General features: G+C 70.9%; 50 protein-coding genes and 1 riboswitch (2 of these 51 cut by a window edge). Of the genes, 20 read left to right on the top strand and 30 right to left on the bottom strand.

Going from position 1 to position 56,555, the window contains the following annotated elements; translation table 11 throughout:
• From ABZ865_RS03765 to ABZ865_RS03740, 6 genes are all read right to left on the bottom strand, one after another.
• On the bottom strand, nucleotides 1-719 hold the 5' portion of the coding sequence (locus ABZ865_RS03765; protein WP_361223223.1) for an aminotransferase class V-fold PLP-dependent enzyme. The gene continues 643 nt to the left of window position 1, outside the view; only the first 719 of its 1,362 coding nucleotides appear in the window; the start codon lies at nucleotides 717-719; its stop codon lies off the left edge, out of view.
• Nucleotides 720-884: 165 nt separating this feature from the next.
• Nucleotides 885-1,001, bottom strand: a riboswitch (SAM riboswitch).
• A 74-nt stretch (nucleotides 1,002-1,075) separates the two neighbouring features.
• Complete coding sequence (trpD, locus tag ABZ865_RS03760) at nucleotides 1,076-2,140, bottom strand: anthranilate phosphoribosyltransferase (RefSeq protein WP_361223221.1); 1,065 nt, start codon at nucleotides 2,138-2,140, stop codon at nucleotides 1,076-1,078.
• 133 nt (nucleotides 2,141-2,273) lie between these two features.
• A complete protein-coding gene (locus ABZ865_RS03755) occupies nucleotides 2,274-3,911 on the bottom strand; it encodes a cytochrome bc complex cytochrome b subunit (protein WP_361223219.1) in 1,638 nt (545 codons plus the stop codon).
• Nucleotides 3,908-4,966: a Rieske 2Fe-2S domain-containing protein gene (locus tag ABZ865_RS03750; protein ID WP_361223216.1), complete on the bottom strand. Its 1,059-nt coding sequence runs from the start codon at nucleotides 4,964-4,966 to the stop codon at nucleotides 3,908-3,910. Before ABZ865_RS03750 ends, ABZ865_RS03755 begins: the two co-directional genes overlap by 4 nt.
• The gene (locus ABZ865_RS03745; protein WP_361223213.1) at nucleotides 4,963-5,775 is read right to left on the bottom strand and encodes a c-type cytochrome; all 813 of its coding nucleotides are present in this window, start codon (nucleotides 5,773-5,775) and stop codon (nucleotides 4,963-4,965) included. The genes ABZ865_RS03750 and ABZ865_RS03745 overlap by 4 nt, the downstream gene beginning before the upstream one ends.
• An 80-nt stretch (nucleotides 5,776-5,855) precedes the next feature.
• Nucleotides 5,856-6,476, bottom strand: coding sequence for a heme-copper oxidase subunit III (locus ABZ865_RS03740; RefSeq protein WP_361223210.1), 621 nt, complete (start codon nucleotides 6,474-6,476; stop codon nucleotides 5,856-5,858).
• Nucleotides 6,477-6,643: 167 nt separating this feature from the next.
• Here ABZ865_RS03740 and ABZ865_RS03735 point away from each other — a divergent pair, with 167 nt between their 5' ends.
• Nucleotides 6,644-7,045 (top strand): hypothetical protein, encoded by a 402-nt coding sequence (locus ABZ865_RS03735; protein WP_361223207.1) that lies wholly within the window; start codon nucleotides 6,644-6,646, stop codon nucleotides 7,043-7,045.
• A gap of 52 nt (nucleotides 7,046-7,097) precedes the next feature.
• On the opposite strand, the gene ABZ865_RS03730 is transcribed toward ABZ865_RS03735, so the two are convergent.
• The 4 genes from ABZ865_RS03730 to coxB form a co-directional block, all read right to left on the bottom strand.
• Entirely contained in the window at nucleotides 7,098-8,360 is a 1,263-nt protein-coding gene (locus ABZ865_RS03730) for an Ig-like domain-containing protein (protein WP_361223204.1), read from the bottom strand.
• A gap of 133 nt (nucleotides 8,361-8,493) precedes the next feature.
• Complete coding sequence (locus tag ABZ865_RS03725) at nucleotides 8,494-8,892, bottom strand: cytochrome c oxidase subunit 4 (RefSeq protein WP_361223201.1); 399 nt, start codon at nucleotides 8,890-8,892, stop codon at nucleotides 8,494-8,496.
• On the bottom strand, nucleotides 8,889-10,619 hold the full coding sequence (gene ctaD / locus ABZ865_RS03720; protein ID WP_361223198.1) for a cytochrome c oxidase subunit I: 1,731 nt from the start codon (nucleotides 10,617-10,619) through the stop codon (nucleotides 8,889-8,891). The genes ABZ865_RS03725 and ctaD overlap by 4 nt, the downstream gene beginning before the upstream one ends.
• A complete protein-coding gene (gene coxB, locus ABZ865_RS03715; protein ID WP_361223196.1) occupies nucleotides 10,616-11,578 on the bottom strand; it encodes a cytochrome c oxidase subunit II in 963 nt (320 codons plus the stop codon). The genes ctaD and coxB overlap by 4 nt, the downstream gene beginning before the upstream one ends.
• Before the next feature lie 326 nt (nucleotides 11,579-11,904).
• Here coxB and ABZ865_RS03710 point away from each other — a divergent pair, with 326 nt between their 5' ends.
• The gene (locus ABZ865_RS03710; protein WP_361223193.1) at nucleotides 11,905-13,281 is read left to right on the top strand and encodes an aminotransferase class V-fold PLP-dependent enzyme; all 1,377 of its coding nucleotides are present in this window, start codon (nucleotides 11,905-11,907) and stop codon (nucleotides 13,279-13,281) included.
• A gap of 15 nt (nucleotides 13,282-13,296) precedes the next feature.
• Here ABZ865_RS03710 and ABZ865_RS03705 read toward each other — a convergent pair whose 3' ends face one another.
• On the bottom strand, nucleotides 13,297-14,271 hold the full coding sequence (locus ABZ865_RS03705; RefSeq protein ID WP_361223190.1) for a carbohydrate kinase family protein: 975 nt from the start codon (nucleotides 14,269-14,271) through the stop codon (nucleotides 13,297-13,299).
• A gap of 129 nt (nucleotides 14,272-14,400) precedes the next feature.
• Between ABZ865_RS03705 and ABZ865_RS03700 the strand changes: the two genes are divergently transcribed.
• On the top strand, nucleotides 14,401-14,610 hold the full coding sequence (locus ABZ865_RS03700) for a hypothetical protein (protein WP_361223188.1): 210 nt from the start codon (nucleotides 14,401-14,403) through the stop codon (nucleotides 14,608-14,610).
• Nucleotides 14,611-14,711: 101 nt separating this feature from the next.
• Nucleotides 14,712-16,514 carry a hypothetical protein gene (locus ABZ865_RS03695; RefSeq protein ID WP_361223185.1) on the top strand — a complete coding sequence of 601 codons (1,803 nt, stop codon included), beginning with the start codon at nucleotides 14,712-14,714 and terminating at the stop codon, nucleotides 16,512-16,514.
• A gap of 91 nt (nucleotides 16,515-16,605) precedes the next feature.
• On the opposite strand, the gene ABZ865_RS03690 is transcribed toward ABZ865_RS03695, so the two are convergent.
• Nucleotides 16,606-16,962, bottom strand: a complete 357-nt coding sequence (locus tag ABZ865_RS03690) for an iron-sulfur cluster assembly accessory protein (protein WP_004001854.1) — start codon at nucleotides 16,960-16,962, stop codon at nucleotides 16,606-16,608.
• Nucleotides 16,963-17,227: 265 nt separating this feature from the next.
• Here ABZ865_RS03690 and nadA point away from each other — a divergent pair, with 265 nt between their 5' ends.
• Complete coding sequence (nadA, locus tag ABZ865_RS03685) at nucleotides 17,228-18,412, top strand: quinolinate synthase NadA (protein ID WP_361223180.1); 1,185 nt, start codon at nucleotides 17,228-17,230, stop codon at nucleotides 18,410-18,412.
• 81 nt (nucleotides 18,413-18,493) lie between these two features.
• Here nadA and ABZ865_RS03680 read toward each other — a convergent pair whose 3' ends face one another.
• The 5 genes from ABZ865_RS03680 to ABZ865_RS03660 form a co-directional block, all read right to left on the bottom strand.
• Nucleotides 18,494-21,628, bottom strand: coding sequence for an efflux RND transporter permease subunit (locus tag ABZ865_RS03680; RefSeq protein ID WP_361223177.1), 3,135 nt, complete (start codon nucleotides 21,626-21,628; stop codon nucleotides 18,494-18,496).
• A 155-nt stretch (nucleotides 21,629-21,783) separates the two neighbouring features.
• Nucleotides 21,784-22,467 carry a response regulator transcription factor gene (locus ABZ865_RS03675; RefSeq protein WP_361223174.1) on the bottom strand — a complete coding sequence of 228 codons (684 nt, stop codon included), beginning with the start codon at nucleotides 22,465-22,467 and terminating at the stop codon, nucleotides 21,784-21,786.
• Nucleotides 22,464-23,684: a sensor histidine kinase gene (locus ABZ865_RS03670; protein ID WP_361223171.1), complete on the bottom strand. Its 1,221-nt coding sequence runs from the start codon at nucleotides 23,682-23,684 to the stop codon at nucleotides 22,464-22,466. The genes ABZ865_RS03675 and ABZ865_RS03670 overlap by 4 nt, the downstream gene beginning before the upstream one ends.
• A 160-nt stretch (nucleotides 23,685-23,844) precedes the next feature.
• Nucleotides 23,845-24,123, bottom strand: a complete 279-nt coding sequence (locus ABZ865_RS03665) for a hypothetical protein (protein ID WP_361223169.1) — start codon at nucleotides 24,121-24,123, stop codon at nucleotides 23,845-23,847.
• A gap of 34 nt (nucleotides 24,124-24,157) precedes the next feature.
• A complete protein-coding gene (locus ABZ865_RS03660) occupies nucleotides 24,158-24,949 on the bottom strand; it encodes a PspA/IM30 family protein (RefSeq protein ID WP_100825785.1) in 792 nt (263 codons plus the stop codon).
• A gap of 279 nt (nucleotides 24,950-25,228) precedes the next feature.
• Here ABZ865_RS03660 and ABZ865_RS03655 point away from each other — a divergent pair, with 279 nt between their 5' ends.
• The 3 genes from ABZ865_RS03655 (at nucleotide 25,229) to ABZ865_RS03645 (ending at nucleotide 27,792) form a co-directional block, all read left to right on the top strand.
• Nucleotides 25,229-25,855, top strand: a complete 627-nt coding sequence (locus ABZ865_RS03655) for a DUF3043 domain-containing protein (RefSeq protein WP_361223164.1) — start codon at nucleotides 25,229-25,231, stop codon at nucleotides 25,853-25,855.
• 83 nt (nucleotides 25,856-25,938) lie between these two features.
• Nucleotides 25,939-26,640 (top strand): methyltransferase domain-containing protein, encoded by a 702-nt coding sequence (locus tag ABZ865_RS03650; RefSeq protein WP_361224363.1) that lies wholly within the window; start codon nucleotides 25,939-25,941, stop codon nucleotides 26,638-26,640.
• Nucleotides 26,641-26,724: 84 nt separating this feature from the next.
• A complete protein-coding gene (locus tag ABZ865_RS03645; RefSeq protein ID WP_361223162.1) occupies nucleotides 26,725-27,792 on the top strand; it encodes a trypsin-like peptidase domain-containing protein in 1,068 nt (355 codons plus the stop codon).
• Nucleotides 27,793-27,924: 132 nt separating this feature from the next.
• Here ABZ865_RS03645 and ABZ865_RS03640 read toward each other — a convergent pair whose 3' ends face one another.
• A complete protein-coding gene (locus ABZ865_RS03640; protein ID WP_361223159.1) occupies nucleotides 27,925-28,137 on the bottom strand; it encodes a hypothetical protein in 213 nt (70 codons plus the stop codon).
• Between the two features lie 184 nt (nucleotides 28,138-28,321).
• Here ABZ865_RS03640 and ABZ865_RS03635 point away from each other — a divergent pair, with 184 nt between their 5' ends.
• Nucleotides 28,322-29,524 (top strand): bifunctional adenosylcobinamide kinase/adenosylcobinamide-phosphate guanylyltransferase, encoded by a 1,203-nt coding sequence (locus ABZ865_RS03635; protein ID WP_361223156.1) that lies wholly within the window; start codon nucleotides 28,322-28,324, stop codon nucleotides 29,522-29,524.
• Nucleotides 29,525-29,573: 49 nt separating this feature from the next.
• Here ABZ865_RS03635 and ABZ865_RS03630 read toward each other — a convergent pair whose 3' ends face one another.
• Entirely contained in the window at nucleotides 29,574-30,545 is a 972-nt protein-coding gene (locus ABZ865_RS03630) for a class I SAM-dependent methyltransferase (RefSeq protein WP_361223153.1), read from the bottom strand.
• 133 nt (nucleotides 30,546-30,678) lie between these two features.
• On the opposite strand from ABZ865_RS03630, the gene cobT reads away from it, so the two are divergent.
• The 3 genes from cobT to ABZ865_RS03615 all read left to right on the top strand — a co-directional run bounded on the left by cobT (nucleotide 30,679) and on the right by ABZ865_RS03615 (nucleotide 34,369).
• Nucleotides 30,679-31,758: a nicotinate-nucleotide--dimethylbenzimidazole phosphoribosyltransferase gene (cobT, locus tag ABZ865_RS03625; RefSeq protein WP_361223150.1), complete on the top strand. Its 1,080-nt coding sequence runs from the start codon at nucleotides 30,679-30,681 to the stop codon at nucleotides 31,756-31,758.
• Nucleotides 31,759-31,833: 75 nt separating this feature from the next.
• Nucleotides 31,834-33,630, top strand: a complete 1,797-nt coding sequence (locus tag ABZ865_RS03620; RefSeq protein WP_361223147.1) for a phosphatidylglycerol lysyltransferase domain-containing protein — start codon at nucleotides 31,834-31,836, stop codon at nucleotides 33,628-33,630.
• Between the two features lie 10 nt (nucleotides 33,631-33,640).
• Entirely contained in the window at nucleotides 33,641-34,369 is a 729-nt protein-coding gene (locus ABZ865_RS03615; RefSeq protein ID WP_361223144.1) for a hypothetical protein, read from the top strand.
• Here ABZ865_RS03615 and ABZ865_RS03610 read toward each other — a convergent pair.
• Entirely contained in the window at nucleotides 34,309-35,073 is a 765-nt protein-coding gene (locus ABZ865_RS03610; RefSeq protein ID WP_361223141.1) for a hypothetical protein, read from the bottom strand. The genes ABZ865_RS03615 and ABZ865_RS03610 overlap by 61 nt on opposite strands.
• Nucleotides 35,074-35,133: 60 nt before the next feature.
• On the opposite strand from ABZ865_RS03610, the gene ABZ865_RS03605 reads away from it, so the two are divergent.
• Nucleotides 35,134-35,919, top strand: a complete 786-nt coding sequence (locus ABZ865_RS03605; protein WP_361223138.1) for an adenosylcobinamide-GDP ribazoletransferase — start codon at nucleotides 35,134-35,136, stop codon at nucleotides 35,917-35,919.
• Between the two features lie 47 nt (nucleotides 35,920-35,966).
• On the top strand, nucleotides 35,967-36,575 hold the full coding sequence (locus ABZ865_RS03600; RefSeq protein WP_361223135.1) for an RDD family protein: 609 nt from the start codon (nucleotides 35,967-35,969) through the stop codon (nucleotides 36,573-36,575).
• Here ABZ865_RS03600 and ABZ865_RS03595 read toward each other — a convergent pair.
• From ABZ865_RS03595 to ABZ865_RS03580, 4 genes are all read right to left on the bottom strand, one after another.
• Nucleotides 36,530-37,180: a spherulation-specific family 4 protein gene (locus tag ABZ865_RS03595; RefSeq protein ID WP_361223132.1), complete on the bottom strand. Its 651-nt coding sequence runs from the start codon at nucleotides 37,178-37,180 to the stop codon at nucleotides 36,530-36,532. The genes ABZ865_RS03600 and ABZ865_RS03595 overlap by 46 nt on opposite strands.
• Complete coding sequence (locus ABZ865_RS03590) at nucleotides 37,177-38,619, bottom strand: hypothetical protein (RefSeq protein ID WP_361223129.1); 1,443 nt, start codon at nucleotides 38,617-38,619, stop codon at nucleotides 37,177-37,179. Before ABZ865_RS03590 ends, ABZ865_RS03595 begins: the two co-directional genes overlap by 4 nt.
• Nucleotides 38,616-40,142, bottom strand: a complete 1,527-nt coding sequence (pelF, locus tag ABZ865_RS03585) for a GT4 family glycosyltransferase PelF (protein WP_361223126.1) — start codon at nucleotides 40,140-40,142, stop codon at nucleotides 38,616-38,618. Before pelF ends, ABZ865_RS03590 begins: the two co-directional genes overlap by 4 nt.
• A 147-nt stretch (nucleotides 40,143-40,289) precedes the next feature.
• Nucleotides 40,290-42,329, bottom strand: a complete 2,040-nt coding sequence (locus ABZ865_RS03580) for a hypothetical protein (RefSeq protein WP_361223123.1) — start codon at nucleotides 42,327-42,329, stop codon at nucleotides 40,290-40,292.
• A 344-nt stretch (nucleotides 42,330-42,673) separates the two neighbouring features.
• Between ABZ865_RS03580 and ABZ865_RS03575 the strand changes: the two genes are divergently transcribed.
• From ABZ865_RS03575 to sucB, 3 genes are all read left to right on the top strand, one after another.
• On the top strand, nucleotides 42,674-44,200 hold the full coding sequence (locus ABZ865_RS03575; protein ID WP_361223120.1) for a leucyl aminopeptidase: 1,527 nt from the start codon (nucleotides 42,674-42,676) through the stop codon (nucleotides 44,198-44,200).
• A 280-nt stretch (nucleotides 44,201-44,480) separates the two neighbouring features.
• Nucleotides 44,481-45,869 carry a dihydrolipoyl dehydrogenase gene (lpdA, locus tag ABZ865_RS03570; protein WP_361223117.1) on the top strand — a complete coding sequence of 463 codons (1,389 nt, stop codon included), beginning with the start codon at nucleotides 44,481-44,483 and terminating at the stop codon, nucleotides 45,867-45,869.
• A gap of 61 nt (nucleotides 45,870-45,930) precedes the next feature.
• The gene (gene sucB, locus ABZ865_RS03565) at nucleotides 45,931-47,718 is read left to right on the top strand and encodes a 2-oxoglutarate dehydrogenase, E2 component, dihydrolipoamide succinyltransferase (protein WP_361223114.1); all 1,788 of its coding nucleotides are present in this window, start codon (nucleotides 45,931-45,933) and stop codon (nucleotides 47,716-47,718) included.
• Nucleotides 47,719-47,803: 85 nt separating this feature from the next.
• On the opposite strand, the gene ABZ865_RS03560 is transcribed toward sucB, so the two are convergent.
• The 6 genes from ABZ865_RS03560 to ABZ865_RS03535 all read right to left on the bottom strand — a co-directional run bounded on the left by ABZ865_RS03560 (nucleotide 47,804) and on the right by ABZ865_RS03535 (nucleotide 51,924).
• Nucleotides 47,804-48,454, bottom strand: a complete 651-nt coding sequence (locus ABZ865_RS03560) for a contact-dependent growth inhibition system immunity protein (RefSeq protein WP_361223112.1) — start codon at nucleotides 48,452-48,454, stop codon at nucleotides 47,804-47,806.
• A 16-nt stretch (nucleotides 48,455-48,470) separates the two neighbouring features.
• On the bottom strand, nucleotides 48,471-48,770 hold the full coding sequence (locus ABZ865_RS03555) for an RNase A-like domain-containing protein (RefSeq protein WP_361223109.1): 300 nt from the start codon (nucleotides 48,768-48,770) through the stop codon (nucleotides 48,471-48,473).
• Between the two features lie 38 nt (nucleotides 48,771-48,808).
• Nucleotides 48,809-49,372: a hypothetical protein gene (locus tag ABZ865_RS03550; protein WP_361223106.1), complete on the bottom strand. Its 564-nt coding sequence runs from the start codon at nucleotides 49,370-49,372 to the stop codon at nucleotides 48,809-48,811.
• A gap of 17 nt (nucleotides 49,373-49,389) precedes the next feature.
• Nucleotides 49,390-51,015 (bottom strand): RNase A-like domain-containing protein, encoded by a 1,626-nt coding sequence (locus tag ABZ865_RS03545; protein WP_361223103.1) that lies wholly within the window; start codon nucleotides 51,013-51,015, stop codon nucleotides 49,390-49,392.
• A 125-nt stretch (nucleotides 51,016-51,140) separates the two neighbouring features.
• The gene (locus ABZ865_RS03540; protein ID WP_361223100.1) at nucleotides 51,141-51,455 is read right to left on the bottom strand and encodes a WXG100 family type VII secretion target; all 315 of its coding nucleotides are present in this window, start codon (nucleotides 51,453-51,455) and stop codon (nucleotides 51,141-51,143) included.
• Nucleotides 51,456-51,531: 76 nt separating this feature from the next.
• Nucleotides 51,532-51,924: a WXG100 family type VII secretion target gene (locus ABZ865_RS03535; protein ID WP_361223098.1), complete on the bottom strand. Its 393-nt coding sequence runs from the start codon at nucleotides 51,922-51,924 to the stop codon at nucleotides 51,532-51,534.
• 209 nt (nucleotides 51,925-52,133) lie between these two features.
• On the opposite strand from ABZ865_RS03535, the gene ABZ865_RS03530 reads away from it, so the two are divergent.
• From ABZ865_RS03530 to ABZ865_RS03520, 3 genes are all read left to right on the top strand, one after another.
• Complete coding sequence (locus tag ABZ865_RS03530; RefSeq protein WP_361223096.1) at nucleotides 52,134-52,757, top strand: GntR family transcriptional regulator; 624 nt, start codon at nucleotides 52,134-52,136, stop codon at nucleotides 52,755-52,757.
• 293 nt (nucleotides 52,758-53,050) lie between these two features.
• Nucleotides 53,051-55,753 carry a pyruvate dehydrogenase (acetyl-transferring), homodimeric type gene (gene aceE / locus ABZ865_RS03525; RefSeq protein ID WP_361223093.1) on the top strand — a complete coding sequence of 901 codons (2,703 nt, stop codon included), beginning with the start codon at nucleotides 53,051-53,053 and terminating at the stop codon, nucleotides 55,751-55,753.
• Between the two features lie 56 nt (nucleotides 55,754-55,809).
• On the top strand, nucleotides 55,810-56,555 hold the 5' portion of the coding sequence (locus ABZ865_RS03520; RefSeq protein WP_361223090.1) for a YafY family protein. 238 nt of this gene lie beyond the right edge of the window; the window shows 746 of its 984 coding nt (coding positions 1-746); it begins with the start codon at nucleotides 55,810-55,812; its stop codon lies beyond the right edge, outside the window.

Here is a 56,555-nt window from a genome sequence, read left to right as displayed (position 1 = left end):
GCCAGCACGCCTGAGCCGAAGGGCGCGTACAGCTTGTGGCCGGAGAAGGCGACCCAGTCGACGTCCAGGTCCGTGACCGACACGGGGTGGTGCGGGGCCAGCTGGGCGGCGTCCAGGACGATCCGGGCGCCGTGCGCGTGCGCGGCGGCGGCCAGCTCGCGCACCGGCCACAGCTCGCCGGTGACGTTGGAGGCGCCGGTGACGCAGACCAGGGCCGGGCCGTACGGGTCGCGGTCGGCGAGGGCGCGCTCCAGGGTCTCGACGGCCTGGCGCGGGGTGCGCGGGGCGTTGAGGTAGGTGACGCGGGCGTTCTGCCAGGGCAGCAGCGAGGCGTGGTGCTCGGTCTCGAAGACGAAGACCTGGCAGTCGGCGGGGAGCGCGCGGGCCAGCAGGTTCAGGGAGTCGGTGGTCGAGCGGGTGAAGATCACCTGGTCGGTCGCGCGGCAGTCGAGGAACTCGGCGACGGTCCTGCGGGCGTTCTCGAACAGGTCGGTGGAGAGCTGGGAGAGGTACCCGGCGCCACGGTGGACGCTGCCGTAGTACGGGGCGTAGGCGGCGACGTCGTCCCAGACGCGCTGGAGGGCGGGGGCGCTGGCGGCGTAGTCGAGCGCGGCGTAGGTGACCTCGCCGCCGGTGACGAGCGGGACGGTGACGTCCCGGCCGAGAACGGGCAGCGGGGCACAGACGGACTGGTCGGCGGCAGCGGTGACGACGGACATGGCGAACTCCCGTGAGAGGCAAGGCGGAACCGGCGTGCGAGCGGACGCGGCTCGGGCACGCGGGAAGGTGAAAAAGGGGGATGCGGAGGCGGGGCTCTGCGGCCCTATCGCATTCGCTTGCTCACGGAAGGCTCCTCGACGACCAGGACCCCTGGCTGCTCGAGGGGTCCGCGCTTGCCGTAGACCTCACTGCCTACGGCCTGGTCTTCACCCGGGGCACCCCGCCACGGACGGAGGGTTGCCGGACAGTCGGCCGGGGCCTCATGACTGTCACTCATGACCTGGACAGGAACGTAACGGAAGTGATCGCGGTCCCGCAACTCCTGTCCGGATCGCGGGACCGCACCTCGGCTTCGTCAGCTGTTGGTGGCCGCCACCCAGCGCTCCAGCGTGCTCCTGGCCGCGCCCGAGTCGATCGACTCCGCCGCCCTGGCCATGCCCTCGCGCAGCTGCTCGGGGAGCGCCGCGTCCGTCGGGTGCAGGGCGACCAGGGCCGCCGCCGAGTTCAACAGGACGGCGTCGCGGACCGCGCCCTTCTCGCCGTCCAGCACGCGCAGCGCCACCTGCGCGTTGTAGGCGGCGTCGGCGCCGCGCAGGGCATCGATGGGGACGAGGTCGATGCCGACGTCGCGCGGGTCGAAGACCTCCTCCGTGACCTTGCCGTCCCGGACCACCCACACCCGGGAAGTGGAGGTGGTCGTCAGCTCGTCCAGGCCGTCGTCGCCCCGGAAGACCAGGGAGGAGTTGCCGCGCTCGGCGAGCACGCCGGCCACGATCGGCGCCATGCGCGGGTCGGCCACGCCGACCGCCTGGGCGCGCACCTTGGCCGGGTTGGTGAGCGGGCCGAGGACGTTGAAGGTCGTCCGGATGCCCAACTGGCCGCGGGCGGCGGCGACATGACGCAGCGACGGGTGGAACTTCACCGCGAAGCACATGGTGATGCCGGCCTCTTCGGCGACCTCGGCGACCCGCTGCGGGCTCAGGTTCAGATTGACCCCGAGCTTCTCCAGGACGTCGGAGGAGCCGGAGGCGGAGGACGCGGCGCGGTTGCCGTGCTTGACGACCTTCACCCCGGTGCCGGCGACGACGATCGAGGACATCGTGGAGATGTTGACCGTCTTGGCGCCGTCGCCGCCGGTGCCGACGATGTCGACCGCGGGCCCCGGCACCTCGATCACGTTGGCGTGCTCGTACATGGTCCGTACGAGCCCGATGATCTCCTCCACCGTCTCGCCCTTGGCCCGCAGCGCCACCATGAACCCGGCGATCTGGGCGTCGGTCGCCTCGCCGCGCATGATCCGGTCCATCGCCCACGCGGTGTCGTCGGCGGACAGGTCGCGGCCGTCCAGCAGCCCGTTCAGCAGGGCGGGCCAGGAACGGCCCGCCGCGGTGTCGCCTCCAGCGGGGGTCACAGCGCTCATCAGCCGCTCCTAGTGAGTACCAGCACAGGGTCGTACGAAGTCGTACTCCCCACCTTATCCAGCCCGGGACACGGCGAAGGGCCCCGTCCAGAACTGGACGGGGCCCTTCGACCGTGGCGTGGCGACGCGGGGATCAGTGGTGGCCGTGGCCGCTCGTGATCTCCTTGTACTCCTCGACAGTCGGCTTCGGGATCTGGTTGTCCTCGCCGTAGTAGGCGTTGGAGAGCTTGGCACGCAGCTTCTCCGTGGCCTTCACCTTGCGCTCGACACCGTTCTCGTCGACCGTCGGGCCGATCTTGGCCGGCTCGTACTGGTGGTGAGCCGTGAGGGTGTGCAGCTGCTCCTGGCTGAGCGCCTCGTGCACCTCGATGAACTCACCGTGCGGCAGGCGCTTGATGATGCCGGTCTCGCGACCGTGCAGCACCTTCTCCTTGTCGCGGCGCTGCAGGCCGAGGCAGATGCGCTTGGTGATGATGAACGCGATCACCGGGCCGGCGAAGAAGCCGATGCGGACGAACCAGGTCACGGCGTTGATCGACAGGTGGAAGTGGGTGGCCCACAGGTCGTTGCCACCGCCGACCAGACCGATCATGTACACCGTCACCCAGGCGACACCGAACGCGGTACGCGTCGGGGCGTTGCGCGGGCGGTCCAGGATGTGGTGCTCGCTCTTGTCGCCGGTGACCCAGGACTCGATGAACGGGTACACCGCGATCGCCGCGAGGACCAGACCGAAGAGGACCAGCGGGATGAACACGCCCAGGACGAGCGTGTGACCCCAGAAGTTGATCTCCCAGCCCGGCATGTAGCGGACGAGACCCTCGGCGAAGCCCATGTACCAGTCGGGCTGGGCGCCGGTGGACACCTGGTCGGGCCGGTAGGGGCCCATGGCCCAGATCGGGTTGATCTGGGTGACCGCCGCGATGGCCGCGATGACACCGAAGACCAGGAAGAAGAAGCCTCCGGCCTTCGCCATGTACACCGGCAGCAGCGGCATGCCGACGACGTTCTTCTCGGTCTTTCCGGGGCCCGCGAACTGCGTGTGCTTGTGGTAGAAGACCAGGATCAGGTGGCCGACCACGAGACCGAGCATGATGCCCGGCAGCAGCAGGATGTGGATCGAGTAGAACCGGGCCACGAAGTCGTGGCCGGGGAACTGCCCGCCGAAGAGGAAGAACGAGATGTAGGTGCCGACGATCGGCATCGACAGGATGGCGCCCTCGGTGAAGCGGACACCGGTGCCGGAGAGCAGGTCGTCCGGGAGCGAGTAACCGGTGAAGCCGGTGAACATGCCCAGGACGAACAGCAGAAAGCCGAACAGCCAGTTGATCTCACGCGGCTTGCGGAACGCGCCGGTGAAGAACACGCGCATCATGTGCACGAACATGGCGGCGAGGAAGATCAGCGCAGCCCAGTGGTGGATCTGCCGGATGAGCAGACCACCGCGCACGTCGAAGGAGATGTGCAGGGTCGAGTTGAACGCCTCGGACATCAGCTGTCCCTGGAGCGGGACGTAGCTGCCGTGGTACTCCACCTCGTTCATCGACGGGTGGAAGAACAGCGTCAGATAGACACCCGTCAGGATGATGATGATGAAGCTGTAGAGCGCGACCTCACCCAGCATGAACGACCAGTGGTCGGGGAAGATCTTGCGCATGTTGGCCTTGGCCAGGGAGTAGATCCCGAGCCGGCCGTCGGCCCAGTCCGCGATCCGCTCGCCGGCCGGAGCCTTCCCGCGAGAGCGGGGGGTCTCGTTCGATTCAGTACTCATCCGCGCTCCCAGAATGCAGGACCGACGGGCTCCTCGAAGTCGCCGAGCGCCTGGAGGTAACCCTCTTCGTTCACGCCGATGCGCAGCTGCGGCAGGGCGTGACCGGCCGGGCCGAAGATCACTCGGCCTCCGTCGGAGAGGTCGAAGGTGGACTGGTGGCACGGGCACAGCACGTGGTGCGTCTGCTGCTCGTACAGGGAGATCGGGCAACCGACGTGGGTGCAGATCTTCGAGTACGCGACGATGCCCTCGTGCGACCACGCGAGCTCGCGCTTGTCCTTGATGTTGTTCGGCTGGAGCCGGACGATCATCACGGCGGCCTTGGCGATCTCGTTCTGGAAGTCCTCAGCCTTCTCCTCCAAGCCCTCGGGCTTGACGAAGGTGAGGGAGCCCACAGCGACGTCCTCGGGACGCAGCGGCAGGTTGGTGTTCATGTTGACGAGCAGCTTGCCCTTCGCCCACAGCGTGTGGCGGAGCGACTTGTGGGGCAGCGGGCCGAGGTCGCGCAGCAGCATGACACCGGAGAGCGGCACCAGGGCCAGCGCACCGAACATGGTGTTGCGGATCAGCTTGCGGCGGCCGATCGCCGACTCCTTGGCGCCCTGGCGGAAGTCGTCGAAGACCTTCGCGCGGACCTCGGGAGAGGCCTCGATCGCGTGCCGCTCGTCGGCGATCTCCGCGTCGGACATCAGGGTGCGGGCCCAGTGGACCGCGCCCGCGCCGATGCAGAACAGCGCCACACCGAGGGTCAGGCCCAGCGCGAAGTTCAGCGCGCTGATGTGACCGATCGGGAAGACGAAGATCGACTTCTCGCTCGGGATCGTCACGTACGAGACGATGAAGCCGACGGTGGCCAGCATCGACACCGTGAACAGCAGGGCGACCGTGCGCTCGGACCGCTTGGCGGCCCGCTCGTCGATGTCCTGGATCCGGTGCTCGTGGGGCGGCAGCCCCGGGTCGGCGAACGGGTTCTTCTCGTCCGCGACGCTCACCACGCCGGGGGCGTGGCCCTGCTCAGCGGGCAGGTTCTCTTCTGGAATGTCTTGGCTACTCATGACTTCTTGGCCTTTGCGGTCCGAGCGGCGACCCAGACGGCGACCGCGATCATCGCGCCGAGGCCGAAGATCCAGGCGAACAGACCCTCACTGACCGGCCCGATGCCGCCCAGTTCCATGCCGCCCGGGTTCTCCGTCTTGCTGCCGTCGACCGCGTCGAGGTACGCGATGATGTCCTTCTTGTTCTTCTCCGTCATGGTGGTGTCGGGGAAGGACGGCATGTTCTGCGGGCCCGTCTGCATGGCCTCGTAGATGTGCTTCGGGTCGACGCCCTGGAGGGTCGGCGCGTACTTGCCCTCGGTGAGGGCACCACCCTTGCCGGTGAAGTTGTGGCACTGCGCGCAGTTGGTGCGGAACAGCTCGCCGCCCTTGGCGATGTCCGCGCCGTCCGGGCCGTACTGGTCCTTCGTCGGCACGCTCGGGCCGGCGCCCAGCGACGCGACGTACGCGGCGAGCTGGTCGATCTGTGCCTGCGTGTAGATGGTCTTCTTGCTCGGGAGCTGGGCCATCTGCGAGGTGGACGCCGGCATGCGGCCGGTGCCGACCTGGAAGTCGACCGCGGCGGCGCCCACACCGACCAGGCTCGGGCCGTCGGAGGAGCCCTGGCCACCGGTGCCGTGGCAGCTGGCGCAGCCGACCTCGTAGAGCTTCTTGCCCTCCTTGATGGTCAGGGACTGGGAGGATTCATCGGCCTGCGCCTTGTCCGCGGGCGCGAACGCGGCGTACAGCCCCCCAGTGGCCGCCAGCGCGAGGAGTAGGACGACGACCGCCGCCAGCGGATGGCGTCGTCGTACGGAGAGCTTTTTCACGGATTACCCCGGTGTCAGGATCTTCTGCGTCGATGCTTCTGGGATGTGCGTTGCGAGAACGCGAGCGGGATCGGGTCCGGCTACTTGATCATGTAGATCGTGGCGAAGAGACCGATCCAGACGACATCGACGAAGTGCCAGTAGTAGGACACGACGATGGCGGCGGTCGCCTGCTCGTGGGTGAACCTCCTCGCCGCGTAGGTGCGGCCGAGGACCAGCAGGAAGGCGATGAGACCACCCGTCACGTGCAGGCCGTGGAAGCCGGTGGTCAGGTAGAACACCGAGCCGTACGGGTCGGAGGAGAGCGAGAGGCCGTCCTCCTTCACCAGGCTCGTGTACTCGTACACCTGACCGCCGATGAAGATCGCGCCCATGATGAACGTGAGGATGAACCAGCCCCGGAGCTTCTTCACGTCACCGCGCTCGGCGGCGAAGACGCCGAGCTGGCAGGTGAGGGAGGAGAGCACCAGGATCGTGGTGTTCGTCGCCGAGAACGGGAAGTTGAGATGGTCGGCCATCTGCTTCCAGTGCGCGGGACCGGTCACCGATCGCAGGGTGAAGTACATCGCGAAGAGGGCCGCGAAGAACATCAGCTCGGAACTCAGCCAGATGATGGTTCCGACGCTGGTGAGGTTCGGTCGGTTGACCGACGGGTGCGCGTGCCCGGTTTCTACTGTCGTTGCTGTCGCCACGACCGACATTATGTCGGTCGCTTATCTCGCGCTCACTCCGGGGGGTGCCGTTCGGAGTGTTGCTGCCCGCCGAACCGGTGCTGAACTGGTGTTGACGTGGTGTTCAGGGGAGTAACATCCGCCCAAACGGCCCCGTCCGTCCTGTCCGTACGACGCTGACGTCTCTCGGAGGAACAATGCAGCCGACCGCCACGGTGCTGGTCTACAGCGACGACTCCAACACCCGGGAACAGGTGCGGTTGGCCGCCGGCCGCAGGCCGGCTCCCGATGTGCCCCTGGTCGAGTTCCTGGAGTGCGCGACTCCCGAGGCGGTCGTCAGGGAGCTGGACAAGGGCGGCATCGATGTGTGCGTGCTCGACGGCGAGGCCGTGCCGATGGGGGGCATGGGGGTGTGCCGGCAGATCAAGGACGAGGTGTTCAACTGCCCGCCCGTGCTGCTGTTGATGGGGCGCCCGCAGGACGCCTGGCTGGCCACGTGGAGCCGCGCCGACGCGGCGGTCACGCTGCCGGTGGATCCGGTGGAGTTCGCCTCGGCTCTGGCTTCGCTGCTTCGCCGGAAGAAGCTGCTGAGCGCCTAGGAGGTCGGGGCGCGGGGTCCTGCGCGCGTTCTGCCCCGCGCCCCTGCCCGGGTCACACGGCCGTCGGCTGGAGGCGTGCCGCGTCCTCGGGGGCCGGGGTGTCCGGGGTGCCGTTGACGAGGGCGCTGCCGGTGCGCCATTTCTTCCAGTCGAGGTTCCAGTCGCCGAAGCCGTTGCCGAACGGTTCCATCTGGTTGCCCGCGGAGTTGACGACTCTGACGATGTCACCCTCATGGATGTTGTCGAAGAACCACTCGGCGTTGCCGGTGCTCATGCCCGTGCAGCCGTGGCTGACGTTCTCGTAGCCCTGTGAGCCCACGGACCAGGGCGCGGCGTGCACGTACTCGCCGGACCAGCTGACCCGGGTGGCGTAGTAGACCGGGAGGTCGTACGAGTCGGAGCTGCCCTCGGCGATGCCGACGGTTTCGCTGCGCATCCGTACGAAGTACTGCTTCTCCAGCACGATCTTGACGCCGTTGCGGGTCTCGAAGCCGGGCTTGCCGGTGGTGACGGGGATCGTGTTGATGGCTTGGCCGTTCTTGTAGAACGTCAGCTGGTGCGCGGCGGCGTCCGTGATGGCCTCGATCCGGTCGCCGGTGGTGATCTTCAGGGGCTTGGCCTTGCCGCCCCAGAGGCGGTCGCTGATCCTGACGCCGTCCAGGTTGCTGTGGACCTGGATGGTGGCGTGGGCGGGCCAGTACTCCTTGGGGCGGTAGTGGAGTTCCTTGTCGCTCACCCAGTACCAGGCACCGGGGACCGCCGGCACCGAGTCCACCCGGAGGGCGCGCTCCACGACGGCCCGCTGTGCCTTGTCCTTGACCGGCTGGTCGAGTTGGGCGGTGATGGGCTGTCCGACGCCGTACTGGCCCGCCTTCGGCCCGAAGGTGACGTTCAGTCGCTTCTTGCTGGTGGGCTGGGTGGTGTCGAAGGTGAGGGTCTTGCGGCCGGGCGCGCCGTCGTCGTCCTCGGTGCTCACCCGGACCGTGTAGTGGGCGTTGGCGGCCAGCGGTGAGGTGCTGTGCCACCGGCTGCCGTCGGCGGCGAGTTCGCCCGTCACATAGCGCCCTGTGGAGTCCTGGGCGGTCACGTCCGTGATCCGGCCGTCGCCGTCGTTGACGGTGACCTCCAGGGGCTTGTCCGGATCGGCCCGCTTCCCCGCACCGGTGGGGGCGTTGAAGGAGATCTGGTCCGCGGCGTCGTACGGCCTGTCCGCCAGGGCGTTGCCGTGCGAACTGCAGGCGGTGAGGCCCGCCCCGAGGGCGGTCACCAGCAAGGTGCAGCTGACGACGGTGCGGGTCCGCGCAGTTTGGTTCATATGATCACGCTATGAGGTGCAGACCTTATGAGCGCGTTACCTAACCCGTACGAGCGATGGACACTGCGCCGGATACAGGAGAGCCCGGACCCTCCTGATGGAGTGTCCGGGCTCCCGGTGTGCTCAGCGCGTGCTACTGGGTGCGGTTCTCACCGCGGTAGTACTCGAACACCCAGCCGAACAGGCCGATCATGATGATCGGTGCCGAGAAGTACAGCAGCCACCAGCCGACGGCGACGCCGAGGAAGGCCAGCGCGCCACCGACGCCCAGGGCGAGCGGCTGCCAGCTGTGCGGGCTGAAGAAGCCCAGCTCGCCCGCGTCGTCCGCGACGTCGGCCTCCTTGTCGTCCTGCGCACCGGCGTCCACCCGGCGGGCGGTGAAGCCCAGGTAGAAGCCGATCATGATCGACAGGCCGAAGGCCAGGAAGAGCGCCGTGGTACCGGCCGGCTCCTTCGACCACACGCCGTACACGACGGCCATGATCAGCATGAAGAAGCTCAGCCAGATGAACATCCGACCCTGGATCTTCACTTGCCGGCCTCCTTGTTGCCCGCGATGGCGCCGTGACCGGCGTGCTCAAGCTGCTCGAGGGCGGCGATCTCGGGGTGGTGCAGGTCGAACGCCGGGGATTCGCTGCGGATCCGCGGCAGGGTGAGGAAGTTGTGCCGCGGCGGCGGGCAGGAGGTCGCCCACTCGAGCGAACGGCCGTAGCCCCACGGGTCGTCCACGCCGACCGGCTTGCCGTACTTGGCCGTCTTCCACACGTTGTAGAGGAACGGCAGCATCGACATGCCGAGCAGGAACGAGCTGATCGTGGAGACCGTGTTCAGGGCGGTGAAGCCGTCGGCCGCCAGGTAGTCGGCGTAACGACGCGGCATGCCCTCGGCACCCAGCCAGTGCTGGACCAGGAAGGTGCCGTGGAAGCCGACGAACAGCGTCCAGAAGGTGATCTTGCCGAGGCGCTCGTCCAGCATCTTGCCGGTGAACTTCGGCCACCAGAAGTGGAAGCCGGAGAACATCGCGAACACGACCGTGCCGAAGACCACGTAGTGGAAGTGGGCCACCACGAAGTACGAGTCGGACACGTGGAAGTCCATCGGCGGCGAGGCCAGGATGACACCGGTCAGACCACCGAAGGTGAAGGTGACCAGGAAGCCGGTCGCCCACAGCATCGGCGTCTCGAAGGACAGACTGCCCTTCCACATGGTGCCGATCCAGTTGAAGAACTTCACACCGGTCGGGACGGCGATCAGGAACGTCATGAAGGAGAAGAACGGCAGCAGCACACCGCCGGTGACGTACATGTGGTGGGCCCACACGGTCACGGACAGACCGGCGATCGCGATGGTCGCGGCGATCAGACCCATGTAGCCGAACATCGGCTTGCGGGAGAAGACCGGGATGACCTCACTGATGATGCCGAAGAACGGCAACGCGATGATGTACACCTCTGGATGGCCGAAGAACCAGAAGAGGTGTTGCCAGAGCAAGGCTCCGCCGTTGGCCGCGTCGAACACATGGGCACCGAATTTACGGTCCGCCTCCAGGGCGAACAGCGCGGCGGCCAGGACCGGGAAGGCCAGCAGGACCAGCACACCGGTCAGCAGCACGTTCCACACGAAGATCGGCATGCGGAACATGGTCATGCCCGGCGCACGCATGCAGATGATCGTGGTGATGAAGTTGACCGAGCCGAGGATGGTGCCGAAGCCGGACAGGGCCAGACCCATGATCCACATGTCGGCGCCGACGCCCGGCGAGCGGACCGCGTCCGACAGCGGGGAGTAGGCGAACCAGCCGAAGTCGGCCGCACCCTGCGGGGTGAGGAAGCCGCCCACCGCGATCGTCGAGCCGAGCAGGTAGAGCCAGTAGGCGAACATGTTCAGCCGCGGGAACGCCACGTCGGGCGCGCCGATCTGCAGCGGCATGATCCAGTTCGCGAAGCCCGCGAACAGCGGCGTCGCGAACATCAGCAGCATCACGGTGCCGTGCATCGTGAACGCCTGGTTGAACTGCTCGTTCGACATGATCTGCAGGCCCGGACGGGCCAGCTCGGCGCGCATGAGCAGCGCCATCACGCCGCCGATCAGGAAGAACGCGAACGACGTGACGAGGTACAGCGTTCCGATCGTCTTGTGGTCGGTGGTCGTCAGCCACTTCACCACGACATTGCCGGGCTGCTTGCGCCTGACCGGCAGCTCGTTCTCGTACGAGGTCTCAGCTGCCGCGGCACCCTGGGGTTCGTTGAGGATGCTCACAGGTTGTTCGTCTCCCGGTTCTTCTCGTGGCTCGTCTGCGCGATGCCGGCGGGAATGTAACCGGTCTGCCCCTTCTTGGCGAGGTCCTTGAGGTGCTGCTCGTAACGCTCGGGGGAGACGACCTTCACGTTGAACAGCATCCGGGAGTGGTCGACGCCGCAGAGCTCCGCACACTTGCCCAGGAAGGTGCCCTCCTGGTTGGGGGTCACCTGGAACGCGTTGGTGTGGCCCGGGATGACGTCCTGCTTCATGAGGAACGGCACCACCCAGAAGGAGTGGATGACGTCACGCGAGGTCAGGACGAAGCGGACCGTCTTGCCCTTGGGGAGCCACAGGGTCGGACCGGGGTTGCCGGTCTGCGGGTTCCGCGTACCGGGCGTGCCGACGTCGTAGACACCGCCGGCGTTCGCCGGGAAGTCCTTCTTGAACCGGTCCGGAATGGCGTCCAGGTTCTTGTCGGTCTTGGCGTCACCGGTGACACCCGGGACGCTCTCGATGTAGTTGAAGCCCCAGCTCCACTGGAAGCCGACCACGTTGACCGTGACGTCGGCCTTCTTGTCGGTGAGGCTGAGCAGCTTCGACTCGTCCCGGGCCGTGAAGTAGAAGAGCACCGAGATGATGATGATCGGGACCACCGTGTACAGGGCCTCGATCGGCATGTTGTACCGAGTCTGCGGAGGTACCTCGACCTTGGTGCGGCTGCGCCGGTGGAAGAAAGCACTCCACAGGATCAGGCCCCACACCAGCACACCGGTGGCCAGCGCGGCAGCCCAGGAGCCCTGCCACAGGGAGAGGATCCGCGGAGCCTCTTCCGTGGTCGGGGTGGGCATGCCAAGGCGGGGGAAGTCCTTGTATGTGCAACCGGTTGCGGTCGCCAGGACCAGGCCCGCGGTCAGTGCCTGCAGCAGCTTCCGCCGCATCGGGCGCCGCGGCGAGCGGTCGGAGCCGTTGGGACTCACGTAGCGCCTTCCCGAGAGTCTCGCCCGCGCGGTCGGCTGCGGCCTTCTCGCTGGTCGGTCGCCGCCCTGCGTCGGGCAGGGGTTTGGATGTTTATGCGGACCAAACCCTAGCCGACGCCCTCCGGGGGTTCGCGGGGAGGGGGGCATACGCGTCGCCTGTCACCCTGTTGGGGTGCGGACGGGCGCCCAATAGCTCGGGTTGTGGGGGTTTGACGTGCGGGTGCGGGGTGCGTTGTGGCTTGTCGCGCCCACGCGGCGGAGCCGCATGTCAGGCACGGCCCGCGCCCCTGGGTCAGCTGCCCCCAGGCACGTTTTACCGTTGATGTGTGTCCTACTTTGACGCCGCCTCTGCGGTCCCCCTCCACCCTGTAGCCCGGCAGGCGCTGTTGGCGTCTTTGGAGGAGGGGTGGGCGGATCCCGCGCGGCTGTATCGAGAGGGCCGTAAGGCCCGCATGCTGCTGGACGCCGCCCGCGAGGCGACCGCCGAAGTCATCGGGTGCCGGGCGGACGAGGTGGTGTTCACGTCGTCCGGGACCAGGGCCGTACACACCGGCGTCGCGGGGGCGTTGGCCGGGCGGCGGCGGGTGGGGCGCCACCTGATCGTGTCAGCCGTCGAACACTCCTCTGTCCTCCATTCGGCGGAGTTGTTCGAGGCGGACGGGGGGACCGTCACCCAAGTGGCCGTCAGCCGGGCGGGTCGGGTGGACCCGTCGGCCTACGCGGCCGCGCTCCGGCCGGACACCGCGCTCGCCTGCCTCCAGTCGGCCAACCATGAGGTGGGCACCGTGCAGCCGGTGGCCGAGGTGGCCGAGGTGTGCCGGGCGGCCGGGGTGCCGCTGCTGGTGGACGCCGCCCAGTCGCTGGGATGGGGGCCGGTGGACGCGGACTGGTCCCTGCTGACGGGCAGCGCGCACAAGTGGGGCGGGCCCTCGGGGGTCGGTCTGCTCGTCGTCCGCAAGGGCGTGCGGTTCGCCGCCCAAGGGCCGGTCGACGAGCGGGAGTCGGGGCGCGCGGCCGGGTTCGAGAACATCCCGGCCATCGTGGCGGCCGTCGCCTCCCTGCGTGCCGTACGGGCCGAGGCGGCCCAGGAGGCGGTACGACTGCGGGAGCTGACGGAGCGGATCCGCTCCCGGGTACCGGAGCTGGTGCCGGACGTGGAGGTGGTGGGCGACGCCGAGCGCCGGCTGCCCGGGATCGTCACCTTCTCCTGTCTCTATGTCGACGGAGAGGCCTTGCTGCACGAACTGGACCGGGAGGGCTTCTCCGTCTCCTCCGGCTCCTCCTGCACGAGCAGCACGCTGACACCCAGCCATGTGCTGAAGGCGATGGGGGTGCTGAGCGAGGGCAACGTACGGGTGTCGCTCCCCACCGGGGTGGCCGAGGAGGACGTGGAGCGGTTCCTGGAGGTCCTGCCGGGGGCGGTGGCGGGGGTCCGGGAGAAGCTGGGGGCACCGGCTCCGGCGACGGCCGTCCAGGCGGAGGAGCTGGTCGTCGACTCGCTCGGCAAGCGGTGCCCGATCCCCGTCATCGAGCTGGCGAAGGTGTTCGGCCGGGTGCCGGTGGGCGGCACCGTACGGGTGCTCTCCGACGACGAGGCGGCCCGGCTGGACATCCCGGCGTGGTGCGAGATGCGGGGTCAGGAGTACGTGGGCGAGGAGCCGGCGGACCAGGGTACGGCGTACGTGGTCCGCCGGACGAGCTGAGCGAAGCGGTGCCGGTCAGCCCAGGTGGGTCTGGACCTCCTCGGCCGCCTCGATCCCGTACGCCTTCGTGAACCGGTCCATGAAGTGTGCCCGGCGCAGCTGGTACTCCTGCGTCCCCACGGTCTCGATGACGAGCGTCGCCAGCATGCAGCCCACCTGGGCCGCGCGCTCCAGCGAGACACCCCACGCGAGCCCGGAGAGGAACCCGGCCCGGAAGGCGTCGCCGACGCCCGTGGGGTCGGCCTTGCGCTCCTCCTCGGGGCAGCCGACCTCGATCGGGTCCTCGCCGGTCCGCTCGATCCGCACTCCCCGCGAGCCGAGCGTGGTGACGCGGTGGCCGACCTTGGCCAGGATCTCGGCGTCGGTCCAGCCGGTCTTGGACTCGATGAGCCCCTTCTCGTACTCGTTGGAGAAGAGGTACGTCGCCCCGTCCAGCAGTATCCGGATCTCCTCGCCCTCCATGCGGGCGATCTGCTGGGAGAAGTCGGCGGCGAACGGGATGTTCCGGGAGCGGCACTCCTCCGTGTGGCGGAGCATGCCCTCCGGGTCGTCGGCGCCGATGAGGACCAGGTCGAGACCGCCGACGCGGTCGGCGACGGTCTTCAGCTCGATGAGCCGGGCCTCGCTCATGGCGCCGGTGTAGAAGGAGCCGATCTGGTTGTGGTCGGCGTCGGTGGTGCACACGAAGCGGGCGGTGTGCAGGGTCTCGGAGATGCGGACCGAGTCGGTGTCCACGCCGTGCCGGTCGAGCCAGGCGCGGTACTCGTCGAAGTCGAAGCCGGCGGCCCCGACCAGGATCGGCCGGGTGCCGAGCTGACCCATGCCGAAGGCGATGTTCGCGCCGACGCCGCCCCGGCGCACGTCCAGGTTGTCGACCAGGAAGGAGAGCGAGACCGTGTGCAGCTGGTCCGCGACGAACTGGTCGGCGAAGCGGCCGGGGAAGGTCATGAGGTGGTCGGTGGCGATGGAGCCGGTGACTGCGATGCGCACGACGGGCATTCTCCTGGGGGAGGCTGGGTTGACAGTCCACGCTACCGCTCGGGGGCGAGCCACTGAAGCCGACAAAACTACCCGATAGTAGATCTTTCTTCGCGGGCCCGGCATGCGTACGGTGCCGTCATGACGAAGCCCAAGGCCAACTCCTCCGCCCCGGCCGACCTCGAGGGCGACCTCGCCTCGCTGCGCGGTGACTGCGCCCGGATGGCTCCGCGCTGGGCGGCTCCCGAGCACGCCGACGCGCGTCCGGTGCCGCCGTCGCTGATTCACGGCGTGAGCGTGCCGTCCCGGTCCGCCCGGCTGCTGGACGCCATGTCGGACTACGGCGACTGAGCGGAGGGGCGCACAGGCGGGAACCGTGCGCCCTCCTCGCGCGTCCCATCGCCGTCCCCCGTGACGGGGACGCGGGACACGATCCAGCGAGGAGCGATGCGGTGAACACCGAGCGACCCGAGAATTCCGAGCACCCCGAGAACTCGGAGCACCGCGAGCAGGCGGAGCCCCCTGAGGGCTCGGAACACCGGGAGCGGGCGGAGCCCTTGAAGGGCTCGAAGAGCCCGGAGAACCCGGAGAGCGGGGAGGACCGGGACGGCCCGGACGCCCGGGAGGAGCGGGAGGGCCGGCGCAGCGCCGACGCGCCGGAGACCCGTGACTCCCCCACGCCCCCGGAAACCCGTGAGCCCCTTACGCCCCCGGAGGCCCCGGAGAACCCGGAGGCCGCCGCGGCCCCTGAGGTCTCGGAGCGCCCGGAGGCTTCGGAGCACCCCGAAGCCGGGGCCGGGCGGCGCCGATCCTCCGTGGTCGTCGTCTCCGTCGCCGCCGCCGTGCTGCTGGTCGGGGGCGGGGGCGCGTACCTCGCCGCGAGCGGTGGTCCGGGGGGTGGTACGAGTCCCGGCGCGCCCGGTGGGGGCGGCACTCCCCCACCGCTCGTCCTGGACGGCTGGGCGCAGGGCGGCACGGGTGACATCGCGCCCGGTGAGCCGGATCCGTACGGCGCCACGTACGTGGCCGCGGGGAAGCTGCCGGACGGTCCCGGCTCGGCGCCGGTGTACGCGCCGCGCGGCCGGGTCGGCATGGGCGCGGTGGCCATGCTGGCCAGGGCCCTCGGGGTGGACGGCACCCCGGTGGCCCAGGGAAGCGGCTGGCGGGTCGGGGGCAAGGACGGCTTCGGGCCGGCCCTGCAGGTGAGCGGGGACGCGGCGGGCAGCTGGACCTTCAGCCGGTACGCGCCCGGCACCGACAACTGCAAGAAGGTCACCGTCTGCGCGCAGGACCCGGGCGCCCCGGCCGGCGACCCGGTGAGCGTGGCGGCGGCGAGGCGGGCGGCGGCGCCGGTGCTGAAGGCGCTCGGGCAGGACGACGCGAAGATCGACGCGAGCCTGGTGATGGGCGCCCAGCGGGTGGTGAACGCCGATCCCGTGGTGGGCGGGCTGCCCACCTCCGGCTGGACGACCGGCCTGACCGTCGACAAGCAGGGTTCGATCGTCGGCGGCCACGGGCTGCAGGTGGCACCGGTGAAGGGGGCCACGTATCCGGTGCTGGGCGCGAAGAAGACGCTGGAGCTGATGAACGCGGCGCAGCGGCACGGCCACCGGATGGGCATCGGCGGCTGTGCGCGGCCGGTGCCACTGAAGGACCGGCTGGAGCAGCCGTGCAACGCGGCCCCGGCGGCGCCGAAGTCAGGGGTCGTACCGGAAACGAAGGCGGCGCCCGAGGCTGCCGCGGCCACCGTGGACAAGGCCGTGTTCGGTCTGGCGGAGCACTCCGTGGCCGGGCGGCAGACGCTGGTGCCGTCCTGGCTGTTCGAGGTGCGGGGTTCGGCGGCGCGGGGCGCCTTCACGGTGTCGTATCCGGCGGTCGACCCGAAGTTCCTGGCCTCCCCGTCGCCGTCGGCCACGCCGTCGGCTTCCGCACCGGCCCCCGGGCCGACCTCGTCGCCGAAGACGCGGGACGTGAAGGTGGACGGCTACACCGCCGACGACAGCCAGCTGACCGTGAGCTTCTCGGGCGGGGTGTGCGCCGACTACGCGGTGTCGGTGAAGGAGAGCCCGCAGCGGGTGACGGTCACGGTGACCGAGAAGCCGTGGCCGAACAAGGTGTGCATCCTGATCGCCAAGCAGTACGTGAAGACCGTACGGCTGGACGCGCCGCTCGACGGCCGGACGGTGGTCGGCACCGACGGCAAGCAGATCCAGCGGACCAAGCCGGGCGCGCTGCGGCCGCAGGCGGCCCGCTAGGCCCTGTCCGGACACGAAAAGGCGGCGGCCCCCCGAAGGGGACCGCCGCCTCAGTACGTCAAAGCGTGACCGACCGACTCGGCCGGACGGCTCAGCTGAAGGAGTCGCCGCAGGCGCAGGAGCCCGTCGCGTTCGGGTTGTCGATCGTGAAGCCCTGCTTCTCGATCGTGTCCACGAAGTCGATGGTGGCGCCGCCGAGGTACGGAGCGCTCATGCGGTCGGTGACGACCTTGACCCCGCCGAAGTCCTTCTCCACGTCGCCGTCGAGCGAGCGCTCGTCGAAGAAGAGCTGGTAGCGCAGGCCGGAGCAGCCGCCGGGCTGGACGGCCACGCGCAGGGCGAGGTCGTCACGGCCTTCCTGGTCGAGCAGGGCCTTGACCTTGGACGCGGCGGCGTCGGTCAGGACGATGCCGTCGGTCACGGTGCTGGTCTCGTCCGATACGGACATCTACATCTCTCCCGGGTTGTACGGAGACTGCTTGCCGACCAGTGCAACCGGCGTTTCCACGGATTCATTCCGGGCCGGGCTTTCGCGTGGTCGCCTTTTTTGCTTCGTTTCTCATGCTCGCACATGGCCGTGGGCGCGGACAGCGGCCTGAGGGAGGAGGCGAGGGGGATTCATGTCACATGGACGTTATGGCCGTCGTCAAAGTGACGTGAACCAGTTATGATAGATAGCGTCAGTTAGACGAAAAGTAGAAAGGGTGCGTGTCGTGACCACCGCCCAGACCCCGGAGCTCGACGTACAGCCGTCCCCGCTCGCCCTGCTGCTTCTCGGCCGTGAGGCCGACCCGAAGAGCGAGCGGGGTGTCGAGTGTCCCGGCGACCTGCCCTCGCCGTCCGACCCCGATCTGGTCGAGCGCGCCCGCGCGGCCAAGGAGAAGCTCGGCGACAAGGTCTTCGTGCTCGGCCACCACTACCAGCGCGACGAGGTCATCCAGTTCGCCGACGTCACGGGCGACTCCTTCAAGCTGGCCCGGGACGCGGCCGCGCGCCCGGAGGCCGAGTACATCGTCTTCTGCGGTGTGCACTTCATGGCCGAATCGGCGGACATCCTGACCTCCGACGACCAGAAGGTCGTCCTGCCGGACCTGGCCGCCGGCTGCTCCATGGCCGACATGGCCACGGCCGAGCAGGTCGCGGAGTGCTGGGACGTGCTGACCGAGGCGGGGATCGCCGAGCAGGTCGTGCCGGTCTCGTACATGAACTCCTCCGCCGACATCAAGGCGTTCACCGGCAAGCACGGCGGCACGATCTGCACCTCGTCCAACGCGAAGCGCGCCCTCGACTGGGCCTTCGAGCAGGGCGAGAAGGTCCTCTTCCTGCCGGACCAGCACCTCGGCCGCAACACCGCCGTCCGCGACATGGGCATGTCCCTGGACGACTGCGTGGTCTACAACCCGCACAAGCCGAACGGCGGCCTGACGGCGGACGAGCTGCGCGCCGCGAAGATGATCCTGTGGCGCGGCCACTGCTCGGTCCACGGCCGCTTCAGCCTCGACTCGGTGAACGACGTCCGCACCCGCATCCCTGACGTGAACGTCCTCGTCCACCCCGAGTGCAAGCACGAGGTCGTGGCCGCGGCGGACTACGTCGGCTCGACGGAGTACATCATCAAGGCGCTGGAGGCGGCCCCGGCCGGCTCCAAGTGGGCCATCGGCACCGAGCTGAACCTGGTCCGCCGCCTGGCGAACCGTTTCGCTCCCGAGGGCAAGGAGATCGTCTTCCTCGACAAGACGGTCTGCTTCTGCTCGACGATGAACCGCATCGACCTCCCCCACCTGGTCTGGGCCCTGGAGTCCCTCGCCGAGGGCAACCTGGTCAACCGCATCGAGGTCGACAAGGAGACGGAGGCGTTCGCCAAGCTCGCCCTGGAGCGGATGCTGGCGCTGCCGTAGCCCGCGGCCCGCTCCGAGCGCCGACATACGAAAGGGGCACCCCGTGTGACACGGGGTGCCCCTTCGTCGTACCTACGAGCGTCAGACCTGTACGGGCTCCGGCTCGCCGGACTCGGTGTCGACGTCCGGTCGCGCGTCCGGCCCCGACTTCGCCGCCTTCTTCGCCGCCCGCTTCTTCGCCCGGCGCTCCTTGCGGAGTTCGAGCATCGCGTAGAGCGTCGGGACGAGGAGCAGGGTCAGCAGCGTGGACGAGATCAGACCGCCGATCACGACCACCGCCAGCGGCTGGGCGATGAAGCCGCCCTCGCCGGTGACCCCGAGGGCCATCGGGAGGAGGGCGAAGATCGTCGCCAGGGCCGTCATGAGGATCGGGCGGAGCCGGTGGCGGCCACCCTCCACCACGGCCTCGACGACGCCGTAGCCCTGCCTGCGGTACTGGTTGATCAGGTCGATCAGCACGATCGCGTTGGTCACCACGATGCCGATCAGCATCAGCATGCCGATCATCGCCGGGACGCCCATCGGGGTGCCGGTGGCGACCAGGAGACCGATCGCGCCGGTCGCCGCGAACGGGATGGACACCAGCAGGATCAGCGGCTGGGCCAGCGAGCGGAACGTCGCCACCAGCAGCATGAACACGATCGCGATGGCCGCGAGCATGGCCAGGCCCAGGTTCTTGAACGCGTCGTCCTGGTCGGAGGACACGCCGCCGATCTCGGCCGTGGCGCCCGCCGGGAGCTTCAGGGCCTTGATCTTCGTCTGCAGCTTGGTGCTGACCGCGCCGGTGTTGTCCCCGGTCGGCCGGGCCTTGACGGTCGCGGCGCGCTGCCCGTCGATGCGGGTCATCGACACCGGGCCGTCCACCAGCTTCACGGTGGCGATGTCACCGAGCTTCACCGGGCCGAGGCGCAGGTTCTTCAGCTGGGCCAGCGTGGTGGCCGGCTTGGCGGACTTCACGACGACGTCGCGCTCGGTGTCGTCGAGGATCGCCTTGGCCGCCGTCGTACCGCGCACGGCCTGCGCGACCGCGGCGCCGAGCTTCTGGTCGTCGAACCCGGCGGCGGCCGCCTTGGCGTTGGCCTTGACCGAGATCCGCGGCACGCTCGTCGCGAGGTCGCTGGTGACGTCGGTGACGTGGTCGAGCCCGGCCACCGTCTTGCGGACCTGCTCGGAGGCCGTGCGCAGGGACCCCGGGTCGGCCGCCTTGACCACGACGCTGAGGTCCTGGTTGCCGAAGCCGTCACCGGCGGACACGGTGGTCGTGCCGATGCCGTCCAGCTTCTTCAGGCCGTCCTCCAGGTGCTTCTGCACGTCCTCGTACGACGCGGAGTCCTTCAGCATGACCTGGTACGACGCCTGGTTGCTGTCGGTGCCGCCGCCGAAGGCGGCCAGGAAGCCGGAGGAGCCGATGGTGACCTGGTAGTCCTTGACGCCCTCGGTGGAGGCCAGCAGCTTCTCCACCTTCCGGGCCTGCGCGTCCGTGGCCGCGAGGCTGGTGCCGGGCTTCAGCTGCTGCTTGACGGTGAGGACTTCCTGCTCGCCCTGGTCGAAGAAGTTCGTCTTCAGCAGGCCGCCCATGCCGAACGTGCCGACGAGCACGACCACCGCGATCAGCACGCTGGTGAGGCGGCGGCGGGTGGCGAAGCGCAGCACGGGGACGTAGATGCGCTGGAGGCGGCTGTTCGCCTCCTTCTCCTCGGCCCGGCGGCGAGCCTCCTCGGCGTTCTCGGGGGTGCCCTTCGGGGCCCGCAGGAACCAGTACGACAGGACCGGCACCACGGTCAGCGACACCAGCAGAGAGGCGAGCAGGGCCGCCGTCACGGTGATGCTGAACGAGCCGAAGAGGGCGCCCACCATGCCGCCGACCAGGCCGATCGGCAGGAACACGGCGACCGTGGTGAGGGTGGAGGAGGTGACCGCGCCGGCCACCTCGCGCACCGCGCCCAGGATCGCTTCCTTGCGCTCCTCGCCGTAGCCGAGGTGCCGCTTGATGTTCTCCAGGACCACGATCGAGTCGTCGACGACCCGGCCGATGGCGATGGTCAGCGCGCCCAGGGTGAGCATGTTCAGGGACAGGCCCCGGGTCCACAGCACGATGAGCGCGAGGACGACGGACAGCGGGATGGACACCGCGGTGACCAGCGTCGAGCGGATCGACGCGAGGAAGACCAGGATGATCAGGACCGCGAAGAGCAGGCCGAGCGCGCCCTCCGTGGTCAGGCCCTTGATGGACTTGGACACGGCCGGGCCCTGGTCGCTGACGACCGTGAGCTTGGCGCCGGAGCCGAGGTCGGTGCGCAGCTCGGGCAGCTTGTCCTTGACCGCGTTCGAGATGGCGACCGCGCTGCCGTCGTGGTCCATGGTGACGGCGACGGCGAGGCTGGGCCGGCCGTCGGTGCGGGTGATGGAGTCGGCCGGGGCCGGCTGCTGCTCGACGGTGGCCACGTCACCGAGGCGGACGGGCTTCTTGACGCCTTCGCCCGTGACCATCAGGTTCTGGATCTGCTTCAGCGAGGTGAAGCCGCCGCCGACCTGGACGGTGCGGTTGGCGCCGTTCTCGTCGAAGGAGCCGGCCGGGACGGTCGCGCCGCCCGCCTGCAGGGCCTGGCCGAGCGCGGCGGGGGTGAGGCCGGCCTTCGCGAGCTTCGCGTCGTTCGGGGTGACGGCGACCTGGAGGTCGCGGACGCCCATGACCTGGACCCGGCCGACGCCGTCGATGTCCTTCAGGGTCGGGATGACCGTCTTGTCGAGCTGGTCGGCGAGCGCCTGCTGGTCCTTGTCGGAGCTGGCGGCGAGGACCACGGTCGGGATGTCGTCCGTGGAGCCCGAGACGACCTGCGGGTCGACGTCGTCCGGCAGCGTGGCGCGGGCCCGGTTCACCGCCTGCTGGACGTCGGTGACGAGCCGCTTGGTGTCGTTGCCGTAGTCGAAGGACGCCATGATCACGGCGTTGCCCTCGCTGGCGGTGGAGGTGACACCGGTGATGCCGTCGACACCCTGGAGGTTGTCCTCGATGGGCTCGACGACCTGCTTCTCGACGACGTCGGGGGAGGCACCCTGGTAGGGGGCGATCACCGACACCACGGGCAGTTCGATGGTGGGCAGCAGTTGTTGTTTGATCTGGGGTATCGCGATCAGTCCGAAGACCAGCGCGATAAGGGACATCAGGCCGATCAGGGCCCGTTGCGCGAGGCTGAATCGGGACAGCCAGGACATGGGTCAGGGTCTCTCTTCTGTGAGCGGCAGAAGCTCGGCAGGACGCGAAAAGCGCCCACCGAACACCCTGGGCCATGTCAGAGGGTCGTTTTGTAGGCCCCAGGTCCATTTCCTTATCCGTCTCCTACTCCCGGCGCAGTACGCGCGGGTGGAGATCAGTCCATCCTCGGGCGGACCAGCCCGGACTCGTACGCGATGACGACGAGCTGGGCGCGGTCCCGGGCGCCGAGCTTGGCCATGGCCCGGTTGACGTGCGTCTTCACCGTGAGCGGGCTCACCTCGAGGCGCTCGGCGATCTCGTCGTTGGAGTGGCCGCCGGCGACCTGGACGAGCACCTCGCGCTCCCGTCCGGTGAGCGCGTCGAGCCGTTCGAGCCGTGCGGGGTCGGTGTCGCCGCCGTCGGGGCCGCCCTGGGCGAGGAAGCGGGAGATCAGGCCCTTGGTGGCGGCCGGGGACAGCAGGGCCTCGCCGCCGGCGGCGACCCGGATGGCGTTCAGCAGCTCCTCGGGCTCGCTGCCCTTGCCGAGGAAGCCGGAGGCGCCGGCGCGCAGGGCCTGGACGACGTAGTCGTCGACCTCGAACGTGGTCAGGATGACCACGCGGACGTGGGCGAGGGCGGGGTCGGCGCCGATCTGACGGGTGGCGGCGAGTCCGTCGGTGCCGGGCATCCGGATGTCCATGAGGACGACGTCGGCGTTCTGCTCCTTGGCCAGGCGGACCGCCTCGGCTCCGTCGGAGGCCTCCCCCACCACGGCCATGTCGGGCTCGGACTCGACGAGCACGCGGAACGCGCTGCGCAGCAGTGCCTGGTCGTCGGCGAGCAGGACACGGATGGTCATACGGGCTCCCCCTGGGCCGTCGTACGGGTCTGGAGGGGCAGGATCGCATGGACGCGGAAGCCGCGGCCGTAGCGGGGGCCGGTGGTCAGGGTGCCGCCGAGGGCGGTGACCCGCTCGCGCATGCCGAGCAGTCCGTGTCCGCCGCCGGTCGCGGGCTCGGGCGCGTTGTCCGAGCCGTCGTCGAGCACGGTGACCTCGATGTTCGAGCCCACGCGTACGACGCTGACCTCGGCCTTGGCGCCGGGGCCCGCGTGCTTCTGGGCGTTGGTCAGGGCCTCCTGGATGATCCGGTAGGCGGCGAGGTCGACGGCGGCGGGCAGGTCGGTGTCCGCGTCGGCGCGGGCCACCTCGACGGGCAGCCCGGCGTTGCGGAACGTACCGGCCAGCTCCTCCAGGCGGCTGAGGCCGGGGGCGGGTTCGGTGGGGGCCTCGGGGTCGTCGGACTGGCGCAGCAGGCCGACGGTGGCGCGCAGCTCGTTGAGCGCGGAGCGGCTGGCCTCGCGGACGTGCCCGAGGGCCTCCTTGGCCTGGTCGGGCCGCTTGTCCATGACGTGGGCGGCGACTCCGGCCTGCACGTTGACCAGGGCGATGTGGTGGGCGACGACGTCGTGCAGATCGCGGGCGATGCGCAGCCGCTCCTCGGCGACGCGGCGGCGCGCCTCCTCCTCGCGGGTGCGCTCGGCGCGTTCGGCGCGCTCGCGGATGGCCTGGATGAAGGCGCGGCGGCTGCGTACGGCGTCTCCGGCGGTGGCGCCGATGCCGGTCCAGGCGACGATGGCGAGGTTCTCCTGCGCGTACCAGGGCAGCGGTCCGGCGAGCATGGCGGCGGCGGTCAGCACGGTCATGGTGAGCAGGCCGACGCGCCAGGTGGTGGGGCGGTCGGTGGTGGAGGCGACGGTGTAGAGGGCGATCACCGCGGACATGGCGACGGGGGCGCGGGGGTCGCCGGTGACGCTCTCGATCACGGAGAGGACGCCGGTGACGGCGAGGACCGCCTTGGGGGCGCGGCGGCGCAGCACGAGCGCGGCGGCGCCGAGGACCATCAGGAGCAGGCTCAGCGGGTCCGGGGTGCGGGCGCCCCAGGACATCCCGTGCTCGCCGTCGGGCGCGACGAAGGATCCGGCGATCATGCACAGCAGCACCACCGCGGCGATGGCCGCGTCCAGCGCGAGGGGGTGCGCCTTGAGGCGGCACCGGGCGCGTTCGAGAGTGCTCACGAGTTGCAACAGTACGGGGCGCCGCAGCCTAGGTCTGCTGTGCGGCGCCCTGTGCTGGGGCCGGGCGGGGGTTGGACCGCTCGCCCGGGCTGGCGAGGTGCCGCCTTTGGGACGGGCGCCGCCCCAGCGGCACGACTGCCCGCAGCTGCGCAGCTCGGATTCAGCCCGGGATCAGGCCGTCGTCGCTGAGCATCTCCCGGACCTCCTCCAGTGAGGAGTCGGGGGCGGGCAGGATCAGTTCCGAGGGTTCCAGGGCGTCGTCCGGCAGGGGCTCGCCCAGTTCACGGACCTTGTCCAGGAGGGCCTGGAGGGTGGCGCGGAAGCCGGGGCCGTCGCCGCTCTCCATCTCCTCCAGCAGCTCGTCGTCCAGCTTGTTCAGCTCGGCGAAGTGGGAGTCCGCCAACTTCACCTGGCCCTCCCCCATGATCCGTACGATCACGTCGGCCTCCTCGGCTCGGGGTCCCGGCGCCGGACTACTGCTTGTCGAAGCGCGGGGTGTCCTGCGGCTGCTGCTGGGACTGCCCCTGGCCGGTGCCGCCCTCGATCGCCTGCTGCGGCGCGCCGCCGGCCAGCTCGGCCTTCATGCGCTGCAGTTCCAGCTCTACATCCGTACCACCGGAGATCCGGTCCAGCTCGGCGGCGATGTCGTCCTTGGCCATGCCGGTCGGGTCGTCCAGGGCGCCGGAGGCGAGCAGCTCGTCGATGGCACCGGCCCGGGCCTGCAGCTGGGCGGTCTTGTCCTCGGCGCGCTGGATCGCCAGGCCGACGTCGCCCATCTCCTCGGAGATGCCGGAGAAGGCCTCGCCGATGCGGGTCTGGGCCTGGGCGGCGGTGTAGGTGGCCTTGATGGTCTCCTTCTTCGTACGGAAGGCGTCCACCTTGGCCTGCAGGCGCTGGGCCGCGAGGGTGAGCTTCTCCTCCTCGCCCTGCAGGGTCGCGTGCTGCGTCTCCAGATCCGTGACCTGCTGCTGGAGAGCGGCACGGCGGGACAGCGCCTCGCGGGCCAGGTCCTCGCGGCCGAGCGCGAGCGCCTTGCGGCCCTGGTCCTCCAGCTTGGTCGACTGCTGCTGCAGCTGGTTGAGCTGGAGTTCCAGGCGCTTGCGGGAGGTCGCCACGTCGGCGACGCCACGGCGCACCTTCTGCAGCAGCTCCAGCTGCTTCTGGTACGAGTAATCGAGGGTCTCGCGCGGGTCCTCGGCCCGGTCAAGGGCCTTGTTCGCCTTCGCGCGGAAGATCATCCCCATACGCTTCATGACACCGCTCATGGGCTTCGCGCGCCCCCTTCTGACGGACTCCAGCTCACAGATCCTGCGACAGAACCCACAGTACGGGCCCTGCATCCATTACCGCACCGTTCGGGGAGTGATGCGCTCATCCCCAAGGACGACTGCGGACGGTATCGCTCCGGCGTGAGGAGTAGGTGGACCTCGGGGTGGGTCCCCCGGGTCCCCTCGGTGACCGCCGGGTGAAGCGTCTGCAACGTCCCCTCTGTCCCCCTACAGACGTCCGGTGTTGCCGGATCGTTCCCCGGAGGGCTGGGGTCCATGCCGGGGATGCGCTTACCCTTGGGTTTTGTGTTCCGTAGCCGTGCCAAGGAAGAGAAGGCCCCCGCCGACAAGGCGCCGGTGACCGACTCCAAGCAGTCCCGTGACCCGCAGGCCCCCAAGGGCAGGCCCACGCCCAAGCGCAGTGAGGCCCAGTCCCAGCGCCGCAGCGTCGCCAGTACGCCGACGAACCGCAAGGAGGCCGCGAAGCATCAGCGCGAGGAGCGCCGCCAGGCGCTGGCGCGACAGCGCAAGGCCCTGGCCGGCGGCGACGAGCGCTATCTCCCGGCCCGGGACAAGGGCCCGGTCCGCAAGTTCGCGCGCGACTGGGTGGACTCGCGTCTCAACATCGCGGAGTTCTTCCTGCCGCTGGCCATCGTGATCCTCGTGCTCAGCGTGGTCAGGGTGCCCTCGATCCAGAACATCGCGCTGCTGCTGTGGCTGGTCGTGATCGTGCTGATCGTGCTCGACTCGGCCGTCAGCGGCTTCCGGCTGAAGAAGCGGCTGGCCGAGCGCTTCCCCGACCAGAACCGGCGGGGCGCCGTCGCCTACGCGCTGATGCGCTCGCTCCAGATGCGCCGGCTCCGGCTGCCGAAGCCGCAGGTCAAGCGCGGAGAGCGGCCCTGAGCGCAGACGCTTTCACCGGGGACGCGGCGAATGCCTGGCTGAGCAAGCTGGGCGGGTTGCGTGACGTCGTACGCCAGGAGCTGGTGGCCCGGCAGCTCGACGAGCAGATAGCCGGGCGGTTCCCGGTCGGGCAGCGACTGCGCGTGCTCGACGTGGGGATGGGCCAGGGCACGCAGGCGCTGCGGCTGGCCCGGCTCGGGCACCAGGTGACCGGTGTCGAGCAGGACGCGACGATGATCGCGGCCGCCCGCGAGGCCCTGGCCGGTGAGCCGGAGGGCATCCGCGAGCGGGTCCGGCTGGTGCAGGGGGACGGGCGGGACACCGGCGTGCACTTCCTGCCGGGCAGCTTCGACGTGGTGCTGTGCCACGGCGTCCTGATGTACGTGGAGGAGCCCGACCCGCTGGTGGCGGGTCTGGCCCGGATGCTCGCGCCGGGCGGCCTGCTCTCACTGCTGGTGCGCAACGGCGACGCGCTCGCCATGCGCCCGGGACTCTCCGGTGACTGGGCGGGTGCCTTGGCGGCCTTCGACACCACCGCCTACCGCAACCGCCTCGGCCTCGACGTACGCGCCGACCGGCTGTCGGCCCTCACCGCCACCCTCGCCGGCATCGCCGCCCCACTGCACGCCTGGTACGGCGTCCGGGTCTTCACGGACACGGCGGCCGACGGCGCCCCGGCCCCCTACGACCTGGAGACCCTCCTGGCGGTCGAGGAGCGGGCCGGCCGGACGGACCCGTACCGCGGGGTCGCGGCGCTGCTGCATCTGTGCGGGGTCCGGGGCTGACCTGCCCCCTTTCGGGCGTACGCGACGGGCCCTGTTGGGCGAACGCGGCGATTGGGACATTCACCCCGAAGGGACACTCGGGGCATGGACGCTTCCCGTACCCGGGCCCTGCGCAGGGGTGCCCCGGTCGCCGTGCTCGTGTGTGCCACCGTCCTCGTCTCCGGCTGCGCGCTGCCGAGGTCCCCGGCGCGGCAGGACGGCTCGACCGCCCAGGCGGCCCAGCCGCCGGCCGCGGAGGATCTGCAGGCCCGGTACCAGAAGGTCATCAGGGACGTCCTGCCGTCGGTCGTACAGATCCAGGCCAGGTCCGACCTGGGCTCCGGAGTGGTGTACGACGGCCAGGGCCACATCGTCACCAACGCGCACGTGGTCGGCTCGGAGAAGACCTTCCAGGTGACCACGGCCAACAGCGAGGAACCGCTCCGGGCGAGCCTGGTCTACTCCTACCCCGACCAGGACCTCGCGGTGATCAAGCTGGACCAGGTGCCGGCCGGGCTGAAGCCGGCGGTGTTCGGGGACTCCGAGAAGGTGGCGGTCGGCCAGATCGTGCTGGCCATGGGATCGCCGCTCGGGCTGTCCTCCAGCGTCACCCAGGGCATCGTGTCGGCGACCGGACGGACCGTCAGCGAGGGCCGCTCCGAGGGGGGCACGGGCGCCACCATCGCCAACATGGTGCAGACCTCGGCCGCCATCAACCCCGGCAACAGCGGGGGCGCCCTGGTCGACCTGTCCGGGCAGGTCATCGGCATCCCGACGCTCGCCGCCGCCGACCCCGGCCTCGGCAGTGCGGCGGCCGGCATCGGGTTCGCCATCCCCTCGTCCCTGGTGAAGACGGTCACCGGTCAGATCATCAGGAGCGGCAAGGTCGTCGACTCGGGCCGGGCGGCGCTCGGCATCACCGCGCGCACGGTCGTGGACGAGCGCTACCAGCCGGCCGGGGCCGCCGTGGTCCAGATCCTCGGCGGCGGCCCGGCCGGCGAGGCGGGGCTGCGGCCGGGCGACGTCATCACCAAGCTGGGCCGTGACCAGGTCACCACGACCACGGAGCTCTCCGAGGCGCTGGCCCGCAACAAGCCGGGACAGCGGACGACGGTCGCCTTCGAGCGGGACGGCCGTGCGCAGTCGGTGGAGGTGACGCTGGGCGAGCAGTGAGAGGAAGAGGGGCAGAGGGAGAAGAGCAGAGGGCGGCGAAGAGAGGTCGAGGGCGGAGAGAGGAGAGACGCCCGGCAGGCCCCCGACAGGCCCTGGGAAGCCCCGGGAGGCCCCTCCTCACCCCCGGTCGGCCTACTCCGCCTCGGCGTGCAGGCTCATCGGGCCGTAGATCTCCGTGCTGTCCTCGAACAGCCGTACCTGGTCCGCGCCGCCCTCCAGCAGCGCCTTCCACTGCTCGCCGATCCAGGACTCGGCATCCCCCTGCGTCGTGAACTCCTCGGGCTGCACCGCGGGCTGGACCTCCGTCCCGTCGGCCTTCTCGAACCGCCACGTCCATGCCGTCATGTGGGCCTCCTTTGATCCAACACGTGCTCGCAGCGTATTCGCTCCGCGGGGTTGGCCGTTAGAGGAGCCCCGGGCCGTGACTCGCCCGCGGGTGGGTGGGGGCTGGTCGCTCCCCCACTCCCCTGGTGCCCCTTCGGGGCCACCAGGGGCGCGAGTAGTGCTGCGGCAGTGGAAAATCGATCTCGTGGAAGTGACTCTGCTCGGTACTGGCGCCCCGATGGGGCTGCCCCGGCCCGACTGTCCGTGTGCTGTGTGCGCGACCGCGCTCGGGGAGGAGGCGCGGGGGGCGACCGCGTTGCTCGTGGACGGGGCGCTGCTGCTGGACCTGACACCCGGGGCGGCTTTCGCGGCCGCGCGGGCCGGGCACTCGCTGGGCGGGGTGGGGCAGGTGCTGCTCTCGCATCCGCACGACGGTCCGGCCGTGGAGGTGCCGGCCGGGCTGCCGCAGCCCGGGCGGGTGCCCGACGGGCGGGAGTTGGCTCTGCTGACGGGGCATCGGGTGCGGGCGGTGGCGATGGACGCGGGCGGCACCGGGTACGCGGTGACCGGCCCCGACGGGCTGCGGCTGCTGTACCTGCCGCCGGGCGGGGCGCCGGCGGGCCTGGAGGAGGGGACCGCGGAGTCGTACGACATGGTCCTCCTGGACGTGGTGGGACGGCCGGACGCGCTGGCCCGGCTCCGGGCGGTCGGTGCCGTCGGGCCGACCACGGACGTCATCGCCGTCCACCTCGACCACGACGTCCCGCAGGGCGCGGAGTTGCGGCGCCGGCTCGCGGCGGCCGGGGCGCGGGCGGTGCCGGACGGTACGACGCTGGCGGTGGGGGCGTACGAGGAGGTGCCGGACGTGCCGCGCCGGACGCTGGTGCTGGGCGGGGCGCGCTCGGGGAAGTCGGTGGAGGCCGAGCGGCGCCTGGAGGCCTTCCCGGACGTGCTGTACGTGGCGACCGGCGGGACGCGGGGCGGTGACACCGAGTGGGCGGCGCGCGTGGCCGCGCACCGGGAGCGGCGGCCGGGGTCGTGGCGTACGACGGAGACGACCGACCTGGTGCCGTTGCTCGCCGAGCAGGGGCCGCCGGTGCTGATCGACTGCCTGTCGCTGTGGTTGACGGATGTCATGGACTCGGTCGGGGCGTGGGACGACGCGGAGTGGGCGGGCGGCGGGGAGAAGGCGCTGCGCGAGCGCGTACGAGAACTGACGTCCGCCGTCCAGAACGCTCGGCGCACCGTGGTGGCCGTCTCCAACGAGGTCGGCTCGGGCATCGTGCCCGCCACGGCGTCCGGGCGCCGGTACCGCGATGAACTCGGCCGCCTGAACGCGGCGTTCGCGACCGAGTGCGAACAGGTTCTCCTGGTGGTCGCCGGGCAGGCCGTGGTGCTGCGGGGCTGAGGGGTGCCCGCAGGCGAGTACGGGCACCCGCCCCTACGGCGACTGGTCGTTACACCTCTCTCCGTGCCACGAGGCGGTACGTGTTGGAGAGGCGGGTGCGGCGGGAGAGGGGGGCGAGGAGGTGGTCCAGGGCCGAGACCGCGGTGAGGAGAGGGGTGGCCGCCCGCAGGAGGAGTGGGGGCAGGGGGGCCAGGGCCAGGGCGAGGGCGGCTGAGAGGTCGTAGGGGAGGTGGGGGGATCCGCGGTCCGTGACGAGGACGGTGCAGCCCTGCGCCTCGAGCTCCGCCCTGAGGTTGGGCAGCGGCATCAGGTGGAGGTGCCGGGGCTGACCGTACGGGAGCCACCACCTGCCCAGGAGTCTCGCGAACGCGCAACGCGGGTCGGGGACTTCTACGACCAGGTGTCCGCCGGGACGCAGCACGGTGAGCGCCGCGCCGATCTCCGCGCGCGGGTCGAGCACGTGCTCCAGGTGGTGGAACATGCTGACCACGTCGTAGCGGGCGCGGAGCCGGTCCGCGATGCCCGGCGTGCTGAGGTGACCCCGGTGGGCTTCCTCCACGCGTCCTTCCACGAGCGCCCGCGCGACCCGGGCCGTCGCGTCCAGTCCGTCGAAGCTGGTGTACGGGAAGAACTCCTTCGCCGCCTCGGGAAACCCGGCGTGTCCCGTGCCCACGTCCAGCCAGCTCTCCGGATCGGGCAGCGCCGACAGCGCGCGGGCGGTGGCGCGGTGGCGGCGCCGTACCGCGCGGGCGGAGCGGACGCGCGCGGTGAACTCCTCCAGGCGCCGCTCGTAGAAGTCCCGGTGGTAGAAGGCGAGTCCCTCCGCCGTGAGCCGGGGGTTCTGGAAGGCGTGCCCGCAGGCGTGGCACTCGTCGAGCACGAACGTACTCCGCCGCTGCCGCAGCGGGTCCGGCGCCCGCAGCCGGGTGCGCAGTCGCCCCGAGCCGCACCAGGGGCAGTCCTCGCGGCGCGGCTGGAAGAACGGGTCGGTGGCCTGCGAGGTGAGGGTCGAGGGCTGCATGGGCGGCTCCCTGTGCGACATTCCGCTGCAAAGCGGAACGTATGGGATGCCGATCTTGGGTGCAACGACGTCGTGGTGGTGTGGTGGCGGTGTGGCGCGGAAGCGTTCGTGCGCTGGCGGTACTGTTCGGCGAATGAGCAGGCTTAATCTCGACGACTTCACCGATCTGATCGAGCGCCCTGACGGGGGCGTACGCCGTGACGCCGAGGCCCGGCGGGAGCGCCAGGTCGTGCCGCCCGCGTCGCTGGGGCGCCTCGACGAGCTGGGCGAGTGGCTGGCCGCCGCGCAGGGGGCCGTACCGGTACGGCCGGTCGAACGGCCCCGGGTGGTGCTGTTCGCCGGTGATCACGGAATCGCCGAACTCGGCGTCTCCGCGCGGCCGGCGGGCGGCGCGGAGCAGCTGGTGAGGGCGGTGCTGGAGGGCGGCAGCCCGGTGTCGGTGCTCGCGCGGCGGCAGGAGGTGCCGGTGCGGGTCGTGGACATGGCCCTGGACTGTGCGCCGGACGCCTTCCCCGAGGATGTCGTGCGCCACCGGGTGCGGCGCGGCAGCGGCCGTATCGATGTCGAGGACGCGCTGACCCTGGAGGAGGCCGAGGCTGCGCTCCGGGCGGGTGTCGCCGTCGCCGACGAGGAGGCCGACTCGGGCACGGATCTGGTGGTGCTCGGTGATGTGAGCGTGGGCGGGACGACGGCGGCGGCGGTGCTGGTCGCGGCGCTGTGCGGGACGGACGCGTCGGTGGTGACCGGGCGGGGCGGGCTCGCGATCGACGACCTGGCGTGGATGCGCAAGTGCGCGGCGATCCGGGACGCGCTGCGGCGGGCGCGGCCGGTGCTCGGGGATCAGCTGCAGCTGCTCGCGACCGTGGGCGGGGCGGATCTGGCGGCGATGACCGGGTTCCTGCTCCAGTGCGCGGTGCGGAAGCTGCCGGTGATCCTGGACGGTGTCGTGGCTGCGGCGTGTGCGCTGGTGGCGCAGCGGGTGGCCTTCCGGGCACCGGACTGGTGGCTGGCGGGGCACGACAGCGGGGAGCCGGCGCAGGCGAAGGCGCTGGACCGGATGGCCCTGGAGCCGCTGATGGACCAGGGCGTGAAGGTCGGCGAGGGCGTGGGCGCACTGCTGGCACTGCCCCTGGTCCGGGCCGCGGCGGCGCTGGCCGCCGAGCTTCCCGAAAAGGAACCGGAGGAGCCGGCGGAACCGGAGGAGAAGGAGTAGCCGCTCACGGCCGGTCCGGCACGGGCGGGCCGAAAAGAGGGGTTCGACAGGGCGTGGCCCATATGATCCTCCCTCATGGGAGATGCCCGAATTGCCGCGGAGCAGGAAGCGAGCCCGGGGCGCCCGGGTGACAAGGTGCGGTCGGGCGGCTCAGCCTCATCGCGGGCCGCCGCGTTCGCCGTCTGGTATCTGCGGGCCGTCGCCTTCGTCAACTTCCTCAGCGCGGTGTGGGTGTCGCTCGGCCAGGACGTGCGCCGGCACAACCAGGAGAACTTCTTCACGCCGTACCTGCTGACGGCCGGCTTCGCCTCGGGCGTGTTCACCGCGTTCCTGGCGATCACCATGCGGCGGCGCAAGCGGGCCGCGTGGATCCTGAACCTGGTGCTGAGCGGGCTGTTCCTGGCCCTGTTCGCCTTCGCGATGGCGTTCCCGGAGATCCGGCAGTACGCGCAGAACTGGATCTCCCTGGTGCTGACGGCCGCGTTCGTGGGCGCGCTGCTGGTCGGCCGCCGGGAGTTCTACGCCAAGGGTGACCGGTCCAACCCGCGGCTCGCCGCGACCGTGGCCGTCGGCGGCGGGCTCGTCGCCAGCCTGCTGGCGGGGCTGCTGGTGACGGTCACCGACCGGGCGCCGGACGCGGCCCGTTCGACGTTCCTGGAGCGCTGGCACTACGGCACCCTGCGGCTGGTGTCGGTGGCCGCGGACGAGCACCACTTCCCGGGGATCGAGCCGCCCAACTGGGCGAACGTGGCGATCAACGTGCTCAGCACGGCCCTGGTCCTGGCCGTCTTCTACGCCGCCTTCCGCTCCCGGCGCGCCGTCGACCCGCTCACCGAGGATGACGAGAAGCGGCTGCGGGCCCTGCTGGACCGGCACGGCGACCGGGACTCGCTCGGCTACTTCGCGCTGCGCCGGGAGAAGAGCGTGGTGTGGTCGCCGACCGGGAAGGCGGCCGTGGCCTACCGGGTGGTCGGCGGGGTGAGTCTGGCCTCCGGGGATCCGATCGGGGATCCGGAGGCGTGGCCCGGGGCGATCGTGCCGTGGCTGGCGGAGGCGCGGGCGCACGGGTGGATCCCGGCGGTGATGGGGGCGAGCGAGGAGGCCGGGACGATCTACGCCCGGCACGGTCTGGACGCGCTGGAGCTGGGTGACGAGGCGATCGTGGAGGTCGCCGACTTCACGCTGGAGGGGCGGGCCATGCGGACCGTCCGGCAGGCCTACAACCGGGTGAAGAGGGCCGGGTACCAGGTGCGGATCCGGCGCCACGCGGACGTCCCCGGGGACGAGATGGCGTACCTCGTCGAGCGTGCGGACGACTGGCGGGACGGGGCGACCGAGCGCGGGTTCAGCATGGCGCTCGGCCGGCTCGGGGACCCCGAGGACGGTCGGTGCGTGATGCTGGAGTGCACGGACGGCGAGGGGCGGCTGCGGGCGCTGCTGTCGTTCGTGCCGTGGGGTCCGCACGGGCTGTCCCTGGACCTGATGCGCCGGGACCGGGACTCCGACAACGGGCTGATGGAGTTCATGGTCATCGAACTGCTGCGGCGGGCCCAGGAGATCGGGATCACGCAGGTCTCACTCAACTTCGCGATGTTCCGCTCCGTCTTCGAACGTGGCGCGCGCCTCGGTGCCGGTCCGGTGCTGAGGCTGTGGCGGTCGCTGCTCAGCTTCTTCTCCCGCTGGTGGCAGATCGAGTCGCTGTACCGCGCCAACGCCAAGTACCGGCCCATCTGGGAGCCGCGGTTCCTGCTCTTCGAGAAGAGCGCGGACCTGCCGCGCATCGGCCTCGCGTCAGCGCGGGCCGAGGGCTTCCTGGAGGCGCCGGGGCTGCCGAAGTGGCTGCACCGCAGACACCTGGACACGCACCGATGAGGAACGTTCGATGAGGAGGCTCGTCCGCTGGGCCCGCGCCGAGTGGGGCCTGCTGTATGCCACCGTGCGCAAACCCCTGCTGCGGCGGGGCCCCTGGGCGCTCCCCATGACCCTGGCCGGGGTGTGCCTGACCGCGCTCCTGCAGTACGTGCAGAACCAGCCCTGGGGCTTTCAGCTCGTGCAGAACGTGGGCGCCGTGCGCGCGGAGGACCCGCTGGGGCCGGCGCTCCTGCGCACGCCGCTGTCCCTGTTCGTCCCGGCGCTGGACCTGCCGGTGTGGGGGGCGCTGGCGCAGATCCTGTTCGTGTTCGGGGTCGCCGAGATCTGCCTGGGCTGGTGGCGGACGCTGACCATCGCGTACGTCGCCACGCTCGCCGGGACCCTGTACGCGCGCCTCGGCGTCGCGCTCGGCCCGCACGCCCCGTTCGGTCTGCCCGCCTCGGACGCGCAGGTCGTGGACACCGGCCCCTCGGCGGCCGTGGTGGCGCTCGCCGTGTTCGTGGCCTGGCGGTACGGCGCCCATGTCACGGCGGGCGCGGTGACCTTGGCGATGGTGGCGGAGGTGCTGGTCAAGGAGAACCTGGCGGGCAAGGAGCATCTGGCCGCGCTGACGGCCGTGGGCATGCTGTGCCTGCTGACGGCGGTGCGGCTCGAGTACGGGAGTCCCCCGCCGCCGGTTCACCGGCGGCCGGGCAGCCGGGCCGGGCGCGGGTCGGGCCTGCCGCCGATCCAGTCCTGAACGGCGCGCCGGGGCCCGGCCCAGCGGCGGTCGTGATGGTAGGCGCGCAGGGCGGCCTTCGCGCGGGCGCGGGGGCGGCGGCCGTAGAAGCGGCGGGCCCACGGGGAGCCGGGGCGGGCCAGCCGGACGGCGCCGACGAGCGCGATCAGGGGCACGATCGCCCCGAAGATCGCGATGCGGGCCTTGCCCTTGCCCAGGGCGACGAGCGAGAAGAGGAAGTTCACGGCGATCGTGCTGATGACGGTGCCGCGGTCCTGGAGTTCGTCCTGGCTGAGGTCGTTGACGCCGAACGGCGAGAAGCCCAGCAGCAGCAGACCGACCAGGGCGGCGGTGAGCACGACGGCCTCGACACTCTTGCGGCCCTCCGCGCTCCAGTAGACGTCGTGGAGGTGCAGGATCAGCGCGAACTCGTCCAGCACCAGCCCGGCCCCGATGCCGAAGACGACGGCGGAGAGGGCCGCGCCGACGCTGTGCCGCTCGCTGGCGACCGCGCCGAAGCCGCCGACGACGGTGAGGACGACACCGGGCACGACGTGGTGGATGTGCAGCCCGCCCGCCTTGACGTTGCCGAACGGGCCTCGGCCGGCCCGGATCAGACGGGTGATGGTCCGGGTGACGACGAAGGTGACCACGAACGCGGTGAGGGCCAGCAGCAGCGGGAGCTTGCCCGGCTCCAGGATGTTCCGCTCCCACCAGTGCACCATGTCCGCACTTTAATGCCGGGCGCCATGGGCGGCCCGGCGGCGGGCGGGTACCCTGCGCCGGTGCTCAAGACCTCCCCGCTCGACGGACTCCGTTTCGCCTTCGGCACCCTCACCGTGCTGCCCGTCCGGGTACGCCGCTGGGACCGGGAGGCCGCGCGCGCGGGCATGCTGAACGCCCCGGTCGCCGGACTGATCGTCGGCGGCACCGCCGCCGGGCTGGGACTGCTGCTGCTCTTCCTGGGCGCCGGTCCGCTGCTCGCCGCCGTCGCCTCCGTGGCCGTGCCGGCCGCGCTGACCCGGGGGCTGCACCTCGACGGGCTCGCCGACACGGCGGACGGGCTGGGCAGCGGGAAGCCCGCCGAGGACGCGCTGCGGATCATGAAGCAGTCGGACATCGGGCCGTTCGGCGTGATCACCCTCCTGCTGGTGCTGCTGGCCCAGGTCGCCGTGCTGGCGCAGCTGTACGACGACGCGTGGGCGCGCGGCGCGATCGCGGCGGTGACCTCGGCGGTCGCGGCCCGGCTGGCGCTCACCCTGGCCGCGCGCACCGGGGTGCCGGCGGCCCGTCCGGAGGGGCTGGGCGCGGCGGTCGCCGGGGTGGTGCCGGTTCCGGGCGCACTGGCCGTCACGGCCGCGTTCACGATCGTCTCGGCCGCCTGGGGCACGGTCCTCGGCGCGTACGACGCCCTCCGCACGGCCGCAGCCGTCCTGCTGGCCCTCGCCGCCGCCGAACTCCTGCTGCGCCGCTGCGTGCGCCGCCTCGGCGGGGTCACCGGGGACGTGTTCGGCGCCCTGGCGGAGACGGCGGCGACGGCCGCGCTCGTGGTGCTGTCGCTGGGTCGTTAGGCTCTTCCGCTGTACACGGACAAGAAGTGTGTGATCGGGGGACATCCGTGCTCAAGCTGCGCCGCGCCGCGGCCTGGTTCGTCGACTTCGCGCTGGTGGTGACGGCGGCCTGGCTGCTCGCCGTGTTCACCTTCCACCGCATCACCGCGCTCGTCACCGACGTGCCCGATCTGGCCACCCGGGGCGGCTTCGACCTGCTGGCCTCGCGCGGTGACGTCGTCGACGCCTCCGAGCGGCTCGGCCTGTCGCTGTGGAACACGGCGGTGCTGGACGTGGAGGAGGCCTTCGGGGCGCTCGTCCTCGTCACGTTCCTCTACCAGTGGGCCTGTCTCGCGCTGCTCGGCCGCACCCTCGGCAAGGGCCTGCTCGGCCTGCGGGTCACCCCCCGGCTGTCCCGTCACACCGTACGCCGGGCCGCCGTCACCACCCTCGCCGACGTCGCCGTGTACGCCCTGGCGTGCGTGCTGCTGATCGAGGGCGAGTTCGTGCTGTCGGTGGTGGTGTGGGGGATCGCGGTGGTGCTGTTCTTCGTCAACGCCCTGCCGGTCCTCTCCCCCACCTGCCGCTCCCTCGCCGACCGGCTGGCCGGCACCTCGGTCGAGGGCGCGCTTCAGCGGGCGGAGCCCAGCCCGTGGGGCAGCGTGCCCCAGGGGTGAGCGCCCGTGCCGGGCACCGCGCAGTGCACGTCCGCGCCCCGCTCCCGGGCCGCCCCCTCGACGTCGGCGCCGGGCGGCACGCCGTACACGAGGTGGCACAGCCGCACCCCCGACGCGTAGTTCCGGGGCTGTACGGGTGTCCGCCGGTACGTCGTCCAGGGGCCCTCGAAGGTGACCAGGAGGTCGGCCAGGGCCGCGTACGCCGGGTGCGGCGGGGTGCCGTGGTTCAGCGCGAGCGTGGTGCAGCCGAGCGTCCGGGCGGCGACGGTCAGCCGCTCGCAGTGGGGCAGCGCCCCGATGTCGGTCGGCACTTGGTCCAGGAAGGCGCCGTGCGTGCCGTACCACTCGCGGTGCCGCCGCAGGTCGCGTACGACGTCCTCGTACGGCCGTGTGCCGTAGCCGGTGTCGGTGTAGCCGAGCAGCGTGACGCCCGCGGTCCGCAGCCGGGCGGCGGTCTCGGCGAAGCCCGGGTCGGGGCGGTCGCCGGGGCCGCTCGCGGGATTGAGGACGACGCCGTACAGGCGCGGCGCCGCCGCGAGGATCGCCGCCCACTCGGCGGGGCGGACCGCGGGGTGCTCGTAGTACGGGACCAGCAGGGTGCTCATCGGTGGGCGGTCGCCTTTCCCAACAGGGCGGCGACCAGGGCGACCTGGGCCACGGCCGCGGCCGCGTACACGGCGAGGGCGACGGTCCCCGGTGCGGCCGCGTGGGTGAGCAGCGCCAGGGTCTGGGCGAGGGCGGCGGCGGAGCAGACCGCCACCGCGCCGAGCACGGCACCGAAGGACTGGAGCAGCAGCCCGGTCCACAGCACCACACCGAGCGCGAGCAGCCCGCCCAGGCGGACGCCGGTGGGCGCGGGGGCGTGCGGCCACAGGACGGCGGTCGCGAGCACGAGGGCGAGCAGGGCGGCCAGGTAGCCGGTGAGGCAGCGGGCCAGGGTACGGACGGTGCTGCGGCGGAACGCCCGCGACGTCCCGCTGGCCCGCAGCCCGGCCAGGGTGCCGCCGCGGAAGCGGTACAGCAGCCATTCGGCGGGGCCCATGCTGAGCGTGAGGGCGAGCGCGCCGCGCTCGGCTCCGGCCAGGCGGTCGCCGAGGCCCGCGGACACGACCAGCGCGCCGCTGGCGAGGCCGAAGACGGCGTAGGGCAGGGAGGCGATGAGCCGGGGGCCGCGGGAGGTGCCGGGCACGGCCCCGCACCCCTTCAGGATGCGTGTGCCCGGGGCGACTTCGAGGAGGCCGAGGGTGGCCACGGCGCTGAGGGAGGTCACCAGGAGGAACAGGCGGACGGATACGGGGACGGGGTGGACGAGGGTGAGGAGGGCGCCTCCCGTCAGGGGGGTCAGGGCGGCCAGCAGGGCGCGTTCGCGGCCCATCACCAGCAGCACCCCGGACGCGCCCAGGTAGCAGGACTGGCCGGCGGCGAACGCGGCGGCGGCCGGGTGGGCGGGGCCCGCGACGGCGAGGGCGACGAGCGCGCCGAGCAGCATGCCGGCCGGGGCGCCGACGAGGAGGCAGCGGCGGGCCCCCGGGCGGTCGCCGAGGCTCAGCCAGGAGTAGGCGCGATGGGCGAGCCCCTGGTTCCAGGCCCAGCCGCACAGCGCCCCGGCCAGCAGGGTGAAGGTGCTCCCGGGCAGGCCGTACGCCTCGCGCGGACCGGCGAGCAGCGGGGCGCCCAGGACGTAGGCGAGGCCGGGCAGCGCGAAGACGAGCCCGCGCAGCAGGCAGCCGAGGAGGTCGGCCCGCCAGGGGTCGGCGGGTGCGGTGTCCGGCTCGGGGTGCCGGCGCGGGGTGCGGTCGTACAGTTCCTCGGCGAGCGCGAAGGAGTTCCGGACGCCGTAGCGCTCGCGTATCTGGTCGTCGGAGAGGCCGTCGGACTCCAGCAGGGCGGCCACCTCGTCGGGATGGACGGCCGCAGACACGAACGCGTCGAGTTCGCGGGCGAGTTCGTCGATCGGGTCGGGCTGTGCCCAGTTCGGCCGGCGGGGCTGCTGCGGGATTCTGGGCAGGGTGGCAGGGGTGCGCAGGTCGCTCAGGTCGCTCACCAGTCGGTCCCGTCCGTCGCGACGGTCGCGTACCAGGGGTCACGCAGTTCCAGGGTCCAGTCGGCGACCGTCTCGACGGCGGGCTCGTACACCTCGGGGAGGCCGGCGAGTTCCTGGTAGATGGTGCGGAAGTTGTCGACCGAGCGGCGCAGGGTGAACCGGTCGATCACCCGCTGCCGGGCCAGCTCGCCCAGGCGCAGGCGCCGTTCGTCGTCGCGCAGGAGGGTCAGGGCGGCGGCGGCCATCTTCTCCGGTTCGCGCGGCGGGACCACCAGGCCGGTGTCGCCGACGGCCTCGCGGACGCCGCCGACGTCGGTGGAGACGGTCGGGCGCCCGCAGGACATGGCCTCGATGATCGAGAAAGGGAAGCCCTCGGAGATGGAGGAGAGCATGACGATGTGGCCGGCCGCGTAGGCGCGCCAGACCTCGCTGATGCGGCCCTCGAAGGTGAGGCCGTCGGTGATGCCGAGCTCGGCGGCGAGCTTTTCCAGACGGGTCCCGTAGGCCTCGCCGCCGGCCGGGACCGGGCCGAACAGCCGGAGCCGGGTCTCGGGGAGTTCGGCGCGGACGAGGGCGTAGGCGCGCAGCAGGGTCTCCAGGTCCTTGATGGGGTCGACGCGGCCGCACCAGGCGAGGGTGGGCACGTCGGGTTCGGGGCCGGCGTGCGGGAAGGCGTGCGGGTCGACGCCGTTGTAGACCGTGCGGATGCGGTCGGCGTCGGCACCGCCGCGCTCCTCCCAGCGGCGGTTGTACTGGTTGCACGGTGTGATCAGGTCGGCCGCGCGATAACCGTGTGAATTCAGCTCACGGTAGAAGCCGAGCAGGAACGCCTTCACGGGCCAGCGATGGCCGTTCCCGCGCTGTCCCAGATAGCGCTCGCGCAGATAGATGCCGTGCTCGGTGAGCAGGAACGGCACCCCGTCCAGGTGGTGCGCGGCCAGCGCGGGCAGGGTCGCCAGACCGCTGCTGACGGCGTGCGCCACCGAGTCTTCGGGGATCCGCACGCCCAGCGGGCGCAGCGCGTGTTCCAGCAGGTCGGTGGCGGTCAGCGCGTCGTGCACGGTGGGGCGGGCGGCCGCCGTGGGCAGATGCGGCATCGTCCAGATCCACTGCAGCGAGCGCAGCGCCGTCTCGGTGCGCAGGGCGGCCGACAGCCACCCCTCGCGGGCGATGCGGGCCAGCTCGTACAGCGCCTCGCCGAAGTCGGCGCGCGCCTCGGGGTCGAGGAAGGAGAGCAGCAGATGCTCGTAGGCGTCGGTGAAGCGGCGCCGGGCCCTGCCGTACGGGGCGCGGGCGCGGCCGGGGCGCGGGCCCCAGGTGGGCACGTTGACGTGCCGGCGGACGTTGGACGGCAGCTCCCAGGTCACGGGTTCGCGGCCGCTGCCGGTGAGCGAGACGAGATGGAAGTCCACCTCCGGCATGCCCTTGACGAGCTGGTCGCACCAGGTGCTGACGCCGCCGTGGACGTGCGGATAGGTGCCTTCGGTGAGCATGGTGACGTGACGGCCGGTGCGCGTACGCATGCGTGCGCTGATCCCCCCTGAGATGCGAATGCCTGAAGCGAGCGCGGCCAGCCGGCCCGTCGACCGCGGGTCCGTCATGGCTGGTCGCGCCCGCGCGGCGGAGCCGCATGTCGATACGGCCCCGCGCCCCTTTGGGGCGCGCTCCCCCTACGGCAGTTTCAGTGTCAGTGCCGACTGGAGCGGAGCCGGCGTCCCCCACGCCGAGCGCTCACCGGCGTACGCGGTGCCGAAAGTGGTCGTACCGAGCAGGAGTTGCTGCTTGGTCCCCTCGGGCACCGTGACCGGGATCTGGGTGCCGGACGGGGCCGTTACGGTGACGGTGTTGCCGATCCGGTAGGCGGTGACCTTGCCGCCCGCCAGCGCGGTCTGCCACGTGGCCCGGTTCTGCAGTTCGGCGCCGATGGCGCTCTGGCGCAGGTTGACGATCGGCGTGTTGGCGGCGAACAGCGCCTGGTAGTCGGCGAGGACCCGGTCCAGGACGGGGTAGAGGACGCGGTCCTCGGCCAGGTTGGACTGGTGGGCGTAGTGCGGGCGGGGGTCGTTGGCCAGGACGTGCCCGAGGTCGGTGCGGGCCTCGGTGGGCACGATGTGGTCGGTGTAGCCGGTGGCCGTGTCCAGCGGTGCGCTCAGGCAGGTCGAGGTCGGGTTGTTCTCGCAGATCCCGCTGCCGCCGTCGGCCTTGGACGTGTAGATCCAGTTGTACTCGTCGGCCATCTCGGCCTTGGTGCCCACGTTGTAGTAGACGTTCATCGGGTAGCGGGGCACGGTGAGCGTGCTGCTGCCGACGAGCCGCTGGTCGGGCTCGCGGGAGTTGTCCGAGCCGGTCCACTTGACACCGTTGGCGGCGAGCGCGGGGCCGAGGTTGGGGTTGTCCTGGGGCTGCTGGGGCAGGGTCCTCAGGCCCGAGTGCTCACCGGTGACCAGTTCGCTGCGGTCGGTGGAGAGGCCGTGCCGCTGCGCCCAGTTGTAGTTGTCGGAGATCTGCGAGGAGATCTCGGAGCGGCTCACCCACTGGGTCGAGCCGTCGGCGTTCCTGGCGCAGCTCCACGGCACGGTCGAGGTGTCCTGGACGCAGCCGAGGAACGGGTGGGTGTAGGTGTGGTTCACCCAGCGGTACCTGGCCTTGTCCGCGAGGAGCTGGTCGGTCAGCGCGTCGGTGCCGCCGTGCTCGCTCTTCCACTCCTCGCCGGCGCCCGCGTTGAAGACCATGTCCAGGGTGAAGCCGTGGCTCTGCTGCCAGGAGGCCGCGTACTGGGCGTCGGTCGCGGTCATCCGGATCGGCGTGGTGGTGTCGGTGCCGCCGCTGCCGCAGTCGATGTCCCCGGGGGTGCAGTTGCGATCGGTGTCCCAGCGGGCGTCGGGCGCGAAGACGTCGTCCACGTGGACGGCGAAGTAGTTGCGGGCCTGCCCCAGGTGCACGCCCTGGGTCAGCCACTCCACGATGCCGCGCGCAAGCACCCGGAACTGCTGCTGGTACTGGTTGTAGGCGAAGGTCACCACCAGCTCGCGGCGCCCGTCGTGGGCGTACTCGCCGAGCAGGCTGCCGGTGCCGGTGCCGCCGGGCACGGGGACGTCGACATAGCTGGTGAAGCCGGTGCGGGGCCGCGCGACGAAGCCGTAACTCTCCTGGACGGAGGGCGAGTTGTCCTCGAAGGAGAACGCGCCGTCCAGGTAGCCGAAGGGGCCGCCCGCCTTGCCCGCCGAGGTGACGGTGGCGGGGCTCCCGTCGAGGCCGCCGGCGTAGCCGCCCTGGTCGGTGTAGTCCAGGCCGACCTCGGGATGGGCCCAGGTGTAGGCGTCGACCTGCGGGATGCCGTACGTCCGCTCGTACGTCTCCAGCGCCGTCTGCTCGGCCGAGCCGGCACCGAACGGGGCCTCGTTCGGCAGCACCACGCCCTGGAACTTGGCTCGGGGACGACCGTTCACCGTGTCGCTGAGGAACGCGGCGGTGAGGGTGGGGCGCCCGGAGTCGTCCAGGTCGACGCGAGAGTACGGGATGCCCTCGCTCTGCAGTTGCGCGGTGATCGCGCCGACCTGTCCGCCGCCGTCGTCCACCACCAGAACCCGCAGGTCGATGCGTGGATCGGTGGCGGCCGACGCGTCCGGCGCGGCCGTCCCGAGAGTGATCAGTGCCGCGGCCGTGGCGGTGGCGGCCACGGCTCTGCGGCGATGCGCACGATGCGCCATGGGTTGGTTCCTCCCCCCAGAAGATCCTCTGTGCTGAATTTGCGGAGGATCAGTGGAAATCACGTGATTCGACGGACCGACGGCCCACCGGAACCCGACGAGTGTGGCTCACGTCACCGATGCCCAGGGGTGGGAAGTGGCCACGACGCCACGCACAGGTGAACACCCGCAGGAATGAGCGAACGGGCGCACGCGCGTAGTCTCGTTCCGGGTGTTCGCCGACAGGGTGAAGGCCCCGGTTGCCATACGCCCCCAGGCCTGGACCTAGGGTCGGCTCTCGGGCCTGGTCGACCCACCCCATTTCGGCCACAGCAACTTCACATCGGAAGCGAGATTTCACCACCGTGACTGCTCTGACTCTCAGCACCGCCGCGGCGCCCGGCCTGCGGGCCGACGCGATCGTGATCGGTGTCGCCAAGGGCGCCAAGGGACCCGTCGTCGCACCGGGCGCGGACACCGTGGACAACGCGTACGACGGCAGGCTGGCCGGCGTCCTGGAGACCCTCGGCGCCTCGGGTGCCGAGGGCGAGCTGACGAAACTGCCCGCCCCGGCCGGCTTCAAGGCGCCGCTCGTGGTGGCGGTGGGCCTGGGCGCGGAGCCCGAGAAGGACGCCGGGTACGACGCCGAGGCGCTGCGCAAGGCCGCCGGCGTGGCGGCCCGGGCCCTCGCCGGGTCCAAGAAGGCCGCGTTCGCGCTGCCCGTCGACGACGCCGGCGCGATCGGCGCGATCGCCGAGGGCGTGCTGCTCGGCACGTACTCCTTCGACGCGTACAAGGAGCGCGCGAAGGACGCCAAGGCCAAGAACGGCAAGGCGCCGCTCGCCGAGGCCGCGCTGCTCGGCGGCAAGCCGCGGGACGCGGCCCACAAGAGCGCCGTCGCCCGGGCCCTCGCGGTCTCCGAGGAGCTGAACCGCTCCCGCGACCTGATCAACATGCCGCCGAACGACCTCACCCCGGAGGCCTTCGCGGGCATCGCGCAGGCCGCGGGCAAGGAGCACGGCATCAAGGTGCAGGTGCTCGACGAGAAGGCCCTGGCCAAGGGCGGCTACGGCGGCATCCTCGGCGTCGGCGGCGGCTCGGCGGCCACCCCGCGCCTGGTCAAGCTGACGTACACGCACCCGAACGCGGAGAAGCACCTGGCCTTCGTCGGCAAGGGCATCACCTACGACTCGGGCGGCATCTCCCTGAAGCCGGCCGGCCACAACGAGACGATGAAGTGCGACATGAGCGGTGCGGCCGCCGTGTTCGCCGCGATCGTCGCCGCCGCCCGGCTCGGCCTGGAGGTCAACGTCACCGGCTGGCTGGCGCTGGCCGAGAACATGCCGTCCGGCTCCGCCGTGCGGCCGGGTGACGTGCTGCGCATGTACAGCGGCAAGACCGTCGAGGTGCTCAACACCGACGCGGAGGGCCGGCTGGTGCTGGCCGACGCGCTGTGGGCGGCCTCGCAGGAGAAGCCGGACGCGATCGTGGACGTCGCCACGCTGACCGGCGCGATGATGCTGGCGCTGGGCAGCCGGACGTTCGGGATCATGGCCAACGACGAGGCGTTCCGCTCCGCGCTGCACGAGGCGGCCGAGGAGGTCGGCGAGCCGGCGTGGCCGATGCCGCTGCCGGAGCACCTGCGCAAGGGGATGGAGTCCTCCGTCGCCGACATCGCGAACATGGGCGAGCGGATGGGCGGCGGCCTGGTCGCCGGTCTCTTCCTGCGCGAGTTCGTGGGTGAGGGGATCACCTGGGCGCACCTCGACATCGCCGGGCCGGCGTTCAACGAGGGCGGCCCGTTCGGGTACACGCCGAAGGGCGGCACGGGGTCGGCGGTGCGGACGCTGGTGCGGCTCGCGGAGCTGACCGCGGCGGGTGACCTGGGCTGAGTCGCCCGAGAGCCCGGTCCCGGCCGTAGTACGGCGACCGCAGGGGCGTGGGGGTTGTGTCCCCGCGCCCCTGCAGGCGTACTGCTCCCTCCGTTCGTTTCAAGGGAACGTGGGACGTCTCACACCCCGGCCCGGCGTCTCGATCTCGTCCGACAAGTGCAAAGATGGAGCCCGGCAGGACAGGGCCCCACCGAAGGGCCGAAGCATCAAGCGGCCGGACACCAGCCGCCTGCCGGTCACCGACGACCGGCGCACGGCGCACATGCATGGAGGACGTGACGTGGCGAACGACGCCAGCACCGTTTTCGACCTAGTGATCCTCGGCGGTGGTAGCGGTGGTTACGCCGCGGCCCTGCGCGGGGCGCAGCTGGGCCTGGACGTCGCCCTGATCGAGAAGGACAAGGTCGGCGGCACCTGCCTGCACCGGGGTTGCATCCCCACCAAGGCCCTGCTCCACGCGGGCGAGATCGCCGACCAGGCCCGCGAGAGCGAGCAGTTCGGTGTCAAGGCGACCTTCGAGGGCATCGACGTCCCGGCCGTCCACAAGTACAAGGACGGCGTCATCGCCGGCCTGTACAAGGGTCTGCAGGGCCTGATCGCGTCCCGCAAGGTGACCTACATCGAGGGTGAGGGCCGGCTGTCCTCCCCCACGTCCGTCGACGTGAACGGCCAGCGCATCCAGGGCCGCCACGTGCTGCTGGCGACCGGCTCCGTGCCGAAGTCGCTGCCGGGCCTGGAGATCGACGGCAACCGGATCATCTCCTCCGACCACGCCCTCGTCCTGGACCGCGTGCCGAAGTCCGCGATCATCCTGGGCGGCGGTGTCATCGGCGTCGAGTTCGCCTCGGCGTGGAAGTCCTTCGGTGCCGACGTCACGGTCATCGAGGGCCTCAAGCACCTCGTCCCGGTCGAGGACGAGAACAGCTCGAAGCTGCTTGAGCGCGCGTTCCGCAAGCGCGGCATCAAGTTCAACCTGGGCACCTTCTTCCAGAAGGCCGAGTACACCCAGGACGGTGTGAAGGTCACCCTCGCGGACGGCAAGGAGTTCGAGGCCGAGGTCCTCCTCGTCGCCGTCGGCCGTGGCCCGGTCTCGCAGGGCCTGGGCTACGAGGAGCAGGGCGTCGCCATGGACCGTGGCTACGTCCTGGTCGACGAGTACATGCGGACCAACGTTCCGACCATCTCCGCCGTCGGTGACCTCGTCCCGACGCTCCAGCTCGCGCACGTCGGCTTCGCCGAGGGCATGCTGGTGGCGGAGCGTCTGGCCGGTCTGAAGGTCGTTCCGATCGACTACGACGGTGTCCCGCGGGTGACGTACTGCCACCCGGAGGTCGCCTCCGTCGGCATCACCGAGGCCAAGGCCAAGGAGATCTACGGCGCGGACAAGGTCGTCGCTCTGAAGTACAACCTGGCGGGCAACGGCAAGAGCAAGATCCTGAACACCTCGGGCGAGATCAAGCTCGTCCAGGTCAAGGACGGTGCCGTGGTCGGCGTCCACATGGTCGGCGACCGGATGGGTGAGCAGGTCGGCGAGGCCCAGCTGATCTACAACTGGGAGGCGCTGCCGGCCGAGGTCGCCCAGCTCATCCACGCCCACCCGACGCAGAACGAGGCGATGGGCGAGGCGCACCTGGCGCTCGCCGGCAAGCCGCTGCACTCCCACGACTGAGCCTTCGGTCAACGGGCGCGACGACACAGACTTCCGCAATTCGTAAGGAGCAACCGAAACCATGGCGGTTTCCGTAACCCTTCCGGCGCTCGGTGAGAGCGTCACCGAGGGCACTGTCACCCGCTGGCTGAAGGCCGAGGGCGAGCGCGTCGAGGCCGACGAGCCGCTGCTCGAGGTCTCGACCGACAAGGTCGACACCGAGATCCCCTCTCCCGCTTCCGGCGTGCTGGCCTCCATCAAGGTCGCCGAGGACGAGACCGTCGAGGTCGGCGCCGAGCTCGCCGTCATCGACGACGGCACGGGTGCGCCCGCTGCCGCCCCGGCCGTCGAGGAGGTGCCGGCTCCCCCGGCCGAGCCCACCCCGGCCCCCGCCGCCGAGGCCCCCGCGGCCCCGGCTCCCGCCGCCGAGGCCCCCGCGGCCCCGGCCGGTGGCGCCCAGGGCACGGACGTGGTCCTGCCCGCGCTCGGTGAGTCCGTCACCGAGGGCACCGTCACCCGCTGGCTGAAGTCGGTCGGCGACTCCGTCGAGGCCGACGAGCCGCTGCTCGAGGTCTCCACGGACAAGGTCGACACCGAGATCCCGGCGCCCACCTCCGGTGTGCTGCTCGAGATCGTGGTCGGCGAGGACGAGACCGCCGAGGTCGGCGCCAAGCTCGCCGTCATCGGCGCGCCGGGTGCCGCTCCCGCGGCCGCCCCGGCCCCCGCTGCCCCGGCTCCCGCCGCCGCTGCCCCGGCCGCTCCGGCCCCGGCTCCGGCTGCCCCGGCCGCGCCCGCGGCCCCGGCCGCCCCGGCCCCCGCCGCTCCGGCTCCGGCGCCCGCCGCCGCTGCCCCGGCCCCGGCCGCCCCGGCGCCCGCCCCGGCGGCTCCGGTCACCCCGGCGCCGGCCGCTCCGGCCGCCGTCCAGCCGACCGACGAGGGCGCCTACGTCACCCCGCTGGTGCGCAAGCTCGCCGCCGAGAACGGCGTCGACCTGTCCACCGTCAAGGGCACCGGCGTCGGCGGCCGTATCCGCAAGCAGGACGTCATCGCCGCCGCCGAAGCCGCGAAGGCCGCCGCCGCTCCGGCTCCGGCCGCCGCCGCCCCGGCTGCCGCCGCCGCCAAGAAGGCCCCGGCGCTCGAGGTCTCCTCGCTGCGCGGCCAGACCGTCAAGATGCCCCGCATCCGCAAGGTCATCGGCGACAACATGGTCAAGGCGCTGCACGAGCAGGCCCAGCTGTCGTCGGTCGTCGAGGTCGACGTCACCCGCCTGATGAAGCTGCGCGCCAAGGCGAAGGACTCCTTCGCGGCCCGTGAGGGCGTCAAGCTCTCCCCGATGCCGTTCTTCGTCAAGGCCGCCGCGCAGGCGCTGAAGGCCCACGCGGTCGTCAACGCCAAGATCAACGAGGCCGAGGGCACGATCACCTACTTCGACACCGAGAACATCGGTATCGCGGTGGACTCCGAGAAGGGCCTGATGACCCCGGTCATCAAGCACGCGGGCGACCTCAACATCGCCGGCATCGCCAAGGCCACGGCGGAGCTGGCGGGCAAGGTCCGCGGCAACAAGATCACCCCGGACGAGCTGTCCGGCGCGACCTTCACCATCTCCAACACCGGTTCGCGCGGCGCGCTGTTCGACACGATCATCGTGCCGCCGGGCCAGGTCGCGATCCTCGGCATCGGTGCCACGGTCAAGCGTCCGGCCGTCATCGAGACCGAGGAGGGCACGGTCATCGGCGTCCGCGACATGACCTACCTGACCCTCTCCTACGACCACCGCCTGGTCGACGGCGCCGACGCGGCCCGTTACCTGACGACGGTCAAGGCGATCCTGGAGGCGGGCGAGTTCGAGGTCGAGCTCGGCCTCTGATCTCCCTGATCAGGCAGTACGGCGAGAGCCCCCGTCCGGAGTCCTTCTCCGGGCGGGGGCTCTGCCCATTGCGAGCGGGACTCCGCTACGCGAGGCGTGCCGCCACCAGCGCGAGCCAGCCGCTCACGGCGAACTGGTCCGGGGTCTCGACCTCCATGCCCAGCTCGGCGGCACCGACGGCGTACTCGCTCTCGTCGAGCCCGAGGGCCAACAGTTCCCGGATCTCCCCCACCAGGCGTGCGACGAGCTGCCGGTCGGTCGTCGCGGCGTAGTCGTCCACCGCCGCCTCGTGCCCCCCGAACTCGTCGGGCATGTCCTGCGAGAACCAGCCGCCGAGGAACTGCCCCAGCTCGGGAAACCTGGCATGCCACTCCCAGTGCGTGTCCGGCTTCGCCGGGGCCGGGACCAGCCCCTCCTCGACACTTCGCCGGATGTGGTCGGCGACCAACATCAGCCAGTCCAGGATCTCCGCGTCGGCCAGGCCCACGTCCGGCAGATCGTAGAACTCGCCGAGCCGGACCCTCAGCCGCCCCGGTGGGGTGCGCGCGTACTCCCGCAGCTGGCTCTCGGCGACGGCGAGCGCCCAGGGGCGGGTGTGCCAGGTGTGCCGCAGATACGCGGTGAGAGCCGCGCTCGGCTTCTCCTCGGTGTCGTCGGCCGGCTGCCCGAGGTAGGCGCGCAGGACCTGGTCCAGCTCGCCGTATCCGCGGTCGTGTTCGAGGGGGGTCAGCGCCACGGTCGGACCACTGCCTTCACAGGTAGACGGGGAAACTGGCGTGCACGGCGAACCCGTGCGCGGAGGACGGCTCGCGGCGCAGCACGACCCGGGCGGCCCGTACGTCGACGGCTCCGCGCCCGGCCAGCATCATGGCCTGCAGCAGCACCCTGCCGACGGGCTCCTCGCGGGACGGCCAGGCCGCCTCGATCGTCAGCCGCCGCCGGGTGGACTGGGCCAGCCAGCGGTGGATGACCTGTTCGTTCCGGGTGACCACGTGCTGGGTCGCCCACTGGGCGGTTTCCCGGTCGGGGTAGGTGGCGGTGCGGGTACGCACGGGGCTTCTCCATGGTGGGCAGTACGGATCGCATCACATCAGCGGAATGACCAGACCATCCCGACTTCCGTCTCCGAGACGAGTACCAGGCCGAAGTCGAAAGTGCGCACGGAAAAGGAGTACCACCGAGAAACACGCTGGTAGTAGTCGCGGGTATCGCTGCCGTACCCTGTGTTCGCGTAGAAGTGCGAGCCTTCAGGAAAGCGCGACAGGATGACGCGGGCGTTCGCTTCAAGAGCCTCCCTGCGCTCCTCGAAATCCGGTTCCTTTGTGACATCGATCCAGGGCGTGGAAAGGGCCACGAGGAACCGTACGGCCTGCGAACGCGAGATCTCATGCAGGTAGGACTTCCAGGCATCCGCCGTAGCGAGGGCCTCCGGAGGTATGACGAAGGGGTAGGACGGTTCGTCGAGCCTTTCGAGTTCGCCCTCCCATATGTCCACCGTGCGCCAGCCGCGGGCGTCCCGGGTGTCACCGCGCATCAGGGTGGACAGGTCGTGCACCCAGTTCTCGTGCTCCCTGCTCGTCACCTTGGCAATGGTCGCGCGACGCTCGTACATGTCGATCGCATCGGACCACAACCGCTCGTCGAGTTCGGCCATCGCTGTCTCCTCACTCATCATTGGGGCATGGACGTCAGGACCACGAACGGCGGGTCCAGGTTCGGTTCGTATTTGAGTACGGTCAGAACACCGTGAGCGTCCTGTGGCGGCGTCGGCCGATCATTCACCACCGGCGCCGTACGCCCTGTCACCGCCGGAATCCCGAGAGGCCCCGAAGGCACCGCGGCCACGGAGAAGTCCTGCTTTTCACCCGGCACTGGAGGCGGCGGGCCTTTAAGCCACTTGTCGATTTCTGCCGTATTGGTTCGGATATTGTGCTGAGTGTAATACTGTGCCGATTCCAGGTCAGTGAAGGAGGAAGCAGCGGGAATATCGACCTTGCCCGCCCCGCTCGCCTCGTCTCGCAACCGCTGTGTCAACTGCTCGTCCGTCAAACCGACATGCTTGTCAATGCTGTGCCCACCGTACAGTTCCTCCTCGGTGGCAAGATCGATGGAGTACTTGTACGGGATCGTGCTCTCCGGCCGCTGCCAGCTGTGCTCCTTCTTGAAGTCGTTGAGGGAGCGCGCTCCGTACCCTTCCGCGCGGGCCTCCTCCGCCACGAACGTGGGCACGCTGAGCAGTGCCTCGTCCAGCTCGGGCTCCAGCTCCTTCAGCTTGGCGGCTGCGTCGCTGAAGGCCTGGTGGTACTTCTCGACCGCCGCGTCCGCGGCCGCCTTGTCCATGTGCGAGCGGAACGTCATGACGATCTCGCCGAACGCCAGGGTCGCCCCGAGCCGCGTCATCTCGAACGGGTCGAGGTCCGTGGTCAGGTCCCTGACCGTGGCCTTCGCCGCCTCCTTGCCGAGCCGAGTGGTGGTCTCCCTGGTCGTCACGGCCACCTTGGCCAGCTCGTCGAGCTGGTCCTGCACTTTGGTCGCGGTCTCCATGAGGATCTCGATGATGGGACGCCGCTTCGCGGGCACGACTTTGCGGTCCGTCTTCCAGGTACGACCGATGGAGATCCGGTTCATCTGTTTGTCATAGGTCCTGCCCCATTCGGTGGTGCCCCAGACGGTCTGGCAGAAGGCCTTCATGGCGCCCTGCCACTCGTCGTTGCCCTTGTTGTTGCTGATGAACTTGATGGCACCGTTGAAGTCGTCGGACGCGCCCTTGGCGGCCTTCTGGGCCGCACCCCAAGCGGTGGCCATGTCCTTGAACTCCTCGTCCCGGCACCCCGGCGTGATCTCGTGCATCTTGCCGAGCCTGAGGCCGTGCTCGATGGCCGGCCGGATCACATCGGCGAGGAAGTCGGGTATCTCGCCGAGGATGCCGGCGATCTCCGAGGAGTCCGCGTCCTCGCCAGTGCCGGACCACTTGATGTCGTTGACCGGGCCGTACGTGGGCGGCTTCTCGATGACGACGGGCGGCGTCTTCGCCACGGGCGGCGGGCCGTACATCCTGCGCGCCTGCCAGTCGGCCTGGACATACTTGTTCGCCGTTTCCGTCAGACCGACGGCGACACCGCCGACACTGACCACGCTCTTCGCCCAGAGCTGGAGGAACTTCTCGCTCACGCTCTTGTACGCGGCCGCGAAGGCGTCCGCGCCCCAGCCGGCGCCCGCCGACTGGCTGTACTCGTTCAGCATCTCGACCAGCGCCGTGGCGCCCTTGTCGTAGTCGAACTGCCCGTCGCGCACCACGAGGGAGGTGTAGTACAGGTGCTGCGGCTGTACGTCGAATCCGCCGCCGCTCGTCTTGGGCGACCGGGTCCGGGCCTCGGCTTGCTCCCTCTTCCGCTCCTCGTCGGTGGGCCGCCGCTCGGCCATCAGGCGCCGCCCCATCCCCGGAGCACCGCGCTGTGCGCGGCCGCGTACCCGCGATGACCACTGGTCACCACCTCGTGCAGCCACTTCTGGGCCGCCTGCAGGTCCCTCGCCGACTTGTCCCACTTGTCGAGCTCGCGGAGGAACACCTCGCGGGCCTCGCCCTGCCAGGACGCGACGACCGGCGCAAGGCGCGTGTAGAGGTCGTCCAGGCGTCCGTCGAGCTGCTTGAGGATGTCGTCGAGTTCGACGGTCAGATGTTCCAACGTCCCGAACGAGACCGCTATGTAGTCGTCTTCGGCGCTACCGCCCTGCATGCCACATTCCCCCGTTCCGGACGGCGCGCTGCCGCGCGGCCGTCCCGCATCGCGTCGTTCACTGACAACGGCTGGGTCACAGCCGGTCGAGGCCGCTGCGCGGGCGCGCCGACGGCACCTCGGCGGGCGTGGAGAGCTTGTCCGCCTCGGCCTGGACATCGACGTGCACGGCACGCATGCGAGCCAGTACCTCGAGCTCCGTCTCGGTGAACCCGTCCCGGCTCAGTCGCACGGCCTCTTCGAGGTTCTTCATGACCTCGCGGATCCGGACGGCGTCCTCGGCGACCGAGTGGTGGAGCTTGCGGTACTCGACCGCCGCGGGCCCCTGCCAGCCCTCTTCGATCTCGTCGACGAGCCGGTCCATGCGCTCGACCTGCCGGGTCAGGTGACTCTGCATCGTGTGGAGGTCGTCGGCCAGCTTGGTCAGATCTTCGTGCTTGGCCGCCAGATCCTTCTTCTGACCCACCACGCCCCCGTTCCGCTCCGCCTCGGCTGCCTGCTGCGTCCGCGAGAACAACGTAATCGAAGGCGGGTTCGACAGGTGCAGGTTTGGCGGACGGCGCGCCCCCACTCCCCATGTGCGCCTCGTCTCACCTGCACCAAAGCACGCCCACCCGCCCCACCCGCGGAGCGAACCCGCCGTATTGTCTAAACGTCAGCCCTCCCTAAGGAGCCCTCATGACCGCGCCCGTCGTCCACTCGCTGCGCGAACAGATCCGCGAGCACATCGTGGAGGGGATCGTCAGCGGGCGCTGGCAGCCGGGCGAGCGCATCGTGGAGCGGCGGATCGCCACCGAGCTGGAGGTCAGCCAGACGCCGGTCCGGGAGGCCCTGCGCGAGCTGGAGTCCCTGCGGCTGATCGAGTCCGCGCCGAACAAGGGCGTGCGGGTGCGGAATCTGACCGCGGCCGACCTGGAGGAGAGCTACCCCGTCCGGGCCGGCCTGGAGGCCATCGCGGCGGAGCTGGCGGCCGACCTGCTCGCCGAGGACTGCTCGGCCCTGGAGCCGCACGTCCTGGCCCTGTACGAGGCCGACCGCATGGCCGACGGCACCGCCCAGGTCCGCCACACCGTCGGCTTCCACCGCGAGTTGGTCCGCGCCGCGCACAACTCGGTGCTGCTGCACACCTGGGAGGGCCTGGGCATCGAGGTCTTCACGGCCCTCTCCATCCGCTGGCTGGGCACGGTCCAACAGTCGTACGCGGAGGAGCACGAGGAGCTGGTGCAGGCGTTCAAGCGCCGGGATCCGAGGATCGCGGAGCTGGTGAAGGCGCACGTCCTCGGGTGTGCCCCGCGCGCCTGAGCCGCCCTTGATTCAGTCGAGCACTCCCGCGCTCACCTGCGAAAACAAGGCGATTCGACGTCACCCGGTGCCATCATCGTAGGCACCGCGTGCCTACTTTCTCGCAATCGAGAAGTTTTGCCCCTCAACCCTTTGATCGATCATCGATCAGGGGGTTACAGTCGCCGACGGACACGCGACGGGGTCGCAAACCGACACCGCCACCGTCCGCCTGCCCTGTCCTGCCAAAGACCAAGGGCAACCCCCGAACCCTTACCGATGAGGGAACCCCTTCGACTGAGGAAGGCGGCGACATGACCGACCCCAACGCCATCCAGCCGAGCGCGCTCGACCAGCTCCCCGACCGCGACCCGGAGGAGACCGCCGAATGGCAGGCCTCCCTGGACGCCGTCGCCAGGGAGGCCGGGCCGCACCGCGCCGCATACCTGATGCGCCGCACGCTGGAGCGCGCCGAGGCGGGCGGCATCGCGCTGCCGAAGCTCCTCGAGACCGACTACGTCAACACCATCCCCACCTCCGCCGAGCCGGGCCTGCCCGGTGACCCGGAGATGGAGGCCCGGATCACCGCCTGGAACCGCTGGAACGCGGCCGCCATGGTGACCCGCGGCTCGAAGTACGGCGTCGGCGGCCACATCGCCACCTTCGCCTCCGCGGCCTGGCTCTACGAGACCGGCTTCAACCACTTCTTCAAGGGCAAGGAGGGCGACGGTTCCGGCGACCAGCTGTACATCCAGGGCCACGCCTCCCCGGGCATCTACGCCCGCGCCTTCCTCGACGGCCGCCTGAACGAGGCGCACCTCGACAACTTCCGCCAGGAGGCCGGCGGCAACGGCCTGCCCTCCTACCCGCACCCGCGCCGCCTGCCCTGGCTGTGGGAGTTCCCGACGGTGTCGATGGGCCTCGGCCCGCTGTCGGCGATCTACCAGGCGCGCTTCAACCGCTACCTCACCAACCGCGGCATCAAGGACGTCTCCGCCTCGCACGTGTGGGCGTTCCTCGGCGACGGCGAGATGGACGAGCCGGAGTCGACCGCGGCCCTCGCGCTCGCCGCCCGTGAGGAGCTGGACAACCTCACCTTCGTCATCAACTGCAACCTGCAGCGCCTCGACGGCCCGGTCCGCGCCAACTTCAAGATCGTGCAGGAGCTGGAGGCCCAGTTCCGCGGCGCCGGCTGGAACGTCATCAAGACCCTGTGGGGCTCGGCCTGGGACGAGCTGTTCCAGCTCGACACCACGGGTGCGCTCGTGCGCCGTCTGCGCGAGGTACCGGACGCGCAGATCCAGACGTACCAGACCCGCGACGCCGCCTACATCCGCGCCGACTTCTTCGGCAAGGACCCGGCGCTCGCCGAGATGGCGAAGCTGCTGAGCGACGACAAGATCCTCGAGTGCTTCCACCTCTCCCGCGGTGGTCACGAGGCCCGCAAGGTCTACGCCGCGTACAAGGCCGCCGTCGAGCACAAGGGCGCGCCGACCGTGATCCTGGCCCAGACGGTCAAGGGCCACACCCTCGGCGAGGGCTTCGCGTCGAAGAACGCCAACCACCAGATGAAGAAGCTGACGGTGGACGAGTTCAAGACGATGCGGGACCTGCTCGGCCTGCCGATCAAGGACAGCGACTTCGCCGACGGCGTGGTGCCCTACGGCCACCCTGGCGCCGACTCCCCCGAGGTCCGCTACCTCCAGGAGCGCCGCGCGGCCCTCGGCGGCCCGGCCCCGGCCCGCCGCACGCACGCGCTGGCCCCGCTGCCCGCCCCCGCCGAGAAGGCCTTCGCCTCCTTCGACAAGGGCTCCGGCTCGCAGAACGTCGCCACCACCATGGCCTTCGTCCGCCTGGTCAAGGACCTGGTCCGCGACAAGGAGACCGGCAAGCGCTGGGTGCCGATCGTCCCCGACGAGGCGCGCACCTTCGGTATGGAGAGCCTCTTCCCGTCCCTGGGCATCTACTCCCCCAAGGGCCAGACGTACGAGCCGGTCGACCGCGACCAGCTCATGTACTACAAGGAGGCCAAGAACGGCCAGATCCTCAACGAGGGGATCACCGAGGCCGGTTCGATGGCCGACTTCATCGCCGCGTCCACCGCGTACGCGACGCACGGCGAGGCGATGATCCCGTTCTACATCTTCTACTCGATGTTCGGCTGGCAGCGCACGGCCGACCAGATGTGGCAGCTCGGCGACCAGCTCGGCCGCGGCTTCCTCGTCGGCGCGACCGCGGGCCGTACGACCCTCACCGGTGAGGGCCTGCAGCACGCCGACGGCCACTCCCCGGTCATCGCGGCCACCAACCCGGCGTCGCTGACCTACGACCCCGCGTTCGCCTACGAGATCGCGGTCATCGTCCGCGAGGGTCTGCGCCGGATGTACGGCGAGGCCAAGCCGGGCGAGGACCAGAACGTCTTCTACTACCTGACGGTCTACAACGAGCCGCTGCCGCAGCCGGCCAAGCCGGCCGGGCTCGGCATCGACGAGGGCATCGTCAAGGGCCTGTACCGCTTCAACACGGCGGAGTCGGCGGGCATCACCCCGGCCGCCAACGCCCCGCGCATCCAGCTGCTGGGTTCCGGTACGGCGATCCACTGGGCCCTTGAGGCGCAGAAGCTGCTCGCCGAGGACTGGGGTGTGGCCGCCGACGTGTGGTCCGCGACCTCCTGGTCGGAGCTGCGCCGCGACGCGATGGAGGCCGACGCGGCCCTCCTGCGCGGCGAGGAGCGCGTGCCCTACGTCCGTCAGGCCCTGCAGGGCGCCGAGGGCCCGGTCCTCGCGGTCTCCGACTACATGCGCCAGGTCCCGGACCAGATCGCGCAGTGGGTCGAGCAGGACTGGTCCTCGTTGGGCGCCGACGGCTTCGGCCTCTCCGACACCCGCGAGGCCGCCCGCCGCCACTTCGGCGTCGACGCCCAGTCGATCGTCGTCGCGGCCCTGGCCCAGCTCGCCCGGCGCGGCGAGGTCAAGGCGACGGCGGTGAAGGAGGCCCGGGACAAGTACGGGCTGTAAAGAACCGACCGACGAGGCCCCCGCTGCGGCGGGGGCCTCGTTGCATGATGGGCCGTATGCGCGCCGCACGCCTCATCAAGATGGTGCTTCTCCTCCAGTCCCGCCCCTCCATGACCGCCGCCGAGCTGGCGAGCGAGCTGGAGGTGTCCGAGCGGACCGTCACGCGGGACGCGCAGGCGTTGTCGGAGGCGGGGGTGCCGGTGTACGCGGACCGGGGGCGGGCCGGGGGGTACCGGCTGGTCGGCGGGTACCGGACGCGGCTGACGGGGCTGGCGCGCAGCGAGGCGGAGGCGCTGTTCCTGAGCGGGGTGCCGGGGGCGCTGCGGGACATGGGGCTGGCGGACGCCGCCTCGGCGGCCCGGCTGAAGGTGTCCGCCGCGCTGCTGCCCTCCCTGCGGGACGCCCCGGACAGTGCGGCCCAGCGGTTCCATCTGGACGCGCCCGCCTGGTTCCGGGAGCCGGAGACGCCCGCGCTGCTGCCCGTGATCGCCGAGGCGGTGTGGGACGACCGGCTCGTGCGTGCCGTGTACCGGCGCGGCGACGCCGAAGTCGAGCGGGAGCTGGAGCCGTACGGGCTCGTGCTGAAGGCGGGGATCTGGTACCTGTGCGCGCGGGTGGCCGGCGGCGGTGCCTTCCGGACGTACCGGATCGACCGGTTCGACGCCGTGGCCGCCCGCGGTGACCGCGACGACCGCTTCAGCCGTGATCCGGACTTCGACCTGCCCGGTCACTGGGCCGCGCAGGCCGAGCGGTTCGCCCGGTCGATCCTGCACGCCGAGGTCGTCGTACGGCTGTCCCCGGA

It is taken from the genome of Streptomyces sp. NPDC047085 (assembly GCF_040643735.1).
GTDB lineage: Bacteria > Actinomycetota > Actinomycetes > Streptomycetales > Streptomycetaceae > Streptomyces.
The sequence above is the reverse complement of the archived record's forward strand: the minus strand, read 5'-3'. Positions and strand labels throughout refer to the sequence as shown.

Coding starts and splice junctions, on each gene's coding strand:
- trpD (WP_361223221.1), bottom strand. CDS start 2,140: ATGAGCGCTGTGACCCCCGCTGGAGGCGACACCGCGGCGGGCCGTTCC.
- ABZ865_RS03755 (WP_361223219.1), bottom strand. CDS start 3,911: ATGAGTACTGAATCGAACGAGACCCCCCGCTCTCGCGGGAAGGCTCCG.
- ABZ865_RS03750 (WP_361223216.1), bottom strand. CDS start 4,966: ATGAGTAGCCAAGACATTCCAGAAGAGAACCTGCCCGCTGAGCAGGGC.
- ABZ865_RS03740 (WP_361223210.1), bottom strand. CDS start 6,476: ATGTCGGTCGTGGCGACAGCAACGACAGTAGAAACCGGGCACGCGCAC.
- ABZ865_RS03735 (WP_361223207.1), top strand. CDS start 6,644: ATGCAGCCGACCGCCACGGTGCTGGTCTACAGCGACGACTCCAACACC.
- ABZ865_RS03730 (WP_361223204.1), bottom strand. CDS start 8,360: ATGAACCAAACTGCGCGGACCCGCACCGTCGTCAGCTGCACCTTGCTG.
- ABZ865_RS03700 (WP_361223188.1), top strand. CDS start 14,401: ATGACGAAGCCCAAGGCCAACTCCTCCGCCCCGGCCGACCTCGAGGGC.
- ABZ865_RS03690 (WP_004001854.1), bottom strand. CDS start 16,962: ATGTCCGTATCGGACGAGACCAGCACCGTGACCGACGGCATCGTCCTG.
- ABZ865_RS03680 (WP_361223177.1), bottom strand. CDS start 21,628: ATGTCCTGGCTGTCCCGATTCAGCCTCGCGCAACGGGCCCTGATCGGC.
- ABZ865_RS03675 (WP_361223174.1), bottom strand. CDS start 22,467: ATGACCATCCGTGTCCTGCTCGCCGACGACCAGGCACTGCTGCGCAGC.
- ABZ865_RS03660 (WP_100825785.1), bottom strand. CDS start 24,949: ATGAGCGGTGTCATGAAGCGTATGGGGATGATCTTCCGCGCGAAGGCG.
- ABZ865_RS03655 (WP_361223164.1), top strand. CDS start 25,229: ATGCCGGGGATGCGCTTACCCTTGGGTTTTGTGTTCCGTAGCCGTGCC.
- ABZ865_RS03645 (WP_361223162.1), top strand. CDS start 26,725: ATGGACGCTTCCCGTACCCGGGCCCTGCGCAGGGGTGCCCCGGTCGCC.
- ABZ865_RS03640 (WP_361223159.1), bottom strand. CDS start 28,137: ATGACGGCATGGACGTGGCGGTTCGAGAAGGCCGACGGGACGGAGGTC.
- ABZ865_RS03630 (WP_361223153.1), bottom strand. CDS start 30,545: ATGCAGCCCTCGACCCTCACCTCGCAGGCCACCGACCCGTTCTTCCAG.
- cobT (WP_361223150.1), top strand. CDS start 30,679: ATGAGCAGGCTTAATCTCGACGACTTCACCGATCTGATCGAGCGCCCT.
- ABZ865_RS03620 (WP_361223147.1), top strand. CDS start 31,834: ATGGGAGATGCCCGAATTGCCGCGGAGCAGGAAGCGAGCCCGGGGCGC.
- ABZ865_RS03615 (WP_361223144.1), top strand. CDS start 33,641: ATGAGGAGGCTCGTCCGCTGGGCCCGCGCCGAGTGGGGCCTGCTGTAT.
- ABZ865_RS03610 (WP_361223141.1), bottom strand. CDS start 35,073: ATGGTGCACTGGTGGGAGCGGAACATCCTGGAGCCGGGCAAGCTCCCG.
- ABZ865_RS03595 (WP_361223132.1), bottom strand. CDS start 37,180: ATGAGCACCCTGCTGGTCCCGTACTACGAGCACCCCGCGGTCCGCCCC.
- pelF (WP_361223126.1), bottom strand. CDS start 40,142: ATGCGTACGCGCACCGGCCGTCACGTCACCATGCTCACCGAAGGCACC.
- ABZ865_RS03580 (WP_361223123.1), bottom strand. CDS start 42,329: ATGGCGCATCGTGCGCATCGCCGCAGAGCCGTGGCCGCCACCGCCACG.
- sucB (WP_361223114.1), top strand. CDS start 45,931: ATGGCGGTTTCCGTAACCCTTCCGGCGCTCGGTGAGAGCGTCACCGAG.
- ABZ865_RS03550 (WP_361223106.1), bottom strand. CDS start 49,372: ATGGCCGAACTCGACGAGCGGTTGTGGTCCGATGCGATCGACATGTAC.
- ABZ865_RS03540 (WP_361223100.1), bottom strand. CDS start 51,455: ATGCAGGGCGGTAGCGCCGAAGACGACTACATAGCGGTCTCGTTCGGG.
- ABZ865_RS03530 (WP_361223096.1), top strand. CDS start 52,134: ATGACCGCGCCCGTCGTCCACTCGCTGCGCGAACAGATCCGCGAGCAC.
- aceE (WP_361223093.1), top strand. CDS start 53,051: ATGACCGACCCCAACGCCATCCAGCCGAGCGCGCTCGACCAGCTCCCC.